The sequence below is a fragment of the Pseudomonas mediterranea CFBP 5447 genome, assembly GCF_000774145.1.
Classification (GTDB): Bacteria; Pseudomonadota; Gammaproteobacteria; order Pseudomonadales; family Pseudomonadaceae; genus Aquipseudomonas; species Aquipseudomonas mediterranea.
On sequence record NZ_KN322984.1, the window covers coordinates 511,617 to 557,109 of the forward strand.

Here is a 45,493-nt window from a genome sequence, read left to right on the forward strand (position 1 = left end):
TCGAACATATCGTGCGCAGCAACCTGTTGGTCGCAAGCCTCTGCATCGAAACAGCCTCACCATTGCTGCGTGCCGGCACCGCGCCCCTGCTGGTGGGAATCATCAGCCCGGCAACTTACCTGCCGCCGTCTCACGCCGAGGGCAGCAACGGAGCAATGCGTTATCTGTTCGAATCGGCCCGCGCCTCCGAGAACATCGACGTAACGCTCGTTCGCCCGGACTTCGATAGCGCGCTTGGGAGCCTGGCGGACTTTCCGGCCACACCAGGATCGGCAGACGAAATGGCTGCCTACGTCCTGAGCCAGTTGGGCGAACGCCCCCATGAAGTGCTCCTCCCTGTCACAGCCGTGGCCGCGCTGTGGCCATTACCGCCTTCGGGCCAGACCACACAGGCGGGTATCGATCCTTGCCAGGCAAGCGCCTGGTCACCGATCAAGGGTCGCCCCTGAGCGGCCCGCTTGCCTTACACTGCGCGCCATGGAAACCATCCCTCTCGCTGATCTCACTGCACCAACCGTTACGTGTTCGACGTGCGCGGCGTGCTGCTGCCAACTCGAAGTGCTGTTGATCACCGACACCGGTGTGCCGCAACGCTTCATCGCCACGGACGATTGGGGCGGGGAAGTGATGCTGCGCCTCGATGACGGCTGGTGCGCGGCCCTGGATCGGGACAGCATGAAGTGTACTATCTACGAAAAGCGCCCGCTGATCTGCCGGGAGTTCGAAATGGGAGCGCCGGAGTGTATTGAGGAGCGCCGCGGGATTACGACGGCGTATCGGTAGAACATCACCGCCGCTATCGCGAGCAGGGATCAGTGGGGATATCGGACTTGCGGCTACCCGCGAAACAGTGTGGGAGCGAGCCTGCTCGCGATAGCGGTAGCACAGTCGACATCAATGCCAACTGCACCAGCGCCGTTGCAAGCAACTGCTCCCCACAAGGTAGGTATTACAGCGGCATCGTGTAATGCAGGGCGTAGCTTTCCACGCCATCGTTATCCGACTTGATACCCGCATTGGAATAATGAGTAGCGCGAATGCCCACTTCATGTCCGCCATTGAAGCGCAGGCCGAAGCCGATGCGGTCTTCGAACTGGAACGAGCTACCGAGCTTGTTATCTTCCAGCTCGGTCTTGTCGAACAGCGCAACGCCCACGCCCGCCTCGACGTAAGGCTTCACGTTCTCACCGGAAAATTCATACACGAAGACCGGCGAGAACGACAGGCTGTGATTACTGGACGTCTTATCCCCTTCCCAGTAAGTGTAGGCACCGCTCCAGTAGCCGGTCAGACGGCCTACGTCGCTTTGCCACCAACTCTTGTCCCAATCGAATTGCATCCCCAAGCGATAGGTCATGGTCGAGTCGCTGGTCTGGCCGACCGCGAACTCGACACCCGCTGCCTGTGCGGTGTAGGCGTGCCCCAGCAATGCAGCCGCAAATGCGGCAAAGCAGAATAAGCGCTTCATTAGAAACATCCTTTTCCGAACGAACATCGTTAGTTATTTGTTACAAACAGACGAAGGTATAGAAATCCGCGCTGGAACAGAAGTTCAGCAGCATTTACGGAATTTTCACATTTTGCTTACAGATTGAAGCTTCGCACAAGGCCAGACGAATTCCATAGCATCGGTAGGATATTTCTTAAATGTGTGGGATCCGCACTGCTCCAGAACTGCGTTTCGCTGGCCGGTCCCTCGGCCAGCAATCCGCGCTCGGCCAACAGGCGCTGGAGTTGTCTGGCCACAGCTGCGCCGGTGTCGATCAGGCTGATGTGATCCGGGATCATTTGCTTGAGCATTGGCTTGAGGAAGGGGTAGTGCGTGCAGCCCAGGATCAGCGTATCGCAGCCGGCTGCGAGCAACGGGTCAACGTAATGCTGCAGCAACTGACGCAAGGCCGGACTGTGCAAGTCACCCGTCTCGATCAGCTCCACCAGCCCCGGGCATGGTTGAGTGATGACCTGCACATCGGTGGCGAAACGGTCGAGCAAGGCGGCGAACTTGGCGCTCTGCAAGGTACCGGTGGTGGCCAGCACGCCGACAATGCCGCTGCGGGTAGCGGCGGCGGCCGGCTTGACCGCCGGCTCCATGCCGACGATGGGCCAGAGGGGGAAATCGCGACGCAAATCAGCCACCGCAGCGACCGTCGCGGTATTGCAAGCCACCACCAGCGCCTTGGCGCCCTGGCCAAGGAGAAAATCGGCAATGATCGCGCAGCGCTGTCGGATGTACTCCGGCGTTTTCTCGCCGTAGGGAATGTGCCCGCAGTCAGCCACGTACAACAGCGATTCGTCGGGCAGAAGCCGACGGATTTCGCCCAGCACCGACAGCCCGCCGACGCCCGAGTCGAGCACACCGACCGGCGCTTCACGCATGGACGTCACCACAGACACTGCAAGCCGGGTCACGCTTGACCCGCAACTCGCGAAAGCGCGTGCCCAAGGCATCGATCAGCAGCAGGCGGCCCACCAAGGGCTCACCAAAGCCGGCCAGCAATTTCAAGGCTTCAAGGGCTTGCAGACTGCCCACGAGGCCTACCAACGGCCCGAGCACCCCCGCTTCGCTGCAGGTCAGCTCGGCCTCGCTGCCATGGCCGTAGAGGCAGTGATAGCAAGGGCTTTCGGGACGGCGTGGGTCGAACACCGAAAGCTGGCCCTCGAGACGGATCGCCGCCCCGCTGACCAGCGGCTTGCCCGCCACGACACATGCCGCATTGACCGCCGTGCGTGTCGAGAAATTATCGGAACAATCCAGCACCAGATCCACAGCCGCGACAGCCGCGGCCAGGCTGTCCTCGTCCATGGCCGTCGGATGAGGCACCAGTCGAACCTCGGGATTGACCGCCGTGAGGCGACGCAGAGCCGAATCGACCTTGCTCAGGCCGACGCTGTCGGTGTCGTGGATGATCTGGCGCTGCAGGTTGGTCAGGTCGACCGTATCGAAGTCCGCCAGGTGCAGTTCGCCGACGCCAGCGGCGGCCAGGTACAGCGCCACCGGCGCACCGAGGCCGCCAAGGCCGACGATCAATGCACGACTCTGCTTGAGACGCAGTTGGCCGTCGATGTCCACATGCTGCAGCAGGATCTGCCGGCTGTAGCGCAACAACTCCTGATCGTTCAGCACGGCAGGCACCCCAGGCTGATGCGTTCATGGCCGCCGAGGTCCTTGCGACTGTGGACCTCGGAAAAACCCCGGGCCTGCAACAGATCCCGCACCGCCCCGGCCTGATCGTAACCGTGTTCGAGCATCAACCAGCCGCCCGGCGCCAGGTGAGCCGGCGCCTGGGCAATGATCTCGCGCAGGTCATCGAGCCCATCCTGGCCCGCGACCAATGCACTCGCGGGTTCGAAACGCACGTCACCTTCGGCCAGGTGCGGATCGGCGGCGGCAATATAAGGCGGGTTGCTGATGATCAACTCGAAACGCTCGCCATCCAAGGCACTGAACCAGTGACTGCTCAACACCGTGACGTTGCCCAGGTCCAGGCGCTGGCGATTGCGCTCGGCCAGGGCCACGGCCTCCAGCACCCGGTCGACCGCCGTGACCGTCCAGGCCCGACGCTCGCTGGCCAGCGCCAGGGCAATCGCGCCGCTGCCGGTGCCCAGGTCCAGCACCCTGGCCGCTGTGGCCGGCAACAAGGTGAGCGCGGTTTCCACCAGCAACTCGGTGTCGGGGCGCGGGATCAGGGTATGGGGTGCGACTTCCAGGTCGAGTTTCCAGAAGCCCTGCTGCCCCAGGATATAGGCCACCGGTTCGCCGGAACGACGCCGACGCAGGTACTCGGAAAACAGCAGTGCGGCCTCGCTTGGCACGATTCGCTCGGGCCAGGTGTGCAGGAAGCTGCGGGACTTGCCCAGCGCAGCCGCCAGCAGCAACTCGGTATCCAGCTTTGGCGTGGGCGAATCCGGTAGCTCGGCGGCGCGTAGCAGACTGGCGATGATGGTCATGTATTCACCTTTTATTCGCCAATCGCGGCCAATTGGTCGGCCTGGTATTCGGCCAGCAGCGGTTCGATCACCGCCTCGACACCGCCGGCCAGGATTTCATCCAGGGAATACAAGGTCAGGTTGACCCGGTGATCGGTGACCCGACCCTGGGCAAAGTTGTAGGTGCGGATGCGCTCTGAACGATCTCCCGAACCCACCAGCAACTTGCGCTCGCTGGCGATGGCGCTGGCGGCGGCACTGGTCTGCTGGTCGTTGAGCTTGGCCGACAACCAGGCCATGGCCCGGGCCCGGTTCTTGTGCTGGGAACGCTCTTCCTGGCATTCGACCACGATGCCCGAAGGCAAGTGGGTGATGCGGATCGCCGAATCGGTCTTGTTGACGTGCTGACCGCCCGCGCCGGAGGAACGATAGGTGTCGATCCGCAGGTCCGCCGGGTTGATTTCGATGGCTTCCTGTTCGTCCGGCTCGGGCAATACCGCCACCGTGCAGGCGGAGGTGTGGATGCGCCCCTGGGACTCGGTGGCCGGCACACGCTGTACGCGGTGGGCACCGGACTCGAACTTCAGCTTGCCATAGACGTTGTCGCCTTCGACGCGGGCGATGACTTCCTTATACCCGCCATGCTCGCCTTCGTTCTCCGAGAGGATCTCCACCCGCCAACCGCGACGCTCGGCATAACGCGAATACATGCGAAACAGGTCGCCGGAAAAGATCGCTGCCTCATCCCCACCGGTACCGGCCCGGATCTCCAGGAACACGTTGCGTCCGTCGTTCGGGTCCTTGGGCAGCAGCATGCGCTGCAGGTTGCTCTCCAGTTCGATCAGCTGTTCCTTGGCCTCGCGGACTTCCTCCACCGCCATTTCACGCAGGTCCGGGTCGCTGTCCTTGAGCAGCGCCTGGGCACCGGCGAGGTCGTCCTGCACTTTGAGCAACTGTTTGTAGGTGGCGACAACCGGCTCGACTTCCGCGTATTCCTTGGAATAGGTGCGGAATTTGTTCTGGTCGGAAATGACTTCGCCATCGCCCAGCAAGGCGGTCAGTTCTTCAAAACGGTCCTGGAGCGTGTCCAGTTTATTGAGCAGTGACGCTTTCATTGCGATTTCTTATCCGAAAAGCTATCCGGTGAACCCTCACCGAGGGCAAAGAGTTCCTGGGCCATGGCCAGCGCATCGAGGCGGCCCTCGGCAGTCAGCTTCTTCAGCTGGACACTGGGGGCGTGGAGCAATTTATTGGTCAGGCCACGGGCCAGTTGCACCAACACCTCTTCGGCGCTACCGCCGTTGGCAAGCAGGCGCTGGGCCTTTTGCAGCTCCTCATCGCGCAAGCGCTCGCTCTGCTGACGGTAGGCCTTGAGCACATCCACCGCAGCCAACTCGCGCAGGCGCACCATGAAGTCCTCGGCGCCGACGGTGATCATCTCTTCAGCCGCCTGGGCCGCGCCCTGACGGCTCTTGAGGTTCTCGGCGACCACTTCGTGCAGGTCGTCGACGCTATAAAGGTATACGTCGTCCAGTTCGCCGACTTCCGGCTCGATGTCCCGGGGTACGGCAATGTCCACCATGAAGATCGGCTTGTGCTTGCGCAGCTTCAGGGCGCTTTCCACCGCGCCCTTGCCGAGGATCGGCAGCTGGCTGGCGGTGGAACTGATGACGATGTCGCTGTGCACCAGCTCGGCCGGGATATCCGACAGCAGCACCGCGTGGGCGCCAAACTGTTCGGCCAGGGTACTGGCCCGCTCCAGGGTCCGGTTGGCGACGACGATGCGCTTGACCCCCAGGTCGTGCAGATGGCGGGCGACCAGGGTGATGGTCTCGCCGGCGCCGATCAGCAGCGCCTGGCTGCGTTGCAGATCGCTGAAGATCTGTTTTGCCAGGCTGACGGCGGCAAACGCCACGGACACCGGGTTCTCGCCAATGGCCGTGTCGGTGCGCACCTGCTTGGCGGCATTGAACGTGGCCTGGAACAACCGCCCCAGCAGCGGGCCGACCGTACCGGCCTCGCGGGCCACGGCATAGGCCGACTTCATCTGGCCGAGGATCTGCGGCTCGCCCAGCACCAGCGAATCGAGCCCGGAGGCGACGCGCATCATGTGACGAACGGCCGCATCGTCTTCATGCACATAAGCACTGGCACGCAGTTCTTCAAGGCTCAAATCGTGGTATTCGGCCAACCAGCGCAGCACGGCGTCGACCGAAACATGATCCTGTTCTATATAAAGTTCACTGCGATTGCAGGTGGAGAGGATCGCAGCCTCGCGGCTCTCGGTGAGCCGGCAGAGCTGCTGCAGGGCCTCCACCAGCTGCTCAGGCGTAAAGGCCACGCGCTCGCGGACGTCTACTGAAGCAGTCTTGTGGTTGATACCAAGTGCAAGGAAGGCCATTCAAGGTCGCTGATGGTGACGTGAAGCCGGCAATTGTCCTACTTCGCCAGATCCAGAACAACCACTGCATCTCTATCGCCCTCGCTGGCTTCGTAAATCGACGGGGCGGTTATGTTTGACCGAAGGCTTGTGTCATGATGATCCGACCGCAGGTTAGTCGTCCTCTTCCTATATGAATAGATCTTCCGCGTTGCTCCTCGCTCTTGCCTTGCTCAGCGGCTGCCAGTCCATGGCCCCCGTTTCGACGGACGGTACGCCGCCGGTCGAAGACAGCACGCAGGCACCCGAAAAACCCAAGGTCTACGGCTCGTTCAGCGAAGAAACCATCTTCAGCCTGTTGAGCGCCGAACTGGCGGGCCAGCGCAATCGCTTCGACATTGCGCTGGACAACTACGTGACCCAGGCCATCAATACCCAGGACCCGGGCATCTCCGAGCGGGCGTTCCGCATCGCCGAGTACCTGGGGGCCGACCAGGCGGCGCTGGATACCGCGATGATCTGGGCCCGCAATGCCCCGGACGACCTCGAAGCGCAACGCGCCGCCGCCGTGCAACTGGCACGCGCCGGGCGCTACGACGATTCCATGGCCTATATGGAGAAAGTCCTCCAGGGCAAAGGGGATACCCACTTCGATTTCCTCGCGCTGTCGGCTGCCGATACCGACCAGGAAACCCGCAGCGGCCTGATGAAAAGCTTCGATCGCCTGTTGGAGCGCCATCCGAACAACGGTCAGTTGATTTTCGGCAAGGCCCTGCTGTTGCAACAGGATGGCGACGCCCAGGGCGCCCTCACCCTGCTGGAAGACAACCCGCCGGAAGCCGGCGAAGTGGCGCCGATCCTGCTGCGTGCTCGCCTGCTGCAAGGCTTGAACCGCGGCGATGAAGCCCTGCCGCTGCTGGAAAAAAGCATCAAGAAGTATCCGGACGACAAGCGCCTGCGCCTCACCTACGCCCGCATGCTGGTGGAAAACAACCGCATGGACGATGCCAAGGTGGAGTTTTCCAGCCTGGTCCAGCAGTACCCCGAAGACGACGAGTTGCGCTACTCCCTGGCACTGGTCTGCCTGGAAGCCAAGGCCTGGGACGAGGCCAAGGGCTACCTGGAAGACTTGATCGCCCGGGAAAGCCACGTCGACTCGGCCCACCTGAACCTGGGCCGCATTGCCGAAGAACGCAACGACCCGGAAAGCGCGCTGATCGAGTACGCCCAGGTCGGTCCGGGCAACGACTACCTGCCGGCACAGTTGCGCCAGGCCGATATCCTGATCGGCAACGGCAAGACGGCCGAGGCCCAGAGCCGCCTGGCCGTGCAGCGCGACGCCCAGCCGGACTACGGCATCCAGCTCTACCTGATCGAAGCCGAGACCCTGTCGGCCAACAATCAGGGCGACAAGGCCTGGAGCGTGCTGCAGCAGGCCTTGAAGCAATACCCGGACGACTTGAACCTGTTGTACACCCGCGCCATGCTGGCGGAAAAACGCAATGACCTGGGGCAGATGGAAAAAGACCTGCGCCTGATCATCCAGCGCGACCCCGACAACGCCATGGCCCTGAACGCCCTCGGCTATACCCTGTCGGACCGCACCACCCGCTATGCCGAAGCCAAGGTATTGATCGAGCAGGCCCACCAGCTCAACCCGGAAGACCCGGCGGTGCTCGACAGTCTCGGCTGGGTGAATTTCCGCCTGGGCAACCTCGACGAAGCCGAACGCCTGCTGCGCCAGGCCCTGGAGCGCTTTCCCGACCAGGAAGTCGCCGCTCACCTGGGCGAGGTCCTGTGGGCCGCCGGCAAACAACGCGAGGCCCGGCAGATCTGGAGCAAGTTCCTCAAGGAGCAGCCTGACAGTCCCATCCTGCGCGGTACCATCAAACGCCTGACCGGATCAGAGACCCTTTAAGATTATGTTTTTGCGCCACCTCATCGTTTTCAGCTTAATCGCCCTGCTCGCTGGCTGTACGGGCTTCGGCACCCGCGAATCCGTCCAGGGCCACGGCAACCCGGCCCAGTGGCGTGAACACAAGGCGCAACTGAGCGGCCTCGACGGCTGGCAGATCGACGGCAAGATCGGCATCCGCGCACCGAAGGATTCGGGCAGCGGCACACTGTTCTGGCTGCAACGCCAGGACTACTACGACATCCGCCTGTCCGGCCCGCTGGGACGCGGCGCGGCGCGCCTGACCGGCCGGCCGGGGCAGGTTTCGCTGGAGGTCGCCAATCAGGGCCGCTACGAAGCCCCCACGCCCGAAGCCCTGCTGGAAGAACAACTGGGCTGGAAATTGCCGGTCTCCCACCTGACCTGGTGGGTGCGCGGGCTGCCGGCACCGGACAGCAAGAGCCGCCTGACCCTGGATGCCGACAGCCGCCTGTCCAACCTGGAACAGGACGACTGGCAGATCGAATACCTCAGCTACGCCCAACAGAACGGTTACTGGCTGCCCGAGCGGATCAAGCTGCACGGCAGCGACCTGGATGTCACGCTGGTGATCAAGCAATGGCAACCGCGCAAGCTGGGGCAATGACATGACCGCTGCGCGCCTGACCCTGCCCTCCCCGGCCAAGCTCAACCTGATGCTGCACATCCTGGGGCGTCGTCCGGACGGTTACCACGAGCTGCAGACGATTTTCCAGTTCCTGGACTACGGCGATGAAATCACCTTCGCGGTACGCGAGGACGGTGCCATCCGCCTGCACACCGAGTTCGAAGGCGTTCCCCACGACAGCAACCTGATCGTCAAGGCCGCAAGAAAACTCCAGGAGCAATCCGGTTGTTCGCTGGGCATCGACATCTGGATCGAAAAAATCCTGCCCATGGGCGGCGGTATCGGTGGCGGCAGCTCGAATGCGGCGACGACTCTGCTCGGGCTCAACCACCTCTGGCAACTGGGCTGGGACGCCGATCGGCTGGCAGCGCTTGGCCTGGAACTGGGGGCGGATGTCCCGGTTTTCGTGCGTGGGCACGCCGCTTTTGCCGAAGGCGTCGGGGAAAAACTCACGCCGGTAGAGCCCGAAGAACCCTGGTACCTGGTACTGGTGCCGCAAGTCTCTGTAAGTACAGCAGAAATTTTTTCAGATCCACTGTTGACACGTAACTCTCCGCCCATTAAAGTGCGCCCCGTTCCCAAGGGAAACAGTCGAAATGACTGCTTACCGGTGGTAGCGAGGCGTTACCCAGATGTACGTAACGCTTTGAATTTGTTAGGTAAATTTACCGAAGCAAAACTCACCGGAACTGGAAGTTGTGTGTTTGGGGGCTTCCCAAGCAAAGCTGAAGCTGATAAAGTCTCGGCCCTTCTGACAGAGACCCTTACAGGGTTTGTAGCGAAAGGAAGCAACGTTTCGATGTTGCATCGCAAGCTGCAAAGTCTGCTCTAAAAGGAATCGAGTGCTGGGCACTCGCAGCAACAGATACAGGGGCGTCGCCAAGCGGTAAGGCAGCAGGTTTTGATCCTGCCATGCGTTGGTTCGAATCCAGCCGCCCCTGCCATTTTCCTATACTCATCCAGGTATACCCTCAGCCTTCAGGTACTGCGCGTGTCCAAGATGATGGTCTTTACGGGGAACGCTAACCCCGATCTGGCTCGGCGTGTCGTACGTCAGCTGCATATCCCTCTCGGTGACATTTCTGTCGGTAAGTTCTCCGACGGCGAAATCACTGCCGAGATCAATGAAAACGTTCGCGGTAAAGACGTCTTCATTATTCAGCCGACTTGCGCTCCGACCAACGATAACCTGATGGAACTCGTCGTGATGGCTGATGCCTTCCGCCGTTCCTCGGCTACTCGTATCACTGCTGTTATTCCCTACTTTGGTTATGCCCGCCAGGATCGCCGTCCGCGTTCCGCGCGTGTAGCAATCAGCGCGAAAGTCGTGGCTGACATGCTCACCGTCGTCGGCATCGACCGTGTGCTCACGGTTGACCTGCATGCTGACCAGATCCAGGGCTTCTTCGATATTCCCGTGGACAACATCTACGGCTCCCCCGTTCTGGTGGATGACATTGAAGATCAGCGCTTCGAGAACCTGATGATCGTGTCCCCGGACATTGGCGGCGTCGTGCGTGCACGGGCAGTGGCCAAATCCCTGGGCGTGGATCTGGGTATCATCGACAAACGCCGTGAGAAAGCCAATCACTCCGAAGTGATGCATATCATCGGTGACGTCGAAGGGCGTACCTGTATCCTGGTCGACGACATGGTCGACACCGCCGGCACCCTGTGCCACGCGGCGAAGGCCCTGAAAGAGCATGGCGCTGCCAAGGTCTTTGCCTACTGCACACACCCTGTGCTGTCGGGTCGGGCCATCGAGAACATTGAAAATTCCGTGCTGGACGAGCTGGTGGTGACCAACACCATCCCGCTGTCCGCCGCCGCACAAGCCTGTGTACGTATCCGTCAACTGGATATCGCACCGGTGGTTGCCGAAGCGGTTCGCCGCATCAGCAATGAAGAATCGATCAGCGCGATGTTCCGCTAAGGGCCCTGCCCTTACATGACATCCCGTTGACGAAAAGCGCCCCGCCCCAACACCCATGTTGGGGCGGGGCTTTTTTGCCCATCCGCTTTGACGTCGGTCGCAGACGTCACCCGGAATGGCTATTTTGGAGATACAAAATGACTGATTTCATCCTGAACGCCCAAGCGCGTACCGACCTGGGGAAAGGTGCGAGCCGCCGCCTGCGTCGTCTCGCCAGCCAGGTTCCTGCCGTTGTATACGGTGGTGACAAGGCCCCTGAGTCCATCACCATGCTGGCCAAGGAAGTTGCCAAGCTGTTCGAAGACGAGGCTGCTTTCAGCCACGTAATCGAGCTGAACGTCGATGGCAAGAAGCAGAACGTCATCGTTAAAGCGATGCAGCGTCACCCGGCCAAGCAATTCATCATGCACGCCGACTTCATTCGCGTCGTCGCTGGCCAGAAACTGACCGCTACCGTTCCAGTGCACTTCATCAACGAAGCTGCTCCGGTCAAGAAAGGCGGCGAAATCTCGCACGTGACTTCCGAGCTGGAAGTATCCTGCCTGCCGAAAGACCTGCCTGAATTCATCGAAGTCGACCTGGCTGACGCCGAAATCGGCACGATCATTCACCTGTCTGACCTCAAGGCCCCTAAAGGCGTTGAGTTCGTTGCCCTGGCACACGGTGATGACAAGGCTGTTGCCAACGTCCACGCTCCACGTGTTGCTCCAGAAGCTACTGAAGAAGGCGCTGCAGAGTAATTTCACTCTGTTGCCGGAGTGACCGGAAAACATCGCGGACTGGAACGTAGCGAGACAGCGGGCGGGAACGCGAAGTTTACTTAACGGTAGATCCGCACTGTTCGTCCACTGTCGCTACGTCTGATCGCGACGTTATCCACACTCCAGGAAGGGCCCCTATCGTGACTGCCATCAAACTGATCGTTGGCCTGGGAAATCCAGGCACCGAATACGAACAGACCCGGCATAACGCAGGGGCCCTTTTTGTTGAGCGCATCGCGCACGCGCAAGGCGTCAGCCTGGCGGCCGATCGCAAGTATTTCGGCCTGACCGGACGCTTTTCGCATCAAGGTCAGGATGTTCGCCTGTTGATCCCCACCACCTACATGAACCGCAGCGGCCAGGCCGTGGCGGCATTGGCCGGTTTCTTCCGCATCAAGCCTGAAGAAATCCTGGTGGCCCACGACGAACTCGACCTGCCTCCGGGCGTCGCCAAGCTCAAGCAGGGCGGCGGCCATGGCGGTCACAACGGGCTGCGCGACATCATCGCGCAGCTGGGTAATCAGAATACCTTTCACCGCCTGCGGCTTGGCATCGGCCACCCGGGCGTAGCCAGCATGGTTTCAAATTTTGTCCTGGGTCGCGCGCCTCGCGCCGAACAGGAAAAACTCGATGCCAGCATCGACTTTGCCCTCGGCGTGCTGCCGGATATCCTCGCCGGTGAATGGAACCGCGCGATGAAAAACCTGCACAGCCAGAAGGCCTGACTCTTACCGAGGGGAAACACCATGGGATTCAATTGCGGCATCGTCGGCCTGCCTAACGTCGGCAAGTCCACCCTGTTCAACGCCCTGACCAAATCCGGTATCGCGGCCGAGAACTTCCCCTTCTGCACCATCGAGCCGAACAGCGGTATCGTGCCGATGCCGGATTCTCGCCTGGACGCGCTGGCGGCCATCGTCAACCCCAAGCGCATCCTGCCGACCACCATGGAGTTCGTCGACATCGCGGGCCTCGTCGCCGGCGCCTCGAAAGGCGAAGGCCTGGGCAACAAGTTCCTGGCCAACATCCGTGAAACCGACGCCATCGCCCACGTGGTGCGCTGCTTTGAAGACGAGAACGTGATTCACGTCTCCAACAGCGTCGACCCGAAGCGTGACATCGAGATCATCGACCTGGAACTGATCTTCGCCGACCTCGACAGCTGCGAAAAGCAACTGCAGAAAGTCACCCGCAACGCCAAGGGTGGCGACAAGGACGCAGTGGTCCAGAAAGGCCTGCTGGAGCAATTGATCGCCCACTTCACCGAGGGCAAGCCTGCGCGCAGCCTGATGAAGAACATGAGCACCGAAGAGAAACTGGTGATCAAGGGCTTCCACCTGCTGACCACCAAGCCGGTCATGTATATCGCCAACGTCGCTGAAGACGGTTTCGAGAACAACCCGCACCTGGACGTGGTCAAGGCCATCGCCGAAGAAGAAGGCGCGGTGGTGGTTCCGGTCTGCAACAAGATCGAAGCCGAAATCGCCGAGCTGGACGACGGCGAAGAGAAAGACATGTTCCTCGAGGCCCTGGGCCTGGAAGAACCTGGCCTGAACCGTGTGATCCGCGCCGGCTATGAAATGCTTCACCTGCAGACCTACTTCACTGCCGGTGTCGAAGAAGTCCGCGCCTGGACCGTGCGTGTCGGTGCCACCGCACCGCAAGCCGCTGGCGTGATCCACACCGACTTCGAAAAAGGCTTCATCCGTGCCGAGGTGATCGCCTACAACGACTTCATCCAGTACAAGGGTGAAGCCGGTGCCAAGGAAGCCGGTAAATGGCGTCTGGAAGGCAAGGAATACGTCGTCAAGGACGGCGACGTGATGCACTTCCGCTTCAACGTCTGACGGTTTGTCGCGTGGCAGCTCATCACTGCCACGCACCCTCCCCCACGGACATCAGGACAGCAGATGTCCTGGATCGGCCTCTGGCGCTACACCGACCAACCCTACCCCGGCATCGGGAGCAAAGATCATGTGATCTTCGTCGAGGCTTTCCCGCCAGTCCCCGGCAAGCCCGATCTGGAACCGGTGACCCTGGGCGTCTGCTTCCACGTCCGTCAGGTAGGTGCGGTTCAGTTCCTGGTTGTAGGCTACCTTCAGCGTAGTCCCCGTACCCTCGCCGAATCCGGTATAACCCAGGGCCGACACGTCGATCCTGTCGTCGACCGTGAAGCCTTCGATCAGGTCGGCAAAGCTCTGGCTTTCAGTACGATAGCTATCCTCGGTTGAGGTATAGCGAAACACGTCATCGTTCTGATGGTTATCGGTCCACAGCGAGATGTTGGCTCTGTCGCCGCCGTTAAGATGGTCGGCGCCCCTGCCACCGATGATGACATCCGCTCCAGCGCCGCCGTTGATACGGTCGTTGCCGTCCAGGCCATGGATGATTTCCGACAGGGCAGTACCGGTGATCGTATCTTTGCCGGACGTACCCTCGACCGTAGGCGCGGTGAACACCAGGTTGGTACTGTTCAACTGAGCCACCCAATCGCCGTCCAGGGCCAGTTCGAAGCGTTGCCCGGAGGCATCGGCGTCGTAGCTCTTGAGGTAGGTGCGGGTGCCATCTGCGCTGGCCTGGATGGCCAAGGTGCCGTCATGGCCGTCGCCGATTCCGGTGAAACCCAGGGCAATCAGGTCGATACGGTCGTGGGAGGCGTCGAAGTCCTGGATTCGATCGCTGCTGTTTTGCGTATCGGTGCGGAAACTGTCGCTCAGTTCGCTAAAGCGGAAGATGTCGGCGCCAGCGCCACCTTGCAGAACGTCGCGTCCACCGTTGCCTTGAAGCACGTCATCACCGGCCAGGCCATGGATGATTTCGGCGGCATCGGTACCCTGCAGGATTTCCTCGCCGGCGTATCCGTCCACATGGAGCTTGCCGTCCTGGCTGCCGAAGCTGGTGTCCAAACTGCCATCCGTGTTCAAGCGGATGACGCTGAAATCCCCGTTGTTCGTGCCGGCAGCGACGATCTTGCCATCGGCTTGTACGGTCAGAGCCACAGGCGTGCCGGCCTCGAAGGTGACCGTGCCATTGGCGCCAAAGGTGGTGTCGAAGGAGCCGTCAGCGTTCAGCCGCACCACGGTGGCCAAGGTGTCGCCTTCGCCATGGCCCATCACGACGATCTTGCCGTTCGTTTGCAGACTGATCACCGAGTCTTCGCCAAACCCCATGGCAGGGCTCAGGTAAAGGACACCGTCGTTGCCGAAATGGGTATCCAACTGGCCGTCGGGGTTGAAGCGCTGCAGGGCGTAGGTCGGATCCCCTGCGCCGGCGGCATTGTACGCAGCCCCGACCACAACACCTCCATCTGCCTGCACGGCGGTGGAAATCCCGCCGTTGTAGTAGGCGTCTTCGGGAATGGCGACACTCAGCACGCCATTCTCGCCAAAGCCGTCGACGAAGGTGCCGTCATTGCCGATCCAGGAAACCGTGGCCTGATCAAACCCGCGGGCGCTGATCTGGAAGGTGCCATCCGCACTGGCCGTCAGGTCGATGTCCTTGAATTCATGGCTGATGCCGACGGTAATGGCGCCGTTCTGACCAAAAGCAGTATCCCGCGTCCCGTCGCTGTTGAAGCGCTCCACCTGTACGCTGGTGTTCTGCGCGATGGCGATAAGCACCTTGCCATCGGGCTGCACGGCCGTCAGCTCATAGCGCGACGCCGGGGCTACCGCGGCGGGTATGATATCGACGCCACCGTCATGGAAGCTGGTGTCCAGGCGACCATCCGCATTCAGGCGGATAACGGAATGGTTCTGTTCGTAGCCGTAGCTTTCTTCGCCTGGTGCCCCGGGGTAACCCCATGCCAGGTATTCGGTATAACCCCCGACCAGTATCTTGCCGTCCGGCTGGATAACGATGCTTTGGTTACTATCGACCTGGCCCGTGAGATCGATCTGGACAGTGCCCGGGCCACTTCTCACGGAATGGGTACTTGCCGTCGCGCTATCGCTGGTTGCCATGACTTAATCCTTTAAGGGGTGGATCCGTCACTGTAGTAGAGCGACAAGTCGGTGCCAGCAGCGCTCGACGGGTGGCTTCTTGAAGGCATGAAAAAGCCGCGTTGATTCGCGGCTTTTTCATAGGCTCAGGGACTCTGCAGTGGCTCGACATGAGCACTATCCCTGTGGGAGCGAGCCTGCTCGCGATAGCGAAGCAACAGTCGGCATCAATGCCACCTGACTCACCGCTATCGCGAGCAGGCTCGCTCCCACAGGTTCTTCATAACTGGCTAAAACAGGTAGCCAATATAGACCGCCGCCCCACCACCGGCCTGCACGCCGGCGTTCATGCCCGCCATGACCAGGGCCCCCTTCGCCGACTGCACCAATTGCCGGTTGACGATGCTGGCGGCCATCATGGTCGCAGGGCTGGCGCTCAGCGCCACCGACAACGCCAGCAATTTGGGATCAAGGCCGAACAGCAACGCCGTGGCCGAACCGCCAACCACCAGGCCCGCCCCCACTTCGGTGTACATGCACGGCCCGGTGATGTCGTCGCTGGTCAGGTCACGCTCGACCAGGGCATCGCTGACAAACACCTTGCCGGTACTCGGGAACGCCTCCGCCGCTGCGGCCCCACCTACGCTCTTGCCTTTGATCTGGATATTGACCTTGCCGAAACGCGGCAGCCGCGCGCCAAATCCGGCTCCGACCCCGACACCGCCGTAACGGTAGCTGACGTCCTCGCCCTGGGGCGAACGCAGGATGATCGAACCGCCACTGCCCGCCACCATCACCACGGTCAGGCCGCCGCCACTGGCGGTCTGGTACTGCCAGCGACTTTCGTTGACCGGAATCGGGATGTTGTAACTCATGATCAAAATCCTTTATGTGAATGAGCCGCACCGCGACCACGCTGGCGGATGATTCCCAGCAAACCGACAATGGCGAACACCAGGCCGATGCAACCCAATACACCGGGGGTGCCCCACAGTGCGGCCGGGTCATCGACGATGGCGCTGCCCGCCGCCCGTTCGGGCAGGTAATGCACCCGCACCGACTGATCCTGCCGATAGCCGAAGATAAAACCGCCCTGCGGATAGGAAATCTTTTCACCACTGCCCGTGGTAAAGGCAATCTCGGGATGCGAGCCACCGGCATTCAAGCGGCTGACGACGCCATCGGCGGTCTGTGCATGAGCGAGGAATTCGCGTCGATCAAGGGTGAGATGAACGGCAATGCTCAACAGGCCGATACCGATCAGGGCAAACAGCAGTGCCCGCAGCATCTTCCCGACGGATGACGAAGTGTCGTTAGCCATGGAGGGTCTCAGTATTCGTCCATGAAAGAGGGAGAACAGAATAGCAAGAAGCTTTATCCGAGTCCGCTCATTTGCTGGCGGAAGCCATCAATACACCAAAACAGAAAAAGGTGATGCCCGACAACCTGCCAACGATCCCTGCGCCCCTGTTCGTGGAGAGCCAGCCCCTTGCCCGGTTGGCCATGAGCGCATACCCGGTATGAATCAGTACGACAAGCAAGCTGTAGGAAGACACCAGCAGGAAAAACTGACTGTAGTAGTTGTCTTCCGGCTTGATGAACTGCGGGAAGACCGCGAGAAAGAAGAAACCCGCCTTGGGATTCAAGAGTTGGATCGACAGCGCTTCGACGAATCGGTGCCACGGACGCGGCGACGTGATGTCGAGTTCCGGGATGAAACATCTCGTACGCCACATCTTGACCCCAAGGTACAGCAGGTACAGTGCGCCGACATATTTGAGCACGGTGAACGCAGTGGATGACGCGGCGAGGATCAGCCCGACACTGGTGGCGGAAACACCCGCCACGACCAACGCTCCCGACGCGATACCGAAGATGCCGGGAAACGAACCGGTCCAACCATGGCGCAAGGCGTTGGAAATCGTCAGCACCACCCCCGGGCCTGGGCTGAGCACGGTCAGGGTAGCCAACATCAGAAACAATCCGTAATTAACCATGGAATCACTCCGGAGCAAGTGGTGCCCAGAGTGGTATGAAGGGACCTCGCTGACAAACGCTTTAATTGCGCCCCTGATGTGACTAAATTAGACACATGATTGCCGACCTCCCGCCCTTGAACGCCGTGCGTGCCTTCGCCGCTGCCGCTCGCCACCAGAGTTTCAGCCGTGCGGCCGAAGAACTGCATGTCAGCCACAGCGCTGTCAGCCGGCATATCAAGCTGCTCGAAGAACATCTGGGGGTGCTGCTTTTCGAACGTCGCACCCGTCAATCCGTGCTCACACCGGCCGGACAGACGTTTTACGAGCAGGTCAGCATGGCCCTTGCACAGATTGCCCATGCCGCGACCACCCTGACCCGCAGCGCTTCACGGCGCAAAGTGACGATCAATGTGCGCCCATCCTTCGCCGTACGCTGGCTGATCCCGCGATTACCGGACTTCATGGCGCAGTACCCGGATATCCACCCCGAAGTGATCACCAGCACCCGGCCACCGGATCTGTCACGCGAAGCATTCGACGTCGTGATTCGCCGCGGACAGTCCGGATGGTCAGCCAACGTTCAACCCCACGCGTTGCTGGAAGATCACCTGATACTGGTCGCCGCCCCGTCCCTGCTGCAAAGCCAGCCGCTGGAAAGTCCCAACGATCTGCTCCAGCACACGCTGCTGACCGGCAGGACCCGCAGCAGTGACTGGCAGGACTGGGCCAGACAGACGGGCCTCGCGCAATTGCGGACTCGACCGACCCTGCAATTCGACCACATGCACCTGGTGTTGCAGGCCGCCGTCGATGGCCTGGGTGTGGCCCTGTGTCCGGCCTCACTGCTGGGCAGGGACTTATCCACAGGCCGGCTGACCTGCCCGTTTCCCTCCTTCCAGCTGCCGTTGATCCGTTATTACTACGGCGTCTCCCCGGACGCAGCGGCTGAAACCCAGGTGTTTATCGACTGGATGCAGTTTCATATCCATCAGGACGCAACAACACCCTTGTCACCCGCCGCTCCTGAACCTCTACAACCCGCAGGCTCCACGCCTGCCAATGGAGTTCATCGCCAATGACCGGCAAGCGATCCAGCAGGCTCATGACCAACCCTGCGAGCGTCTGGTAGTCATCGGTGGCTTGCGCCTGGAAGCCCGTCTGCTCGCGGATCTGACTGAGGTTCAGTGCACCGCTGATGAGAAAACCGCCCTCCTGGGCCACGATATTCGGGCCTTCGATTTCACTGGCATCGGGCAACTCACCGGCGATGGATTCGAGGATGTCGGTCATGGTGAGCAGTCCCACGAAATCACCGAATTCGTTCACCACAAAAGCGATGTGCGTCGATTCCTGACGCATCTGTTCCAGCGCGTTGAGAATCGTGAAACTGTCCAGCAAGTTGATTGCCTTGCGGGCCATGGCTTCCAGATCCGGCTCATGCCCCGCCAACAGTTCCTTGAGCAGTTCCTTCTTGTGGACGAAACCCAACGGTTCATCGACCTGACCATTGCGAATCAACGGCAACCTGGAGTACGACGAGTGCATCAGCCGCGTGCGGATCACGTCTGGAGCATCGGCCAGGTCGAGGTGATCGATTTCCGCGCGGGGGGTCATGACCCCGCGTATCGGGCGTTCCGCCAACTGAAGCACGCCGCTGATCATGACGCGTTCGCGGCGGTCGAACGCCGGTTCGGCTTCATCGCTTGCGAGCATGTCGGCGATCTCTTCACCCACCTCGTCGGCATCCAACGAATGGCCACCCAACAAACGCATCACCGCATGGGCGGTACGTTGGCGCATGGGGCGGCGGCCCTGCAGACTCTTCTTGCGGCGTGAACGGGCCAACTGGTTGAACAGTTCGATCAGGATCGAGAAGCCTATCGCGGCGTAGAGGTAACCTTTCGGAATGTGGAAACCCAGGCCCTCCGCGGTGAGGCTGAAACCGATCATCATCAGGAAGCCCAGGCAGAGCATGATGACCGTCGGGTGCCCGTTGACGAAGTTTGTCAGCGGCTTGCTTGCGACGATCATCAGGCCAATGGAGAAAATCACCGCGATCATCATGACCGACAAGTGCTCCACCATGCCCACAGCGGTTATCACGGCATCCAGCGAAAACACCGCGTCCAGCACCACGATCTGCGCAACGATGGGCCAGAACATCGCATAGGCTGCGTGACCCGCGCGCTGGGCCACATGCCCTTCGAGTCGCTCATGCAACTCCATGGTTGCCTTGAACAACAGGAACACACCGCCGAACAACATGATCAAGTCCCGCCCCGAGAACGTCTTGTCGAAGACCTCGAACAACGGCTCGGTCAGGGTCACCATCCAGGAAATGCTCGCCAGCAAGCCAAGACGCATCAGCAGCGCCAGGGACAGACCGATGATGCGGGCACGGTCCCGCTGCTCTGGAGGAAGTTTGTCGGCCAGGATGGCGATGAAGACGAGGTTGTCGATGCCGAGCACCAGCTCCAGCACGATCAGCGTCAGGAGGCCAAGCCAGGCCGTGGGGTCAACGATCCATTCCATGGGGTTATTCGTCCCCTCGGCAAGAGATCGTCAGATGGATGCAACGAATGGAAGGAGAAAAGCGACTGGGGGGCTCCATGGAGGTATTCATATCGACCTGAAAGTAATTGGGGATAAAAATCCTACAGAGTTTCAGGACGCTTCATGCAGGACGAATCATTACAGGATCTGACAAGCGCCCTGCATCACTCCCTGATGCAGGGTGTCTTGTGCCGATTTGACATGCCTGGCTGTACGCCCGGGAACGGGTACTAGCCCCCTTTGACTTTAAAGCGACTCAATACCCGTTGCATCAGCGACGCCCGCTCCGACAGATCCTTGGCCGCCACCGCGCATTCCTGCGAGCTCGACTGGTTTTTCTGCGTCACCTCGTCGATCTGTTCCAGCCCGACACTGGCCTGTTGCAAGCCTGAAGCCTGCTCGCTGGAAGCCTGGTAGATCAGCGAAACCAGGCTGGACACCGCGCTGGTACCGCTGACGATGTTCTTGAGGGACTCGGCGGTGCGGCCCGCGATGATCATGCCGCGTTGGGTCTTGCTCGAAGAGTCGGCAATCAGCGCGGCCGTCTGCTGCGCGGCCTCGGCGCTGCGGGCCGCCAGGGTGCGAACCTCATCCGCAACCACGGCGAAGCCGCGCCCGAGTTCACCGGCCCGGGCGGCCTCGATGGCCGCGTTCAACGCCAGAAGGTTGGTTTGTGCGGCAATGTTGTCGATGGTGGTGATGATCGCGGTGATGTCTTTGCCCGAACTGTCGATTTCGGCCATTGCGGCAATCAGTTCGCTCATCAACTTGTCGCTCTCCCCTGCATCGGCCCGTGATGCCTGGGATTGTTCATCGGCCTTCTTGGCGTTGGCGGCGTTGTCCCGGGTCTGGGCAGCCATTTGGGTCATCACTGCGCTGATCTCGGTGATGGACGAGGCAGAGTTGGCGGCCCCATCGGACAAGGACTGACTCAGATCGGTGACCTGCGCCGAACTGCCGCTGATTCGGGTGGCGCTGACCTGGACTTCAGAAATCAACTGGTTCAAGTTGGTGACCATCTTTTCCAGCGACTTGCCCAGGGTATCGTGGGGCGAAGACAGTCGGACCTCCAGGTCCAGATCGCCTTCGGAAATGCGCTCAGCCACCCTGACCTGTCGTTGCAGACTCTCGGACATGTCGTTGAGCGCGATGGACAACTGCCCGACTTCGTCCTCGGATTTCTGCACCAGGCGACGAGAGAAATCCCCCAGGCTGATTTGCGCCGCCAGGGCAGCCGCCTCGCGAATCGGCCCGACGATTTTTGCCGCGGCCAGCCAAAGGCCAACGAGGGCCAACAGTGAAATGCCCAGCCCTACGGACACTTGCCAGACACTGTTGCTGATACTGCGCGATTGCAGCTCCTGTTCCAGGGCAATCGCTTGGCTCATGACCACCGCCTTGGGCAAGCGAATGAGCACTGCCCACGGCTTACCCGTGCGCCCCAGCTCAATAGGCATCAACACTTCAATGTTCTGCGTTTGCGGGTTGAGCAGGCCATCGCCGCGACCACGCTGGATATCGCTCAGTACCTTTTCCCAGGAATCGGGCAACAACGCCTTGATGGGTTGCCCGATCAGATCCGTCCGCTTGCTGTCCGCGACCACCAGTCCCTGGTTACTCATGATCGAGACAGAACCCTTGCCATCGTAAAGATCGGCGGACATCTGCTCGCTGAGCTTCTGGATGAAAGCGATATCGAAGTCCGCCCCGACCACCCCGTAGAACTTGCCACCGGACACAATCGGTACCGACAGGGTGGTCAACCAGACGTTCTTGCCCTGGACCACATAGGGAATGGGGTCCAGCACACTTTCCTTCAGGGTGTCGCGCGGGCCGCTGTACCAGCCGCCCTTGGGCACACCGTTGGGATGACGGTCCGGGGAGTCATACTCCACCAGCGGTTGCACCGCGACATGGCCATCCGCGCTGCGTGTCCAATAAGGCGTGAAACGTCCTGTCAGCGGATTATTGCCATCCTGGGCATTTCGGAAAGCGTGATCCTGCCCATCCAACGCATCCGGTTCCCAGCAGGAATATGTGCCGTTGAAGTCAGGGTTATCCTTGAGGACACCGAGCAATACGCTGTTGATCTGATCCCGGCCCAATGCCAGGGGACTCTGCGCGGCTTTGCCGGCGGCAAAGGTATTGGCCATGGTGCGGGCTGCATCCAGGGCGGTTTGCAGCCTGGCCTGAATGGCGTTGGCGCGGGACTCGGCCAGGTTTTGAATTTCCCGGATCGTCGATTTTTCAACCAGTGCCGTCACTTCCGTCGAAACATAATGCTCATTGGAACGAGCGGTGAAGAGCCCGTAGACAACCAGGCTGACCGATGAAACAAACAGGCATACGCCCGCCGTGACACAAATACGTGCCTGCAACGACTTGAACTTCATATCGACCCCTGCCTGATTCTATTTATTGCCACCGTCAACAACGACGGCGGCATTCCAACGTGTGCACGACATGGCGAATAACAATCGATCACTGCTGCTTACGCCGCCTCGGACGAACGTCTTCAAGGACACGGCGACACAGCTGATTACCAGCATTGAAACGTGGCAAGTGGGGGGGCAAGCATTCATCGCTCTATCCACTCGGTAGCGGAAGAGACGTTCGAATCAGAAACCGGAGGCTTATTTCCAGGGAGGCAAGGGCGATAGGCGGAAAGAATGTAAAACCTGCTTCTGCTGTCACCCAGGATCACCCTTGAATAAAGCCGCAGAATCCATTCAAACCAACAACCACAACAGCAAATTAACACGGGCAATATTTCTACAACATCAACTTAGGACTTATACAAATCAGTACTTTAGTCGTAACGAGAGCACACTTGGCGACCCAACGTTCGTATCGTTTCCACTCAGCGAACGGGGAGCGCACACGGACAGGTCCCGCAATGTGCCATTTTAGTGCGCAGGTTTTTCATTAGCAGGCTATCGACCTAAAAAAATCCCCGCTGACAAGGTGATAGCGCAACGCCATGGTCTGAATCTTGCCTTATTTATCGTTATAACGCGGCCCCTTACAAAGGGGACCGAGAATGGGAAGTTTCGCTACAGAGCCCGCGTACAGAGCGACCAGAGCGAATTTTCGAGGCCTTTTAAAAGAACACCTGTTTCAGCATTTGTGTAGAAACGCACAAAAAGAGTGCAAGGGTGTTCAGGGGAGTATGGGCATGCAGGCTTTTCTATCACCGGGCATCAGATTATTGGGACGTTTCGGCTTCGCCGGTAAATTCCAACTGTTGTTCCTGCTCTTCATCCTGCCACTCATGGGCAGCCTGTGGATCATCGGCCAGGATTATCGCGATCAGCTCAGCCTGATTTCCGGGGAACGTGCCGGGGTCCGCCAGTTGTTGGCCCTGGATAACCTGGACAACCTGCTCACCGCCCAGCGCAACCGCGCCGCCCGTTGGCGCGCCACGGAAACCAATCGGCAACCCACGCCCGCCACCCTTGCCGCGATGGCGGCTTTCGACGCCGTGCAACCGGCCCTCAACCAGGCCGCCGATGAGCTGAACGCCACCTTGCAGGCCGAAGGCGCCGAAGCCGACATTCTGGCCCGCTACCAGGCCTTGCAGACCAGCCTCAAGGGGCTGGACTCGAAGAGCCTGGGCGCCGTGGGTTGGTGGCCGGACGGTTATGACCGCTTCACTGCCGCCCTGAGTGCGCTGCAAGCCCTGCGTGAGCAGATCGTGATGGACAATCGCCTGACCCTCGCCTCCTGGCTCGAAACCTATCTGCTGACGCAGATCTCGACCCAGCAGACCCCCGAACTGATCGAACGGGTCGGGCGCCTGGCCAGCGTCGGACAGGCTTCGGTGGTGTCGGGCCAGTTCACCCTGCAGAGCCGCCTGCAACTGCGGGACCTGCGCAGCCGCATCGGCGATGCCCGGGATCAATTACTCAAGACCGGTGGGCTGCTGGAAGCACGCCTGCCTGGCGATCTGCAAACCTGGGCCGGCCAATACCAAGGCAGCCTCAAGCATCTGGATGCCGAACTGAAAGTGCTGGATGACGGCGTGTTCGGCGGCTCCATCAGCCTCAAGCCGGAAGACTTCGAGAAACACCTGGACGCCCTGCTGTCCGATCTGGCCGCCCTGCGCCAGCAATCCCTGGTAGCCCTGGATACACGGCTGAACCACTATCACGGCACGGCGATCCGCCAGTTCACGCTGGTGGCGACGGTGCTGGGTTGCCTGCTGTTGGCGGCGCTCTATCTTTTTGTCTGCCTGCAAGCGTCCATCCGCCGCAGCGCCAGCGGCATCACCTTGCTGGCCGAAGCCCTGCGTGACGGCAACCTCAGCCTGCAAGTGCCGGTGCAAGGACGCGATGAATTGGCGGCAATCAGCACCGCCCTCAACGTCGCCGTGGTGCAATTGCGCACCAGCCTGCTGGGGGTCGACCACGAGACGTCGCAAGTCAGCAATGCCGTGCGCACCCTGAACACCCATTCCAGCGGTGCCCTGGGGGAAGTCGAAGCCCAACAGATGCAAATCAGCCAGATCGCCGCCGCGGCAACACAATTGGCTGCAACCTCCCAAGGCGTAGCGAAGAGTTGCGAACAAGCCTCTGACAGTGCCCAACAAACCCGGCGCATCGCCGCCGACAGCAGCCGTGACAGCCAACGCACCACCGCGAGCATCCAGCAGCTCAACCAGCGCCTCAACGACACCGCCGCCGCGCTGGGCCGGGTGAGCGAACAGGGGCAACAGATCCAGCTGGTGGTCGACACCATCCGCGGCGTGGCCGAGCAGACCAACCTGCTGGCCCTCAACGCCGCCATCGAAGCGGCCCGCGCCGGTGAACAGGGCCGCGGTTTCGCCGTGGTGGCCGATGAGGTCCGCAGCCTGTCGCAACGTACCCAATCCTCGACCCAGCAGATTGCAGGCACGGTCGACAGCCTGCGCGCTACGGTCAATGAAGCGGTCAGCCTGATGGAAGCCGCCTGCGAGCAGGCACAGACCGATGCCCAGGCCGTCACCAGCCTGGGCGAGCGCCTGGGAGAAATCGCCAGCGCCGTGCAAAGCGTTACCGATACCCTGGCGCAGATCGCCACTGCGGTGGACGAACAGGCCAGCACAGCCGACGAGGTCAGCGGCAATATCCAGCAGGTCGATCAAGCCGCCATGCGCTTGCTGGACGGCGCACGGGCGGTGAACCTGGCGGCGGATACCCTGAGCCAGGGAAGCCAGGCGCTGAGTGCGAATACCGGGAGATTTCAACTCGGTTAACAGGCATTTGGGGCGAGGATGGATAAGCGGTTGAAAGCGCAGAGAAATATTTCAGATTTACGCTTGACACATCCTCGCTACCGGCGAATAATGCGCGCCACTTGGCTACATAGCTCAGTTGGTTAGAGCATAGCATTCATAATGCTGGGGTCCGGGGTTCAAGTCCCTGTGTAGCCACCAAGTACTAAAAACGGCTTATCGAAAGATAAGCCGTTTTTTTATGCCTCGAAAAAACTGGCTGATCCCACAGGATCTGTTTACGCCTCGCCATGGCGAACCGTTCAATTCATTTACGCTCTGTCCCCATATTCGGCGCCTGCAAATACAACGTACCGCCCTCAACCCTGGGGATAGCGCTTGAACCATTCGGTTTCTTCCAACTGTGCCGCATGAGCCTGCAACCCGGGAAAATCATCTGCCCTGACGATATCGGCGATCATCAATTGGATGAAGGACCAGGCGACTGCACTGGTGATGGCGGCCTGATCCGGCCTGTCCTCGACAGTCGGCGGCACGCACGCCTGCCGGGCTTCCCATTCGCGACAGGCCGCCAGCAGCTGCCCGACCACCCGATCCAGCCAAGGCTGATGACGTTTTTCCTCAGGGCGTAATTGGCGCTCATAGACAATCTGCACGGCCTTTTCGCACGCAGCCAGCGCCAACCCCAGCATCTGCAACGAAGCGAGCAAGGGCACTGCCTGTTGTGGCATCAACTTCTTTTCGGTAGGGCTCTGCGCCTCGAAGTAGTCGAGGATCAGCGTCGAGTCCATCAACACGCTACCGTCATCCAGCACCAGACTGGGGGCCTTTACCACCGGGTTGATCGAGCGGAATGCCTCGAACGAACCGAATACCGACAGTGCGACATGCTCGAACGAGACGCCCATCAGATCAAGCGAGATGGCCACGCGGCGGACATAGGGAGAATCCAGCATGCCAATCAGTTTCATCAGGTCATTCCTCCGTGATGCGGGTCAATCCTGTTTATGGCGGTACAGCTGAGAAGCGGGTCCCGTCGGTTTGCACCCTGCGTCTCGCATCGCTACAGTCCGACTCTATATTCCATGCCACGGATGGAGCAACACGTGTTTACAGACCTCAAGCCGAACCTTCATCGCCTGTCAGCCGCCTCGTTGCTGGCTATTGCCCTCACCCTTGTTGCCTGTAAGGCTCCACCCTCCTCCTCCACACCCACATTACCCAGCGCACCGGAAATCACCTCCGGTTACCGCGCCGATCTGCAGGTCCGCCACGCCGACCGGCACATGGCCGCCGCAGCCAACCCTTTGGCGGCTGAAGCCGGGCGAGAGATGTTGCGGCGTGGGGGCTCGGCCATCGACGCGGCGATTGCGATGCAAGCGGTGTTGACCTTGGTGGAACCCCAGTCTTCCGGCATCGGCGGCGGAGCATTCATCGTGCTCTGGGACGGCAAGGCCGTGCGTACTTACGATGGCCGCGAAACGGCACCGGCCGGCGCTACCGAACGACTTTTCCTGCAGGCCGATGGCAAACCCATGCCGTTTACCGCCGCGCAGATCGGCGGCCGTTCGGTCGGCACGCCGGGTGTGTTACGCGCGCTGGAACTGGCCCACCAAAAACACGGACGCTTGAAATGGGCAACGCTGTTCGAACCGGCCATCAAGCTGGCGGAACAAGGCTTTCCGATCTCGCCCCGGTTGCACTCGCTCATTGCCGGCGACGCGTCCCTGCCAGGCTCGCCGGACATGGCCGCTTACTTCCTGAATACCGATGGCAGCCCGAAAGCCGTCGGCACCCTGCTGAAGAATCCGGCATTGGCCGGTGTGCTCAAGCGCATCGCCAATGAAGGTCCCGATGCGTTGTACGAAGGGCCGGTGGCCCGGGAAATCGTCGCCAAGGTGCAGGGCCACGCCAACCCCGGCAGCCTTTCGCTGAACGACCTGAAAGGCTACGCCGCCCGGGAGCGTGCGCCGCTGTGTACCGATTACAAGCGCTGGCAAGTCTGCGGCATGGCCCCACCCTCTTCAGGCGGGATCGCCGTAGCGCAGATTCTCGGGACCTTGCAGGCTTTGGAACAGCGCGACAGCCACACCGCCCTCGCCCCCATGAAACCCATCAAGAGCGACAAACCCGCCGGCCTCGAGCCTGCGCCCGAAGCCGTGCATCTGATCGCCGAAGCCGAACGCCTGGCCTACGCGGACCGTGCCCAGTATGTCGCCGATTCGGACTTCGTGCCTGTACCGGTCAAGGGCCTGGTCGACCCCGGCTACCTGGCCAGCCGCGCCAACCTGGTCGGTCCGCGCAGCATGGGCGTCGCCAAGCCTGGTACGCCACCGGGCATCCAGGTGGCCTACGCCCCGGACCGTTCGCCGCTGCGTATCTCCACCTCGCAAGTGGTGGCGGTGGACGACCAAGGCGGCGCCGTGTCCATGACCACCACCGTGGAATCGGCATTCGGCTCACATCTGATGGTCCAGGGTTTCATGCTCAACAACCAGATGACCGACTTCTCGCTCATCCCGGAAGAGAATGGACAAAAAGTCGCCAACCGCGTCGAACCCGGCAAGCGTCCACGCTCATCCATGGCACCGACGCTGATTTTCGATCGCCAGAGCGGTGAGCTGCTGGTCGCCATCGGCTCGCCGGGAGGGTCGCAGATCATCGAATACGTGGCCAAATCGGTGATAGGCCTGTTGGACTGGAACCTGGACCCACAAACCGCCATCAACCTGCCCAATTTCGGCAGCCGCAATGGCCCCACTGAGCTGGAACAGGGGCAATTCAGCCCAGCGTTGATCCAGGCGCTGAAAGATAAAGGCCATACCGTGAGCGAAATCGACATGACCAGCGGCACCCAGGCCATCGTCCGGGTGCGCGATACGCAAGGGAAATCATCACTGGCCGGGGGGGCGGATCCCCGGCGTGAAGGTGAGGCGCTGGGGGACTGAGCGGATATCCGGCTCGCTCACGCCTGTTCGCTCTCGGGTTGATAAATCAGCAGATCGCCGGGCTGACACTCCAGGTAATTACAGATGGCCTCGAGCGTCGCCAGGCGTATGCCCTTGACCTTTCCCTGCTTCAACAGGGAGAGATTGGCTTCCGTGATGCCTATGGCGGCGGCCAGGTCCTTGGATTTGACCTTGCGCGTCGCCAGCATCACATCCAGTTGAATAACGATAGGCATGGGGTTCTCAAACGAAAGTTCTGTTTTCTGAGTCGACTTCACTGGCCTGGGACAATATCCGGGCAATGATTGCGATACAGGCGGCCAGGAACAAGGCGACGAAGGACGGGGCGGTGATGCTGATGGTCAGCAATCGCTCGTCGACCGGCGCGTTGATTGTGACCAGCAGGCTGAGAAACGGCTCGCACAGGAAATCCAGCAGCACCCACAGCGCTACCGCGCGACCCGCATTTCCCAAGTAAACCGCCGCCTCACTGGAAAAATACTGCCCCTGGGCATAGCGCCTGAAGAGCTGGCGCAGGTTGACCAGCCCGGCCGCCAGCGCCAGCAGAGGCACGCTGGACAACAGAATCCCGCCAAGACGTTGCCAGCCCGTCAGCACCGTCGCCCCTCCGGGCAGACTGGACAGTTGCCGCTCGGTCAGGGAAAAGCCCAGGCCGTATTTTGACGCGATATCAGGAAACAGCCAGGCAGCCGCATTGACGGCCATCATCGCGACAATGAAAACAAGCGTGACGGCAGCCATGCGCTGGCTGTACAGGGCGAGACGATTCGAACACATGTCAGGGCTCCAATAGAGTACGAGAGCGCCAAACATAGCCACGAAATTATCGTATAACAATAATTAATGTGTAAAAAACAATAACCCCAGCATCAAGTCGATAGCTGATTGGCGAACTGGCTCACGGCATCGACCACTTTCTTCGCCCCATCCTGGATCTCGACGATCACCGTCCCCGCCTCGGCAGCCAGGGCAAGGCCTTGCTCGGCCTGGTGTTGGCCATCCGTCATCAACGACACGGCATTGCGTGCCATGTCCTGGTTCTGGCGGACCACGCCGACGATTTCATCGGTGGCCTGGCTGGTACGCGACGCCAGTTGCCGCACTTCATCGGCCACCACCGCAAAGCCTCGACCCTGCTCGCCGGCACGAGCAGCTTCGATGGCCGCGTTGAGCGCCAGCAGGTTGGTCTGTTCGGCGATGCCGCTGATGGTCTTGACGATGGTGCCGATCACCAGGGATTGCTCGTTCAGTGCTTCGATGCCCTCGCCGGCGGTCTGCATGTGCCGGGCCAGGTCACGCATCACGTCTACGGCCTGGGTCACCACAGTGGTACCACGCTGGGCGCTGTTGTCGGTTTGCAGCGAGGTGCTGTAGGCGATGTTGGCGGCCTCGGCGACGGCCTTCTCCTGGTTGACCTGGTCGGTGATGTTCGTGGCGAACTTGACCACTTTGTACAGTCTATCGTTGGCGTCGACCACCGGGTTGTAGGAAGCCTCCAGCCACACTTCACGGCCATTGCTGTCGAGGCGCTTGAAGCGGCCGGCAACGAACTCACCGCTGTTCAGGCGTTTCCAGAACTGCTGGTAGGCCGGGCTGTTGTATTCCTCCGGCTCGCAAAAGGTGCGGTGATGCTTGCCCTTGACCTGCGCCAGGCTGTAGCCCATGGCATTGAGAAAGCGATCATTGGCTGTCAGTACGTGACCGTCCAGGTCAAATTCGATCACGGCCGTTGAACGTACCAACGCACCGATGAGGTTTTCATGTTCGCGAGAACCCTCGATGGTGCGGGTCAGGTCATTGGAGTACATCGAGAAATAACGGACTCGCCCATCTGCCCCTTTTACGGGTTGAAGAATCGAACGCAACCAGGCTTCCTTGCCGTTGCCCCGCAGCAGGCGCACGGCGCCAGAGAAATGCTCGCCACGGGTCAATGCCGACTTGAAGCGAAGCTGGAACTCATTGGACCTCAAGTAGCCCGGCACCAGGTCTTCCACACCCCGGCCAATGAGGTCCTGGCTCTTGTAGTGCATTTCGTCGAGAAACTTCTGATTGACCGTCTGCACCCGCCCTTCTGCATCGAGGGTAAGCGCCAGCATTTCGAGGTCCAGGCTTTCCTTCACTTGCATGAGGCTGGAGAGTTCTTGGCGAAGAGCCGTCAGCTCCTGCTTCAAGCGTTGATTGAACATAGACATGCTCCGGGTGGCAGGAGAATTGACAAGCTGTTCTCATGCCATCGGCCCGACGACTTTTTTCTAAAGAGTGCCGTTGGTCGGCCTGGAGCTTTGCAGATCGCTGGCGAACCCTGGCCCATCTTTCACGGTCAGTGAGTTGTTCTACCGTTGTCGGGGCCTCGCCGCTCCAGATGCCCGTATCCATAAAATCAATCATAAGAATCGAGGTAATCGCCGTGACCACCGACATCCAAGACAGCCGCTCCGCCCGCTTCGCCTTACGCTGTTCCAGTTTTGCCGAACGCTGGTTTCCCGACTCCTGGGTCTTTGCCGCGCTGGCGGTGCTGGTGGTCGCGCTGGCGACGCAGTTCATCGGCGCCACGCCCACAGCCGCCGCCATGGCGTTTGGCGATGGCTTCTGGAGCCTGATCCCGTTCACCATGCAAATGGCCTTCGTCGTGATCGGTGGCTACGTGGTCGCCAGCTCGCCACCCGCCGTCAGGCTGATCGACCGCCTGGCACGGATACCGAAGAACGGGCGCTCCGCAGTGGCCTGGGTCGCGCTGATCTCCATGGTTGCCTCATTGCTGAACTGGGGCCTGTCGCTGGTCTTCGGTGGCTTGCTGGTGCGCGCCCTCGCCCGCCGCACCGATCTGAAAATGGACTATCGCGCCGCCGGTGCCGCCGCTTACCTGGGCCTCGGCGCAGTGTGGGCCCTGGGGTTATCGTCGTCGGCCGCGCAATTGCAGGCCAACCCGGCCAGCCTGCCGCCGTCGATCCTGTCGATCACCGGCGTCATTCCGTTCACCCAGACGATTTTCCTCTGGCAGTCCGGTGTGATGTTGCTGGCGCTGATCGTCATTTCGCTGCTGGTGGCCTACGCGACCGCCCCAGGCCCGAACAGCGCCCGGGACGCCGCCGCGTGCGGCATCGACCCCAGCTTCAGCATGCCGGCCCTGCAACCCCGTACCCGTCCCGGGGAATGGCTGGAACACAGTCCGCTGCTGACTATCGCGCTGGTGCTACTGGCCGCCGGCTGGCTGTTCCACGAGTTTTCGACCAAGCCGGCGATCAGCGCGATCTCGGGACTCAACACCTACAACTTCCTGTTCCTGATGCTCGGCGCCTTGTTGCACTGGCGCCCGCGCAGCTTTCTCGACGCCGTGGCCCGCGCGGTACCGACCACCACCGGCGTACTGATCCAGTTCCCGCTGTACGGCTCCATCGCTGCGCTGCTGACCACCGTCAAGGGCAGCGATGCCCAGACACTCGCCCACCATATTTCGACTTTTTTTGTGCAGATCGCTTCCCACGACACCTATGCCCTGTTGATGGGTGTCTACTCGGCGGTCCTGGGGTTCTTCATTCCTTCCGGTGGCGGCAAATGGATCATCGAGGCCCCCTATGTGATGCAGGTGGCCAATGACCTGGAGTACCACCTGGGTTGGGCCGTACAGATCTACAACGCCGCCGAGGCGTTGCCGAACCTCATCAATCCGTTCTACATGCTGCCCTTGCTGGGTGTACTGGGACTGAAGGCCAGGGATTTGATCGGCTTTTCCTTCGTGCAACTGCTGGTGCATACCCCGTTGGTGCTGGTGCTGCTATGGGCGCTGGGAACGACATTGGCTTATTTACCGCCAGTGATGCCATAAAGCCATAAAAAAGGGCCGATATTTACATCGGCCCACTTTTTCTTCGGCTCGGTCTGTTTCAGTATGGGGGCGCCCTGTTCGAAGGGCCCAAACGCTGAAAAGGATCTGAGCATGTCTAAACTCGCAGTATTTCCCCTTGCCGCCCTGGCCCTGAGTGCCACCGTCCACGCCGCCGACATCGATGTACAACTTGGCAGTACCGAACGCGTCACCCGCCTCTTCGCTTACCCCAACAACTGCAATGTCATCTGTTTCCGCAACTGGACGCTGGAGCAGACCGTCGAACATTACCTGACCCAAAGCGTTCAACGTGACGGCTACGGCAGCGCCAAGGTCAGCGTCAAACGCGACAACGGCAAAATCTACGCCCATATCAGCGGCGTGCCGAAAGCCTATGGCCAACCACTGAGCAAGCTGCTCGATGCCGGCGATCTGGCGTACAAGGGCGCCACGAAGCTCAACGACGACAAGAAATGGGCTTATAACTGGTACCTGTTCCTGCCATTGGGCATGGCCCTGGAAAACCGCAAGAGTGTCGAACTGCTGCACTTCCCGCCGGATTACTCCCTGACCCAGGCCCAGGACTACCTGGAGTCAGCCACCACCGATCGCTGGGCCACCCTGTTGACGGCCAACGGCATTGCCGCCGACCAGACGCCGGCCTACCAGACCATCATCGACATCGCCCCCATCGCCGCGCCGTCCACTGCCGGCGCCACGCTGGAAGGTGTCTACGATTACTTCAATGACTACCAGACCACCATGGTCAAGCAAGTCAGCCAGAGTGCTGGCGGAACCGCGCTGCCGATGGTGGCCTTTGGCGCCCCCGTGCGGAACTGGATCAAGACCCAATACGGCCAGACCGTGGCGGTGCTCGGCCTGGCGACCATCTCCCCCGCCACCGGCGTCAAGGTTCCGGTCCTGGGTTCCAACCACCCAAGCTACATCTGGTACGCCGCCGATCCGGAAAGCTACGGCGGCGACGAAGCCAAGGCAGACGCGGCAGGCCTGAAAGTCATGGGCCAGGACCTGAGCGCCGCCTGCTGGCAAGCCGGCATGGGCAGCAAGCCGAGCAGCGATCCAACCGCTCAATTGAACCAGTGCACGCAGACCTGGCAGGTCACGCAAAAGGAAAAAACCTGCGAGTTGTTCTACACCTCGATTCGCAAGCTGTCGCCGGAAGATGCGGCGAAAAAATGCGATACGCCGGCAATCAAGTCGCAACTTCCGCAACTGAAGGCGCCGATGCAGCTGCCATCCGAGCCGGTATGACCCAGAGACCTTGTGGCGAGGGGACGGACTCCTCGCCATAAGGCCCCGTGCTCCCGTGTAAGCCCTCGCTCACACGGGAAAGCGCCTTTGGCGCCTGTCAGAGTTGACAGTAGATGCCGCGCCGGGCTTGGAGGAAGCTATCCGGGTCACCCACGACCGTTGGCAGGACGCCAACGGCAGCAAGTCGGCCTGTACCGACAAGGACTGTCATGACCATCTTCGTTGCAGATAAAGCCTTTTCGCAGGACCGGGACTGCATATACCCGGAAAAAGCACTCAGCCTCCGCCTGGGTTATCCGTCTGCCCGTGATTTCGAAGTGTTACGCGCGCCCAACGGGCGCGGCAATGCCGTTATCGCCCGGAAAAGGTTCGCCCCCATGGAGCGGATGTGCAGGGTATCGGGGTTGCTGGTGGGCCGGCGACGCCTGCACACCGTGCAGATTCTGCCGGACATACACATGTATGACCCGTACTTCGCCGGACTGCTGTTGCATTCCTGCAACCCGAATGTCTTTCTCGACATGAGCGAACTGTGGCTCTGGGCACTGACGCCCATCCACGCGGGTGATTGCCTGACGATGGATCACGCCAGTACCGAACGGAAACTCTACCGGCAGTTTGCCTGTCGGTGCGGTTCGTCCAATTGCCATGGCTGGATCACCGGCTACGACGAACCGCCCAACGAACAGGGCATGAAGTTCCTGAAACACTGGCGCCGCCGCTGTCACCGCGACTGACGCCAGTCCGATCAGGGAGCGCCCACCGGACGCAAGCGATACTGCGGCGGCAATTGCTCGAAACCGCTGATCGTGGTGTCCAGGCTTTTCCAGCGCCCGTCCTTGATGCCATAGATGCAACCATGGATCGACAGCTTCTGTCCGCGATGCCAGGCGTTCTGCACGATGCTGGTGTGGCCGACGTTGGCCACCTGCTGGATCACGTTGAGTTCGCACAGGCGATCAACGCGCTCCTCTTCGGTCGGCAGTTGGGCCAACGCTTCGCGATGCTCGTAATACAGGTCGCGAATGGAACGCAACCAGCCATCGATCAGGCCCAGCTGGCGATCCTGCATCGAGGCCCGCACACCGCCACAACCGTAGTGGCCGGTGACCAGGATGTGTTTCACCTTGAGCACGTCTACCGCGTACTGGATCACCGACAGGCAGTTGAGGTCGGTGTGCAGCACCACGTTGGCCACGTTGCGGTGCACGAATAGATCGCCCGGCAGCATGCCGACGATTTCGTTGGCCGGCACCCGCGCATCGGAGCAGCCGATCCACAGGTATTCAGGGGTTTGCTGACGAGCCAGCTTGGCGAAGAAGTCAGGATCCTCCTGCTTGATCGCATCGGCCCAACGCGCGTTGTTATCAATCAGATCTTGTAGTTCGTTCATGCTGTCTTGCCCTCGAGAACAGTGCGCAACTTTGACATCGGCGCGGCTGTCGAGGTCACTTCGATAATGCCGTTGGAATTCTCGTCACGGCTACCGGTCCATCCAGTAAGGCCCAAACCAGGAGAATTGCCATGAATGATTCACGACGTCCTTTCGATGCGGCGCAACCGGAGCCCATCGATGACAACGAAGACCGCATGGGTTCGATGCATGAACTGGAATTCGATGAAGATGAGCCCAGCGCGAAAATCGGTGACGAGCTGCCGGAGGACGAACGCGAACACTTGATGCCCCGTGAACGCGTCCGCGAGGCCGGCATGACCGGCGCCTCGACGGATGATCATCAACCGACCGACGATGACATGAGCCCCGAAACGCTGATCCGCGAAGACGGCGCCCGGGATGCCCACGAGGCCGGCGACGACGAGCAGGCCGACTGGGACCTGAGCGTGGTGGATGAAAATGACATTGGCGGGGGCGATGGACTGGACGAGGCCGAGATGGCGGATATCGACCCGCTGGATGGCAAGCGCTGAGTGAAACGCAGCCCTCCGGGTTGCCTATACACCCGTGGGAGCATGGCTTGCCCGCGATGGCGGCGGGTCAGGAACCTATATGTCTACTGACACTCCGTCATCGCGAGCAGGCTCGCGAAGGCGGTAGGTCGGTCAGCTCAATCCACCAACGTGCAAGCCATGACCACCGCATCTTCACGCCCACCCACCGCCGGATAGTAGTCCCGCCGCCGGCCGATCTCGTTGAAGCCATAGCGTTCGTACAACCGGAACGCCGTGCGGTTACTGTCGCGCACCTCCAGGAAGCACTCCCGGGCCTCGGCCTTGTACGCAATCGACATGAGCTGCTCCAGCAGGCGCAACCCCAGCCCCCGGCCCTGGTTTTCCGGCTTGACGGTAATGTTGAGCAGGTGTGCCTCGTCAAGAATGATCTGCACCACGCCATGCCCGACTTGCTGTTGGCCTTCGAACATCAGCCAGATCTGGTACTTGCCCAACCCATCGAGAAATATCCCTCGGGTCCAGGGGTGGCTGTAGGCCGCGTATTCGATCTTCAGCACGGCATCGAGGTCCGCCTCGGTCATCGGGCGAAACGAAACAGCGTCACTCATTCGATTCTTTCCAGCGCGCCATCAGCCGGCGCATGGCTTGCCAGACTTCAGCCTTGTGCTGTGGCGTTTCCATTAACAGTTCCAGCCCCGGTAATGCCCAGGCCGCTCCCAGCCCTTCGACCTGCAATTCGCGATTGAACGCTTGCGCGTCCGCCTCGCCGGCAAACTTCACCGCGGGCAGGCCGATCAACCACAGACACGCACAGGGCGCCTCTTCGAGACGCGCCGAAACAAAACCCTGGACGAAATCCCGCGCCGCTTCCGGGCCCTGGTCCATCGTCCCACGGGACAACAGCGGCCAGCGCACCGGTTCACCCACGATCTGCGGACTGTCCGGCAGACCGGCGGCGCGCAACATGTCCTTGAGCAGCAGGTACGCGGGATCGCGGCTCTGGAACGGCTCGCCGGTGGGCAGTTCCACCAGCAGCAGGCAGCGTCCGGCCCGCAGCAATTGCAGGGCGAAACGCGGTGGCGGGACCGGGGCTACCCTGGCCGGAGCCGGCGCCTCTTGCGCGTCCTCCACCGGTTTGACAGCAGTGCGGGGCGAGGACGGGCTCGGCCGTGGAACCTCGATTTTCGGCCGTTCGGCTACAGGTGCCGCCGGCTCGGCCACGGTCCGGGCCACAGGCGTCGCCACAACCGGCGCGAGTTCTGCCGGCTCAGGCATTTCCAGCAGTTCGGGCCGCGAAGGAGCGGCGAACGGCAATTCGGTGCGCGGCAGCCAATTGACCACCTGCATAGCGGTCAGATAGGCGCGACGACGGGACTCGATAAGCAAAGGTCGGCCACTTGTGGGTAACTGAAAGTGGGAGGGATTCTACCGCCCTTCGCCGCGGATCGCTTCTTTGTTGAGTCATTAGTTAGGCAATACAGACGACAGTCCGTCTCGGGGGTGAATCGCAACGGGCCCGATGCAGTACAATCGCCCCTTTTAATTGCCAACCCGACGGCCATTGCGATGATCGAACCCAAGCGCGTCTTGCGCGCCCTCGCTGAACACTGGGCATTGCTGGAACCTTTGTGCGAGCACTTCGACCAGGGCACCCTGAGCCTCAACGAATTGCGTTCACAACTGGCCGCCCAACAGCTGGACAGCACGCCCCAGGACATCACCAACCTGCTGGACGTGTGGATCCGCCTGGACATCCTCGTGCCGGTGGCGAAAAGCCCGAACCGCTTCGAGCTGAACGCCCAGATCCATGACTTCCTCGCTTACCTGCGTCGCGAACACCGGCTGGGCCTGTGCCTGGAGATCGAAGCCTACCTGCGTCACCTCGAACGTCTGGCCGGCTACATCCAGGACGCTTTCGACGTGCGCGACGGCAACGACCTGGCGCGCCAGTTGCGCCTGCTGGACATGCGCGTGCGCGACGTGCTGAAGAAACTCGCCAACGACGAACAGGCCTTGGTGGCCGTGGCCGAACGGGCCAAGACCAGCGACCGGCAGATCCCGCTGCGCCAGCGTTACGCTGAAGTGCTGGCGACCTGGGACGAATACGTCGAACCGATGATCCAGTTGGTGAACGCCGACGGTGCGTTCGAGCAAGGCGTGCGCAAGGTCGAGAATGTACTGTTGCGCATGCTCACCGAACAGCAACGACTCGGTCACCTGGTGGACGACGACATGCTGCTGCGTACCCACGCACGCATTCTCGAGATGCAGACCAGTGCCCAGCTGACCCTGCGCCATGCCCGCGAACTGCTCCTGCCGTTGCGCGAAGAGGCCCGCCGTCATAACGCCGTGACCCGCGGCGCGGCCCTGGCCCTGGCCGCCATCCGTCGTAAAGGCATCGATGCCGTGCCCCAGGCGGCCATGCCGCTGTTCACCCGGCCGCAAAGCACCTTCCTCGGCAGCGCCAGCCAGGTTGAAGCCTATGTCTACGCCCTGGCCCGCTTCGAACCGAAACCGGCGCGCTTCCCCAAGTCCCACAAGACCCACCAGGGCGGCGATGCCCCACGGGCGCCGCGTACCGTGCGCGAGATGGTCGAGCGTTGCGAAGACGCCCTGCCGCTGCCGGACCTGATGGTCTGGCTGCTGGAGCAAGAGCCAGGCGGCGCCACCGACGAATTGTTGTACTGGTTCTCGCGCCTGTCGCGGGAAAAACGCTTCAAGCGCGAGCGCCTGGAGCGTCGCGAATACCACACTCACGAGCATCAGGTCAGCCTGCGCTCCTTCGCCCTGCTCTCGGCCCGCGACGCTGCCGAGGATTCTGCGAGCATCCCCCATGCATCTTGATCTATCCGAACTGTCCCAGCTGGCGCCGATCTTTCGCGAGCTGTTCAAGGGTTACCACGTCAGCCGCCGCGACCCGGAGCTGTACGCGCAACTGTCGAATTTCCAGGACCAGTACCGCACGCTGTTCAAGGCCCTGGGCTTCGAACTGGTGTGCGATACCCGTGGTTTCTACTACTTCGTGCCGGATCTGGCGGCTGCGGCGGTGAACAAGACCGCCCAGCGCCTGGCGCTGTTCACCTTCATCCTCGTCGAGCACCTGGCCGACCAGGGCCGTGACCCGATTGCCGTGCTCGACGGTGGCAGCCTGGGCCGCGATGAGCTGCCTTCATTGTTGGAAAAGTACCGCGACCTGTTCATCCAGGCCGAAGTACAGACCCAGGAAGAGCTGGAAGAAAAAATCATGCGCCGCATGACCCAACTGGGCTTCGCCAGCGAAGACAACGGCGTGTACCGCTTCCTGCCGCCGATGCACCGGTTCCTCGACGTCTGCCTGTCGGTCCAGCAGGACCGCGACCTGGCGGCCAGCGTGCACAGCGTGCTGCCGTTGCCGGCACCGGTACTGATCGACGAAGACAGCGACGAGAAGCTGCTGCAAACCGACGATCCGCTCGACCTGGCGCCGTTTGAAGACGAAAGCGAAGAAGACGCACTGGCCCGCGCCATTGCCGAAGAACAGGAGACCGACGCATGAGCCAGGAACGCTACGGCATCCGCCGCTTTGCCCTTTTGAACACCGCCGGCTACAGCCTGGGCCTGTTCCCGCTGGAAGAGCCGCTGTCGGTGTATGGCGCGAACAACCTCGGTAAATCCGCCTCGATCAACGCCTTGCAGTTCCCGATCCTGGCGCGCATGTCCGACATGAGCTTCGGCAAGTACAGCCTGGAACAATCCCGGCGTTTCTACTTCGCGTCCGACACCAGCTACATCCTGGTGGAAGTCGCCCTGCCTCACGGCCCTCATGTGATCGGCGTGGTCGGTCGCGGCCCCGGCGGCGGTTTCGGTCACCAGTTCTTTGCCTACGCCGGCAAACTGGACCTGGCCCACTACCAGAAAAACGACACCTGCCTGCGTCAGAAAGAACTGTTCACCAATCTGGAGCGCGAAGGTCTCAAGGCTTATGAACTCAAGCCTGATGAACTGCGTCGTCTATTGGTGGGTGGTCATACCTCGATTCCCCTGGACCTGACGCTGATCCCGCTGCGCTCCACCAGCGAGCAAAGCCTCAAGACGTTCCGTGCGCTGTTCATCAACCTGCTGCACATGCGCGAAATCACCGCAGCCAAGCTCAAGCAACTGTTCCTCGATGCCTTCGAACACAGCCTGCGTTCCGGCAGCGTGGACTACATCGCCGCGTGCGAAGAAGCCTTCCGCGACGTACGACGCATGGAGCAGGACTACAACTCCCTGGTGGCCGCAGGTCCGTTGGTGGAAGCCCTGGCCAATGGCGTAAAGCAGCGCGATATCCTGCGCGGCAAACTGCATCGCCTGTCGCCCTTGCTCGACTCATTGCTGGGCACCTGGTCGGACTACGCCGGTGCACGCAAGGAAGAGCTGACCATCCAGGCCGAGCACTACCGCAACGAGCAGGACTCACTGCAGAACGACCAGCGCGGCAGCACCCAGGAGCTGATGCGCCTGGAGCGGGAAATCACTGGCATCCAGCGCTGGCTCGGCGAACTGTCGGTGCTCAAGCATCGCTTCGCCCTGGTGGATGACGTCAAGGTCCTGGAGCAGCAACTGCTCGCCGCCAAGGACGCTCACGACGAACTGGCCGGCGCCCTGGCCCAGTCCCGGCAATTCAGCGCCGAAGACCTGGAGGAGCGTCTGCGGGATCTGGAAAAACGCCTGAAATCGGTCAAGCAGCAACTCGATCACGCCGACAACAACAGCTACGCGCGCCTGCGGGAAGAGTTCTCGCAACAGGACGTCGAGCGCCTGATGCGCCTGTTCAACAGCGCCCTGTTCAGCCTGCCGCTGGGCGAGCATGGCATCGCGCTGGACGAGAACGGCGACTGGGTCAAATCCGTGGAGTTGATCCTCGACGGCTTCAAGGGTGAGCGTTTCGAAGTGCCGGGCCTGTCCATCGACCTGTCCCACATCGAGCCGCCGGCCCTGCAAGCCCTGGCCGATCGCGCCGCGTTGCGGGACCAGAAAGAGCGCTTGGAAAAAGAACTCAAGCAGCTCAAGACCCAGCAAGCCGTGGCGGCCGACCGTGCGGCGAGCAAGACCCAGACCGAAGCGCTGTACCAGCAGGTGCTGGACGCGCAAAAGGCCCTGGAAGACTTCCGTCGCAGCCAGACCCTGAGCGCCGAGGAAGGCGAAAAACTCGAGCAACTGGCACAGATGGAAGCCGCCCAGGACGAACTCAAGCGCTCCAGCGATGCCTTCACCGAGCGCGTCCAGCAACTCTCCGCCAAGTTGCAACTGGTGGGCCGGCAGATCGCCGATATGGAAGCCAAGCAGCGCACCCTCGACGACGCCCTGCGCCGCCGTCAACTACTGCCGGCGGACCTGCCGTTCGGCACGCCGTTCATGGACCCGGTAGACGACTCCATGGACAACCTGCTGCCGCTGCTCAATGACTATCAGGACAGTTGGCAGGGCTTGCTGCGGGTCGACGGCCAGATCGAGGCGCTGTATGCCCAGGTGCGCCTCAAGGGCGTCGCCAAGTTCGACAGCGAAGATGACATGGAGCGCCGTCTGCAACTGCTGATCAACGCCTATGCCCACCGTACCGACGAAGCCCTGACGCTGGGCAAGGCCCGGCGTGCGGCGGTGACCGACATCGCCCGGACCCTGCGCAACATCCGCAGTGACTACGACAGCCTCGAACACCAACTGGCGTTGTTCAACCGCGAGATCAACAAGCGCCAGGTGTCCAACCTGCAGAGCTTCCGCATCGTCCTGGCGCCAAACAAGGAAGCGCTCAAGCACATCGACCAGATCATCCACAGCGCCGGTCAGTACGAGGAAGGCGAGACTCTCTCGGTGTTCGACCTCAGCCAGAGCGCCGAGCAGGACAACAAGAACGAAGAAGCCAAGGAATACCTGGCGCGCCTGGTGGCGGCGAACCACAACCAGCTCGGCCTCAAGGACCTGTTCGAACTGGCCTTCGAGATCACCAAGGTCAACGGCCAACCAGTGATCCATACCGACATCGACGGTGCGGCGTCCAACGGCACCACCATGACCATCAAAGCGCTGACCAACATGTACCTGTTGCTGCACCTGATGGACCGCGAGCAGGCCGGTCGCGTGCGCCTGCCGTACTACCTGGATGAAGCGGCGGACATCGACGAAAAGAACCAGGCGGCGCTGCTGGAAACCAGCCTGCAACTGGGCTTCGTACCGATCCTGGCCAGTGTGAAACCGCAGGTCTGTGCCAGTGTCGCCATCGACCTGGAAGGCGGCAGCGGCCCGAACGGCATCTACATCGACGAAGCGGACTGGAAGTACATCCGCCGCCATGATGCGGTGAAGGCCACGCTGAATGTAGAGGCCGATGAGCCGGAGCTGGATCCGGTGTGAGGTAGGTCCCGGGAAATGAAAAAGGCCGCGATCCATTGGATCGCGGCCTTTTTCATTGGCGTGTCTGAAAGACCTGTATCGACTGTTCCGGCGCCATCGCGAGCAGGCTCGCTCCCACCTGATCGCGGGGATGAGGATGACACCGCCCTGTGGGAGCGAGCCTGCTCGCGATGACGTCGGAACAGGCACCGCTGACCCGTTATTTACCCAACTTGATCTTCGGCGCCCAGGTCAGCCATTCATCCTCGAACTTTTCGAACAGCGGGAAGGTCTGCTCCGGCCGCGCCGGGCTGCCCATGTTCTCGCCATCCGGCGTCGCGAAAGCGACGCCACCCTGGATCAACGTCTCCAGCGACTCGGTCCGCACCGTCGCGCCCTTGAACAATCCGAAGTCCATATCGAAACCACTGGTGTTCCAGAACCGTGTACCACTGCGTACCAGCGGCGCGTACTTGGGTTCGATCAGGATATGGATCAACACCCGATCCGCCGTCTGGCCCAGCTCATAACCGGTGACCTTGCCCACGGTGATCTCGCGATAGGTCACCGGCACGCCCGTTTTCAACGAACCACGGCGGGCAGCGCTGAGTACCAGGCTCAAACCGGCTTCGGGAACAGCGCTTTCCGGTGGGTTGGCAAGGGCCACGAAGTTCTTCTGCGGCCCAAGGTTTTTTACCGCCGGCAGCACTTCGAGGTACTGACCGGTCACCAGCGTTTCCAGGTTTGAGGTCTTGATCAGCCCCAGCTCGGGTTTGACGACCCAGAACTGGCTGCCGACCCGGGCGATGCGCTCCGGCACTTCGGTGATGCGGGCAGTGAGCAGCACCGACTGCAGGTCGGCACTGAGATCGACGTCCTCGACTTTGCCCACGTCCAAGCCCTTGTAGCGAATCGGTGTTCCGCTGCGCAAACCGTCGGCACGATCGACCTTGATCGTCACCACGGTACCGTTCTGTTGCGCGGCTTCGCGGTTCTCGAACAGGCGGAAGCGGGGTACACGCCTCTTCAACGGCACATTGGGCACCGGCGTTTCGAAGGCGATACCGCCGGCCATCAAGCTTTGCAGCGACTCACTCTTGACCTGGATTCCCCCTGTCAGACCTCCTGTGAGGGTAATGCCACTGGCGTTCCAGAACCGCGTCGAGCCGTTGACCAGCCCTTCGTATTCCTTCTCGATGTGCACGCCGACGATCAACTGCTTTTTCTTGCGGGAAAACTGGTAGCTCTGTACCGAGCCGACCTTGACCTGCTTGTAGAGGATCGGGCTGCCGACCTCCAGCGATCCAAGGTTTTCAGTCAACAGCACCAGATGCAGGCCGGGCGAGCGCAAATCCAGCGGCGGCGCCTTCGCCCTGGCTTCGAATTCGCGCTGGGGGGCCGCGCCCTTGTCACCGGGTCGCACGGCAATATAGTTGCCCTTGACCAGCGCTTCCAGGCCGGTGATACCCGCCAGGGAAATCGACGGCTTGACGACCCAGAACTGAGTACCGGTTACCAGGTAGTCTTCAGCCAGTGGGTCCATGGTCAATTCGGCCGTAGCGCTGGACAGGTCAGGGTCAATCTTGAGGTTCTTCAGGCTGCCGACCTGGATGCCTTTGTACATCACCGGCGTACGGCCGGCCTGCAAACCTTCGAAGTCGCTGAGCTTGACCTTCACGCGAATGCCGGCAGCGGCGGCGTCAAAGTCTTCGTAAAGACGAAACGGCAGGCTGGGGTCCGTGGGCGGACTGTCCTTGCGACTCTCCGGCGTGGCAAACGCAATACCACCGGCAACGATACTTGCCAGGGATTCGCTGCGGACTTTGACGCCTGAGAGATTGGCATCGATGCTGATCCCGCTGGCGTTCCAGAAGCGCGTATGTTTACGCACCAGACTGGCATAGGTCGGTTCGATGAAGACCTTGATCTCCACCGTGTTCTGATCTTCGGATAGCTGGTAACTCTTCACCTGCCCGACCTGGAGCTGCTTGTAGAACACCGGGCTGCCCCGATCCAGCGAACCCAACCGGTCAGCCTTGATGGTCAGGTGCAAGCCCGGCTTGGCGTCCGACAGCGGTGGCTCCTGGGCGAGGGCCTTGAACTTGCGGGTGGATTCGCCTTCACCCGGGCTGATCGCCACGTAATTACCCGATACCAGGGTTTCCAGACCGGTGATCCCGGCCAGGCTCACGCTCGGTTTGACCAGCCAGAAACGCGTTCCGGTCTTGAGGTACTGTTCTACGTCCTTGTTCATCTCGACGGTCGCGATCACCCCTTTCGAGCTGCCTTCGTCGTCCAGGGTGAGGGCCTTCACCTTGCCGACCGGCATCCCCTTGTAGACCACCTCGGTCTTGTTGACCTGAATACCCTCGCCGCTCTCGAAGCGCACGCTGATCTCGATCCCGGTCTCGTTATAAGCCCGCCAGCCGAGCCATCCCCCGATGATCAAGGCAATCAGCGGCAAGACCCAGATGGCCGACCAGTTCGAGGCCGGTCGGGTTTTAGCGGTAGGCAAATCAGTCATGGTCGTTATCCGACTCCGTGTTATCCCAAATCAGTCGGGGATCGAAGGTTACTGCGGCAATCATTGTCAAAATCACTACGCTGGCAAAGGCAATCGCGCCGAGACCGGCTTCGACACTGGCGAGCCGTCCGAAATTCACCACTGCCACCAGAATCGCGATCACGAAAATATCCAGCATCGACCAACGGCCAATGAACTCGATGAAACGGTACATGAGGATGCGTTGCCTTGCGGACATGGGCTGGTGCCGCTGCACGGAAAACAACAACAAGGCAATGCCCACCAGCTTGAAGGTAGGAACCAGGATACTGGCGATGAATACCACGGCGGCAATCGGGATCATGCCGTGCTGCACCAACTCGATGACGCCGGCCATGATGGTACTGGGGGCACCGTGACCCAGCGAGTTGATCGTCATGATCGGTAGCATATTGGCCGGAATGTAGAGAATTGCCGCGGTGATCAGCAGCGCCCAGGTGCGCATCAGACTGTTCGGGCGACGGGGATGAATCCGTGCCCCGCAGCGGGTACAAGCCTGTGCGTCGACATCGGCATCCAGCCGATTCAGTTCATGGCATTCGGTACAGATCAGAATGCCTGCATCAATCGCCCGCATGGGCATCCTCTCCTGATAACGCTTGCCAGATCTGATGCGGCGACATCACCACCTCCAACCAGACCTGGACCAGCAACAAACTGATGAAACACACCAACCCCAGGCCCACGCTGATCGCGGCCATGTCTGCCAACTTGACGATGGCCACCAACACGCCCATGAGATAGACCTCAAGCATCCCCCAATCCCGCAGGTGGTGATAAATGCGATACAGCAACAAGCCGTAGCTGCGGCCGACGTTCCAGCGAATGGTCAACAGTACAGCCAACTGACAAAGCAGCTTGAGCAGCGGTACACCCATGCTGCACAGGAACACCACCACCGCGATGCCTTGCATGCCGCTATCGAACAGACCGACCACGCCACTCCACACGGTGTCCTGGGAGGATTGGCCGAGCAGGTTGAGCTGCATGATGGGTAAAAAGTTCGCGGGCACATACAACAGGAGGGCAGCGATGACCAAGGCAAGACTGCGCTCGACAACATTGGGCCGGTGGGCGTAGAGCTCATATCCACAACGGGGGCATTCGGCTTTCTCACCATGGGACAGTCGAGGCTTGCGCATCAACAGGTCGCACTCATGGCACGCTATCAGTTCGCCTAAAGGCAGTTCTGACAGCCGATGGGTGTCCAACGGGTCGGGCATAAACAACTCGGGCTCAACTGAGGTGGGGCTATTCTAGTGCTCCAGCTCAAAAATAACTGTGCAAATTTATTTCGAGCTTTCGCAGGCTTTTTCTGCAGGCAAAAACAAAACCCCTACCTGCATCAGCAGAT

41 protein-coding genes, 2 tRNA genes and 2 pseudogenes (1 of these 45 running past the window's edge) are annotated in these 45,493 nt (G+C 60.9%); 21 read left to right on the plus strand and 24 right to left on the minus strand.

Annotation, left to right across the window (positions count from 1 at the left end; genetic code table 11):
- Both N005_RS12080 and N005_RS12085 read left to right on the plus strand, forming a co-directional pair.
- Window positions 1-449: the 3' portion of an SDR family NAD(P)-dependent oxidoreductase gene (locus tag N005_RS12080; RefSeq protein ID WP_047701401.1), read on the plus strand. Its footprint begins 310 nt before the window's first position; only the last 449 of its 759 coding nucleotides appear in the window; the start codon falls outside the window, past its left edge; the stop codon is at window positions 447-449.
- A 28-nt stretch (window positions 450-477) separates the two neighbouring features.
- A complete protein-coding gene (locus tag N005_RS12085; protein WP_024778144.1) occupies window positions 478-783 on the plus strand; it encodes a YkgJ family cysteine cluster protein in 306 nt (101 codons plus the stop codon).
- A 166-nt stretch (window positions 784-949) separates the two neighbouring features.
- Here N005_RS12085 and N005_RS12090 read toward each other — a convergent pair whose 3' ends face one another.
- The 6 genes from N005_RS12090 to hemA form a co-directional block, all read right to left on the minus strand.
- On the minus strand, window positions 950-1,468 hold the full coding sequence (locus N005_RS12090; protein ID WP_047701402.1) for an acyloxyacyl hydrolase: 519 nt from the start codon (window positions 1,466-1,468) through the stop codon (window positions 950-952).
- Between the two features lie 116 nt (window positions 1,469-1,584).
- On the minus strand, window positions 1,585-2,376 hold the full coding sequence (gene murI / locus N005_RS12095; protein WP_047701403.1) for a glutamate racemase: 792 nt from the start codon (window positions 2,374-2,376) through the stop codon (window positions 1,585-1,587).
- Window positions 2,369-3,124: a molybdopterin-synthase adenylyltransferase MoeB gene (locus tag N005_RS12100; protein ID WP_047701455.1), complete on the minus strand. Its 756-nt coding sequence runs from the start codon at window positions 3,122-3,124 to the stop codon at window positions 2,369-2,371. Before N005_RS12100 ends, murI begins: the two co-directional genes overlap by 8 nt.
- A complete protein-coding gene (gene prmC / locus N005_RS12105) occupies window positions 3,118-3,948 on the minus strand; it encodes a peptide chain release factor N(5)-glutamine methyltransferase (RefSeq protein WP_047701404.1) in 831 nt (276 codons plus the stop codon). The genes N005_RS12100 and prmC overlap by 7 nt, the downstream gene beginning before the upstream one ends.
- A gap of 11 nt (window positions 3,949-3,959) precedes the next feature.
- Window positions 3,960-5,042 (minus strand): peptide chain release factor 1, encoded by a 1,083-nt coding sequence (prfA, locus tag N005_RS12110; RefSeq protein ID WP_047701405.1) that lies wholly within the window; start codon window positions 5,040-5,042, stop codon window positions 3,960-3,962.
- Entirely contained in the window at window positions 5,039-6,328 is a 1,290-nt protein-coding gene (hemA, locus tag N005_RS12115; RefSeq protein ID WP_047701406.1) for a glutamyl-tRNA reductase, read from the minus strand. The genes prfA and hemA overlap by 4 nt, the downstream gene beginning before the upstream one ends.
- A gap of 172 nt (window positions 6,329-6,500) precedes the next feature.
- On the opposite strand from hemA, the gene N005_RS12120 reads away from it, so the two are divergent.
- From N005_RS12120 to ychF, 8 genes are all read left to right on the plus strand, one after another.
- Complete coding sequence (locus N005_RS12120; RefSeq protein WP_047701407.1) at window positions 6,501-8,225, plus strand: tetratricopeptide repeat protein; 1,725 nt, start codon at window positions 6,501-6,503, stop codon at window positions 8,223-8,225.
- Window positions 8,226-8,229: 4 nt separating this feature from the next.
- On the plus strand, window positions 8,230-8,847 hold the full coding sequence (gene lolB, locus N005_RS12125) for a lipoprotein insertase outer membrane protein LolB (RefSeq protein WP_047701408.1): 618 nt from the start codon (window positions 8,230-8,232) through the stop codon (window positions 8,845-8,847).
- Between the two features lies 1 nt (window position 8,848).
- Window positions 8,849-9,700, plus strand: coding sequence for a 4-(cytidine 5'-diphospho)-2-C-methyl-D-erythritol kinase (ispE, locus tag N005_RS12130; protein ID WP_047701409.1), 852 nt, complete (start codon window positions 8,849-8,851; stop codon window positions 9,698-9,700).
- A 37-nt stretch (window positions 9,701-9,737) separates the two neighbouring features.
- Window positions 9,738-9,812 (plus strand) — tRNA-Gln (locus tag N005_RS12135).
- A 47-nt stretch (window positions 9,813-9,859) separates the two neighbouring features.
- Entirely contained in the window at window positions 9,860-10,801 is a 942-nt protein-coding gene (locus tag N005_RS12140; protein WP_003205529.1) for a ribose-phosphate pyrophosphokinase, read from the plus strand.
- A 137-nt stretch (window positions 10,802-10,938) separates the two neighbouring features.
- Window positions 10,939-11,541 carry a 50S ribosomal protein L25/general stress protein Ctc gene (locus tag N005_RS12145; protein ID WP_047701410.1) on the plus strand — a complete coding sequence of 201 codons (603 nt, stop codon included), beginning with the start codon at window positions 10,939-10,941 and terminating at the stop codon, window positions 11,539-11,541.
- A 161-nt stretch (window positions 11,542-11,702) separates the two neighbouring features.
- Window positions 11,703-12,287, plus strand: coding sequence for an aminoacyl-tRNA hydrolase (gene pth / locus N005_RS12150; RefSeq protein WP_030138575.1), 585 nt, complete (start codon window positions 11,703-11,705; stop codon window positions 12,285-12,287).
- A 21-nt stretch (window positions 12,288-12,308) separates the two neighbouring features.
- Entirely contained in the window at window positions 12,309-13,409 is a 1,101-nt protein-coding gene (gene ychF / locus N005_RS12155) for a redox-regulated ATPase YchF (protein WP_047701411.1), read from the plus strand.
- A 51-nt stretch (window positions 13,410-13,460) separates the two neighbouring features.
- Here ychF and N005_RS12160 read toward each other — a convergent pair whose 3' ends face one another.
- The 4 genes from N005_RS12160 to N005_RS12175 form a co-directional block, all read right to left on the minus strand.
- The gene (locus N005_RS12160) at window positions 13,461-15,524 is read right to left on the minus strand and encodes a M10 family metallopeptidase C-terminal domain-containing protein (RefSeq protein ID WP_047701412.1); all 2,064 of its coding nucleotides are present in this window, start codon (window positions 15,522-15,524) and stop codon (window positions 13,461-13,463) included.
- 269 nt (window positions 15,525-15,793) lie between these two features.
- Window positions 15,794-16,378, minus strand: a complete 585-nt coding sequence (locus tag N005_RS12165; protein ID WP_047701413.1) for a hypothetical protein — start codon at window positions 16,376-16,378, stop codon at window positions 15,794-15,796.
- A gap of 2 nt (window positions 16,379-16,380) precedes the next feature.
- Window positions 16,381-16,824: a DUF3592 domain-containing protein gene (locus N005_RS12170; RefSeq protein WP_047701414.1), complete on the minus strand. Its 444-nt coding sequence runs from the start codon at window positions 16,822-16,824 to the stop codon at window positions 16,381-16,383.
- Between the two features lie 67 nt (window positions 16,825-16,891).
- Window positions 16,892-17,500 (minus strand): LysE family translocator, encoded by a 609-nt coding sequence (locus N005_RS12175; protein WP_047701415.1) that lies wholly within the window; start codon window positions 17,498-17,500, stop codon window positions 16,892-16,894.
- A gap of 95 nt (window positions 17,501-17,595) precedes the next feature.
- On the opposite strand from N005_RS12175, the gene gcvA reads away from it, so the two are divergent.
- Window positions 17,596-18,561, plus strand: a complete 966-nt coding sequence (gene gcvA / locus N005_RS28185) for a transcriptional regulator GcvA (protein ID WP_081993258.1) — start codon at window positions 17,596-17,598, stop codon at window positions 18,559-18,561.
- Here gcvA and N005_RS12180 read toward each other — a convergent pair.
- The 3 genes and pseudogenes from N005_RS12180 to N005_RS29985 form a co-directional block, all read right to left on the minus strand.
- The gene (locus N005_RS12180; protein ID WP_047701416.1) at window positions 18,443-20,014 is read right to left on the minus strand and encodes a TerC family protein; all 1,572 of its coding nucleotides are present in this window, start codon (window positions 20,012-20,014) and stop codon (window positions 18,443-18,445) included. The two genes, gcvA and N005_RS12180, sit on opposite strands and share 119 nt — an antisense overlap.
- Before the next feature lie 251 nt (window positions 20,015-20,265).
- Entirely contained in the window at window positions 20,266-21,171 is a 906-nt protein-coding gene (locus N005_RS29980) for a methyl-accepting chemotaxis protein (protein WP_425337468.1), read from the minus strand.
- A pseudogene (locus tag N005_RS29985) lies at window positions 21,166-22,428 on the minus strand (PDC sensor domain-containing protein); the annotation flags it as partial. The pseudogene N005_RS29985 and the gene N005_RS29980, both read right to left, overlap by 6 nt.
- Window positions 22,429-23,210: 782 nt before the next feature.
- Here N005_RS29985 and N005_RS12190 point away from each other — a divergent pair.
- Complete coding sequence (locus tag N005_RS12190) at window positions 23,211-25,268, plus strand: methyl-accepting chemotaxis protein (RefSeq protein ID WP_047701456.1); 2,058 nt, start codon at window positions 23,211-23,213, stop codon at window positions 25,266-25,268.
- Between the two features lie 103 nt (window positions 25,269-25,371).
- Window positions 25,372-25,448, plus strand: a tRNA-Met gene (locus tag N005_RS12195).
- Between the two features lie 158 nt (window positions 25,449-25,606).
- Here N005_RS12195 and N005_RS12200 read toward each other — a convergent pair.
- The gene (locus N005_RS12200) at window positions 25,607-26,218 is read right to left on the minus strand and encodes a glutathione S-transferase (RefSeq protein WP_047701418.1); all 612 of its coding nucleotides are present in this window, start codon (window positions 26,216-26,218) and stop codon (window positions 25,607-25,609) included.
- A gap of 123 nt (window positions 26,219-26,341) precedes the next feature.
- On the opposite strand from N005_RS12200, the gene ggt reads away from it, so the two are divergent.
- Window positions 26,342-28,195 (plus strand): gamma-glutamyltransferase, encoded by a 1,854-nt coding sequence (gene ggt, locus N005_RS12205; protein WP_144402675.1) that lies wholly within the window; start codon window positions 26,342-26,344, stop codon window positions 28,193-28,195.
- A gap of 17 nt (window positions 28,196-28,212) precedes the next feature.
- Here the strand turns inward: ggt and N005_RS12210 are convergent, their stop codons facing one another.
- The 4 genes and pseudogenes from N005_RS12210 to N005_RS29995 all read right to left on the minus strand — a co-directional run.
- Window positions 28,213-28,431, minus strand: a complete 219-nt coding sequence (locus N005_RS12210; RefSeq protein ID WP_047701420.1) for a helix-turn-helix domain-containing protein — start codon at window positions 28,429-28,431, stop codon at window positions 28,213-28,215.
- 7 nt (window positions 28,432-28,438) lie between these two features.
- Window positions 28,439-28,993 (minus strand): DUF2975 domain-containing protein, encoded by a 555-nt coding sequence (locus N005_RS12215; RefSeq protein ID WP_047701421.1) that lies wholly within the window; start codon window positions 28,991-28,993, stop codon window positions 28,439-28,441.
- A 92-nt stretch (window positions 28,994-29,085) separates the two neighbouring features.
- Entirely contained in the window at window positions 29,086-29,517 is a 432-nt protein-coding gene (locus tag N005_RS29990) for a methyl-accepting chemotaxis protein (protein ID WP_371926949.1), read from the minus strand.
- Window positions 29,518-29,625: 108 nt separating this feature from the next.
- Window positions 29,626-30,408: pseudogene (locus N005_RS29995) on the minus strand (PAS domain-containing protein); the annotation flags it as partial.
- Window positions 30,409-30,578: 170 nt separating this feature from the next.
- On the opposite strand from N005_RS29995, the gene N005_RS12225 reads away from it, so the two are divergent.
- From N005_RS12225 to N005_RS12235, 3 genes are all read left to right on the plus strand, one after another.
- On the plus strand, window positions 30,579-32,042 hold the full coding sequence (locus tag N005_RS12225; protein WP_052126384.1) for a short-chain fatty acid transporter: 1,464 nt from the start codon (window positions 30,579-30,581) through the stop codon (window positions 32,040-32,042).
- Between the two features lie 111 nt (window positions 32,043-32,153).
- Complete coding sequence (locus tag N005_RS12230) at window positions 32,154-33,314, plus strand: hypothetical protein (protein WP_047701424.1); 1,161 nt, start codon at window positions 32,154-32,156, stop codon at window positions 33,312-33,314.
- Window positions 33,315-33,523: 209 nt separating this feature from the next.
- On the plus strand, window positions 33,524-34,051 hold the full coding sequence (locus tag N005_RS12235; RefSeq protein ID WP_047701425.1) for an SET domain-containing protein: 528 nt from the start codon (window positions 33,524-33,526) through the stop codon (window positions 34,049-34,051).
- A gap of 11 nt (window positions 34,052-34,062) precedes the next feature.
- On the opposite strand, the gene can is transcribed toward N005_RS12235, so the two are convergent.
- Window positions 34,063-34,707, minus strand: a complete 645-nt coding sequence (gene can / locus N005_RS12240; RefSeq protein WP_041023284.1) for a carbonate dehydratase — start codon at window positions 34,705-34,707, stop codon at window positions 34,063-34,065.
- A gap of 131 nt (window positions 34,708-34,838) precedes the next feature.
- On the opposite strand from can, the gene N005_RS12245 reads away from it, so the two are divergent.
- Complete coding sequence (locus tag N005_RS12245; protein WP_047701426.1) at window positions 34,839-35,243, plus strand: hypothetical protein; 405 nt, start codon at window positions 34,839-34,841, stop codon at window positions 35,241-35,243.
- Window positions 35,244-35,380: 137 nt separating this feature from the next.
- Here the strand turns inward: N005_RS12245 and rimI are convergent, their stop codons facing one another.
- Both rimI and N005_RS12255 read right to left on the minus strand, forming a co-directional pair.
- Window positions 35,381-35,833, minus strand: a complete 453-nt coding sequence (gene rimI / locus N005_RS12250) for a ribosomal protein S18-alanine N-acetyltransferase (protein WP_047701427.1) — start codon at window positions 35,831-35,833, stop codon at window positions 35,381-35,383.
- Window positions 35,826-36,611, minus strand: a complete 786-nt coding sequence (locus N005_RS12255; RefSeq protein ID WP_081993259.1) for an energy transducer TonB — start codon at window positions 36,609-36,611, stop codon at window positions 35,826-35,828. The genes rimI and N005_RS12255 overlap by 8 nt, the downstream gene beginning before the upstream one ends.
- A gap of 180 nt (window positions 36,612-36,791) precedes the next feature.
- Between N005_RS12255 and mksB the strand changes: the two genes are divergently transcribed.
- Genes mksB through mksF form a run of 3 tightly spaced genes read left to right on the plus strand, consistent with a single transcriptional unit; the run spans window position 36,792 to window position 41,597 of the window.
- Complete coding sequence (gene mksB / locus N005_RS12260; RefSeq protein ID WP_047701429.1) at window positions 36,792-38,069, plus strand: Mks condensin complex protein MksB; 1,278 nt, start codon at window positions 36,792-36,794, stop codon at window positions 38,067-38,069.
- Window positions 38,059-38,760, plus strand: a complete 702-nt coding sequence (gene mksE, locus N005_RS12265; protein ID WP_024778194.1) for an Mks condensin complex protein MksE — start codon at window positions 38,059-38,061, stop codon at window positions 38,758-38,760. The genes mksB and mksE overlap by 11 nt, the downstream gene beginning before the upstream one ends.
- Complete coding sequence (gene mksF / locus N005_RS12270; RefSeq protein WP_047701430.1) at window positions 38,757-41,597, plus strand: Mks condensin complex protein MksF; 2,841 nt, start codon at window positions 38,757-38,759, stop codon at window positions 41,595-41,597. The genes mksE and mksF overlap by 4 nt, the downstream gene beginning before the upstream one ends.
- A 199-nt stretch (window positions 41,598-41,796) precedes the next feature.
- Here mksF and N005_RS12275 read toward each other — a convergent pair whose 3' ends face one another.
- From N005_RS12275 to N005_RS12285, 3 genes are read right to left on the minus strand one after another with little or no spacing between them, the layout of a single operon-like run.
- A complete protein-coding gene (locus N005_RS12275) occupies window positions 41,797-44,100 on the minus strand; it encodes a PqiB family protein (RefSeq protein ID WP_047701431.1) in 2,304 nt (767 codons plus the stop codon).
- Complete coding sequence (locus N005_RS12280) at window positions 44,093-44,716, minus strand: paraquat-inducible protein A (protein ID WP_047701432.1); 624 nt, start codon at window positions 44,714-44,716, stop codon at window positions 44,093-44,095. The genes N005_RS12275 and N005_RS12280 overlap by 8 nt, the downstream gene beginning before the upstream one ends.
- The gene (locus N005_RS12285) at window positions 44,703-45,362 is read right to left on the minus strand and encodes a paraquat-inducible protein A (RefSeq protein WP_047701433.1); all 660 of its coding nucleotides are present in this window, start codon (window positions 45,360-45,362) and stop codon (window positions 44,703-44,705) included. Before N005_RS12285 ends, N005_RS12280 begins: the two co-directional genes overlap by 14 nt.
- Window positions 45,363-45,493: the final 131 nt, after the last annotated feature.

Bases quoted from the DNA above. Each gene is read 5' to 3' on its own strand.
- N005_RS12085 (WP_024778144.1), top strand. From the start codon at position 478: ATGGAAACCATCCCTCTCGCTGATCTCACTGCACCAACCGTTACGTGT.
- N005_RS12090 (WP_047701402.1), bottom strand. From the start codon at position 1,468: ATGAAGCGCTTATTCTGCTTTGCCGCATTTGCGGCTGCATTGCTGGGG.
- murI (WP_047701403.1), bottom strand. From the start codon at position 2,376: ATGCGTGAAGCGCCGGTCGGTGTGCTCGACTCGGGCGTCGGCGGGCTG.
- prmC (WP_047701404.1), bottom strand. From the start codon at position 3,948: ATGACCATCATCGCCAGTCTGCTACGCGCCGCCGAGCTACCGGATTCG.
- prfA (WP_047701405.1), bottom strand. From the start codon at position 5,042: ATGAAAGCGTCACTGCTCAATAAACTGGACACGCTCCAGGACCGTTTT.
- hemA (WP_047701406.1), bottom strand. From the start codon at position 6,328: ATGGCCTTCCTTGCACTTGGTATCAACCACAAGACTGCTTCAGTAGAC.
- N005_RS12120 (WP_047701407.1), top strand. From the start codon at position 6,501: ATGAATAGATCTTCCGCGTTGCTCCTCGCTCTTGCCTTGCTCAGCGGC.
- lolB (WP_047701408.1), top strand. From the start codon at position 8,230: ATGTTTTTGCGCCACCTCATCGTTTTCAGCTTAATCGCCCTGCTCGCT.
- ispE (WP_047701409.1), top strand. From the start codon at position 8,849: ATGACCGCTGCGCGCCTGACCCTGCCCTCCCCGGCCAAGCTCAACCTG.
- N005_RS12145 (WP_047701410.1), top strand. From the start codon at position 10,939: ATGACTGATTTCATCCTGAACGCCCAAGCGCGTACCGACCTGGGGAAA.
- ychF (WP_047701411.1), top strand. From the start codon at position 12,309: ATGGGATTCAATTGCGGCATCGTCGGCCTGCCTAACGTCGGCAAGTCC.
- N005_RS12160 (WP_047701412.1), bottom strand. From the start codon at position 15,524: ATGGCAACCAGCGATAGCGCGACGGCAAGTACCCATTCCGTGAGAAGT.
- N005_RS12165 (WP_047701413.1), bottom strand. From the start codon at position 16,378: ATGAGTTACAACATCCCGATTCCGGTCAACGAAAGTCGCTGGCAGTAC.
- N005_RS12170 (WP_047701414.1), bottom strand. From the start codon at position 16,824: ATGGCTAACGACACTTCGTCATCCGTCGGGAAGATGCTGCGGGCACTG.
- N005_RS12175 (WP_047701415.1), bottom strand. From the start codon at position 17,500: ATGGTTAATTACGGATTGTTTCTGATGTTGGCTACCCTGACCGTGCTC.
- gcvA (WP_081993258.1), top strand. From the start codon at position 17,596: ATGATTGCCGACCTCCCGCCCTTGAACGCCGTGCGTGCCTTCGCCGCT.
- N005_RS12180 (WP_047701416.1), bottom strand. From the start codon at position 20,014: ATGGAATGGATCGTTGACCCCACGGCCTGGCTTGGCCTCCTGACGCTG.
- N005_RS29980 (WP_425337468.1), bottom strand. From the start codon at position 21,171: ATGTCCGAGAGTCTGCAACGACAGGTCAGGGTGGCTGAGCGCATTTCC.
- N005_RS12190 (WP_047701456.1), top strand. From the start codon at position 23,211: ATGCAGGCTTTTCTATCACCGGGCATCAGATTATTGGGACGTTTCGGC.
- N005_RS12200 (WP_047701418.1), bottom strand. From the start codon at position 26,218: ATGAAACTGATTGGCATGCTGGATTCTCCCTATGTCCGCCGCGTGGCC.
- ggt (WP_144402675.1), top strand. From the start codon at position 26,342: ATGGAGCAACACGTGTTTACAGACCTCAAGCCGAACCTTCATCGCCTG.
- N005_RS12210 (WP_047701420.1), bottom strand. From the start codon at position 28,431: ATGCCTATCGTTATTCAACTGGATGTGATGCTGGCGACGCGCAAGGTC.
- N005_RS12215 (WP_047701421.1), bottom strand. From the start codon at position 28,993: ATGTGTTCGAATCGTCTCGCCCTGTACAGCCAGCGCATGGCTGCCGTC.
- N005_RS29990 (WP_371926949.1), bottom strand. From the start codon at position 29,517: ATGCGTGACCTGGCCCGGCACATGCAGACCGCCGGCGAGGGCATCGAA.
- N005_RS12225 (WP_052126384.1), top strand. From the start codon at position 30,579: ATGCCCGTATCCATAAAATCAATCATAAGAATCGAGGTAATCGCCGTG.
- N005_RS12230 (WP_047701424.1), top strand. From the start codon at position 32,154: ATGTCTAAACTCGCAGTATTTCCCCTTGCCGCCCTGGCCCTGAGTGCC.
- N005_RS12235 (WP_047701425.1), top strand. From the start codon at position 33,524: ATGACCATCTTCGTTGCAGATAAAGCCTTTTCGCAGGACCGGGACTGC.
- can (WP_041023284.1), bottom strand. From the start codon at position 34,707: ATGAACGAACTACAAGATCTGATTGATAACAACGCGCGTTGGGCCGAT.
- N005_RS12245 (WP_047701426.1), top strand. From the start codon at position 34,839: ATGAATGATTCACGACGTCCTTTCGATGCGGCGCAACCGGAGCCCATC.
- rimI (WP_047701427.1), bottom strand. From the start codon at position 35,833: ATGAGTGACGCTGTTTCGTTTCGCCCGATGACCGAGGCGGACCTCGAT.
- mksB (WP_047701429.1), top strand. From the start codon at position 36,792: ATGATCGAACCCAAGCGCGTCTTGCGCGCCCTCGCTGAACACTGGGCA.
- mksE (WP_024778194.1), top strand. From the start codon at position 38,059: ATGCATCTTGATCTATCCGAACTGTCCCAGCTGGCGCCGATCTTTCGC.
- mksF (WP_047701430.1), top strand. From the start codon at position 38,757: ATGAGCCAGGAACGCTACGGCATCCGCCGCTTTGCCCTTTTGAACACC.
- N005_RS12275 (WP_047701431.1), bottom strand. From the start codon at position 44,100: ATGACTGATTTGCCTACCGCTAAAACCCGACCGGCCTCGAACTGGTCG.
- N005_RS12280 (WP_047701432.1), bottom strand. From the start codon at position 44,716: ATGCGGGCGATTGATGCAGGCATTCTGATCTGTACCGAATGCCATGAA.
- N005_RS12285 (WP_047701433.1), bottom strand. From the start codon at position 45,362: ATGCCCGACCCGTTGGACACCCATCGGCTGTCAGAACTGCCTTTAGGC.